The sequence below is a fragment of the Pseudolabrys sp. genome (genome assembly GCF_050250095.1).
Taxonomy (GTDB): Bacteria; Pseudomonadota; Alphaproteobacteria; order Rhizobiales; family Xanthobacteraceae; genus Pseudolabrys.
Window position 1 is genome coordinate 561,976 of the sequence record NZ_JBFWPH010000002.1, and the last position, 56,119, is coordinate 618,094.

Here is a 56,119-nt window from a genome sequence, read left to right on the forward strand (position 1 = left end):
GGGGCGCTGCTCGATGCGGCCGCCGAGCCGGAATTCATCGCGGCACTGATCGACAAGATCGCTGCGGCCGAAACCGTCGGCGATGGCGCCTGCCAACTCGCATTTCGTCCGACATCGGCCCTGGCGGAGGCGACGCCGGTGACGAGTGTAAAGACGGTCGGCGTCGAGCAGTCGAACACCAGCATGATCGCCGACCGCAACTACGTGGTGAAGGTGCTGCGCAAGGTGACGCCGGGTATCCACCCGGAAATCGAGATTGGCCGGTTCTTCGCCGAACACGCGCCGTTCGCCAACGCGCCGGCGCTGTTGGGCTCCGTCGAATTGATCGAGGACGGGCAGCCGTCGGCGCTCGCCGTGGTGCATCGCTTTGTCGAGAACCAGGGCGATGCCTGGACGGTGATCGGGCAATCGCTCGACCGCCTGATCGACGAGCAGCAGTTGATGCCGGTCGAGACGATCAGCGACACCCCGGAAAGCGAAGCGATGCTGAACCGGATCAGGCAGATCGGCCGGCGAACCGCGGATTTTCATCAGGCCATCGCCAGCCGCGACGACATCGCTGATTTCGCGCCGGAGCCGATCGTCGCCGGGGACATGCAGCGCTGGATCGAGGCGTTGCGCATGCGGGCCAATGCCGTGTTCGCTCTGCTCGACAGGCACCGCGGCTCGTTAGCCGAGGGGATCGGCCAGCAGGCCGAAACGCTGCTCAATGCGCGCGAGGCCATTCTCAAGGCTATCGGCGGTAGCGGAACCATCGCCGCGGATGCGGTGAAAATTCGCCATCACGGCGACTTTCACCTTGGCCAAGTGCTGATGGTCAAGGACGACGCCTATCTGCTGGATTTCGAGGGCGAGCCGCGCCGGTCGCTGGCGGAACGTCGAGGCAAGGCGCCGGCCGCGCGTGACGTCGCGGGCTTCTGCCGGTCGATCGACTACGCGGTCAGCGCCGCGCTCGGCCGCGCCGGCGATCTGCCGCCGGAGGAACGCGCGCGACTCGTGCCGGGCCTGCGGCTGTGGACCCAGCAGCTCATCGACGCCTATTGGGGCAGTTATCGCGAGACGCTGACCGACCGGCGGCTGTGGCCGAAGGACGAGGAGCAGAGCCGGTCGTTGCTCGACTTCTTCCTATTGGAAAAGGCGTTCTACGAAGTCGAATACGAACTGACCAACCGGCCCGACTGGGTCGGCATTCCGGTCGAAGCGACGCTGCGCATCCTGCGCCAGCGGGGAGTGATCGCATGACAAGCCTTCCTGCCGCCGCGCGCAAGATCATGGCCGGACAGCACGCCGATCCGTTCAGCTATCTCGGCCAGCATCATGAGAACGACAACACCGTCGTTCGCGTTTTCCTGCCGAACGCTAGCGCGGTCGCGGTGATCGAGGAAAATGGCGACGAGCGGGTGCTTGATCGTCTGGACGACGCCGGCCTGTTTGCCGGGCCGATCACCGGCCATCAGCATTACCGGTTGAAGGCGCGGTTTGGCGAGGCGGACGTTGAACTCGAGGACCCTTACCGGTTCCAGCCGATCCTGTCGGATTACGATCTCCATCTCCTCAACGAAGGCGATCACTTGCGGCTTTACGACAAGCTCGGCGCGCACCCGATGCGGCTGGACGATGTCGATGGGGTCGGCTTTGTCGTTCTCGCGCCGAACGCGCAGCGGGTCAGCGTGGTTGGCGATTTCAATCAATGGGACGGTCGTCGCCACGCGATGCGCGTGCGCGGCAACGGCTACTGGGAAATTTTCGTCCCCGGCGCCCGCGCCGGCGACAAGTATAAATACGAGATTGTCGCGCGCTCCGGCGAATTGCTGCCGCTCAAGTCCGATCCGGTTGCTTTCGCCGCCGAAATGCGTCCGTCGACGGCCTCGGTTGTCGTGGACGCCGCGGCGATTCCGCAGCCGGCAGCGGCGCGCAACGGCATCAATGCGCTGAGCGCGCCGATGTCGATTTACGAGGTGCATCTGGGCTCGTGGCGTCGCAAGCCGGAGGAGGGCGGCCGCTGGCTGACCTATCGCGAGTTGGCCGAGACGCTGCCGGATTACGTCGCCGGGATGGGCTACACCCATGTGGAACTGCTGCCGGTCTCCGAGCATCCGTTCGATGGCTCCTGGGGCTATCAGCCGACCGGCTTGTTCGCGCCGACCAGCCGGTTCGGTCCGCCTGCCGACTTTGCGCTGCTGGTCGATGCATTCCACCGCCGCGGCATCGGCGTGCTGCTCGACTGGGTGCCGGGTCATTTCCCGGATGATCCGCACGGCCTTGGACGGTTCGATGGAACGGCGCTCTACGAGCACGCGAACCCCGCGCAGGGCCGTCATCTCGACTGGGGCACGCTGATTTACAATTACGGCCGCGTTGAAGTCGCGAACTTCCTGCTGTCGAATGCGCTGTTCTGGCTCCACCGCTACGGCATTGACGGGTTGCGGGTCGATGCGGTCGCATCGATGCTCTATCTCGATTACAGCCGGCCGAGCGGCGGCTGGATCCCGAACCGCTACGGCGGCCGCGAAAACCTCGAAGCGATTGGTTTCCTGCGACGAACCAACGCTGCGGTGTTCGGCGAATTTCCGAATTCGACCACGGCTGCCGAGGAGTCGACAGCGTGGCCGCAAGTGTCGCGCCCGGTCGAGTTCGGCGGTCTCGGCTTCGGCTACAAATGGAACATGGGGTGGATGCACGACACCCTGGATTACATTTCCAAGGACCCGATTCATCGCCGCCATCATCACGGCAATATCCTGTTCGGCCTGCACTACGCCTTCTCGGAGAACTTCATCCTGCCGCTGTCGCACGACGAGGTCGTGCACGGAAAGCGTTCGATCTTCGGCCGGATGCCCGGCGACCGCTGGCAGCGGTTCGCCAATCTGCGCGCCTATTACAGTTTCATGTACGGCCACCCCGGCAAGAAGCTGATGTTCATGGGCGCCGAATTCGGCCAGGACACCGAGTGGAACCACGATGTCAGCCTACCGTGGCATTTGACCGAGCAGGAACCGCATGCCGGTATTCAGCGTCTGGTCCGCGATCTCAACACGCTCTATCGCGACACGCCGGCGCTGCATGAGCTTGATTGCGATCCGGCCGGCTTTGAGTGGTTGGTCACCGACGACGCCGACAACAGCACCTTCGCCTGGCTTCGCAAGGGACGCGACGCCGATGCGCGCTGCGTCGTCATCGTCAACTTCACGCCGCAGGTGCTGCGGGATTATCGCGTGCGCGTGCCCTTCGCCGGGACCTGGCGCGAGGTCTTCAATTCCGATGCCGCTTCTTATGGCGGCGGCAATGTCGGGAACGCGGGGCGCGTGTCGACCGTTGTAACCCCGGACAGCCCGGAGCTTCGACTTGTCATCCCACCGCTTGCTGCCATCTATCTCGTTCCTGAGGTCTGACGGGCCGGCGCGGGCGGGTTCGCCGAACCCGCTGGGCGCGACCTGGGACGGCAAGGGCACGAATTTCGCGCTGTTCTCCGCGCATGCCACCAAGGTCGAGCTGTGCCTGTTCGACCGCAGCGGCCGGCGCGAGGCGGAGCGCATCGCGCTGCCGGAACGGACCGACGACGTCTGGCATGGCTATTGTCCGCATGTCGTGCCGGGACAGCTTTACGGCTACCGCGTTCACGGCCCCTATGAGCCCGCCGCCGGTCATCGCTTCAATCCGCACAAGCTGTTGCTCGACCCTTACGCCAAGAATTTGTCCGGGGAGTTTTCCTGGACCGACGCGCATTTTGCCTATCGGACCGGCCACAGAAGCGAGGATTTGTCGTTCGACCGGCGCGACAACGCGCGCTGGATGCTGAAATCCGTCGTGGTCGACGATGCTCATAGCTGGGGCGCTCAGACACGGCCGCAGACCGCGTGGGAGGACACGTTTATCTATGAGGCTCACGTCAAGGGTCTGACGCGGCAGCACCCCGAGATCGGCGAGCCGTTGCGCGGCACCTATGGCGCGCTCACCGATCCGGCCGTCATCAAGCATCTGCGCATGCTGGGCGTTACCGCGGTCGAGCTGTTGCCGGTGCATGCCTTCATCGACGACCGCTATCTGGTCGACAAGGGCCTCGTGAACTACTGGGGCTACAACACCGTCAATTTTTTCACGCCGGAGCGCCGCTATGCGGTGCGCGATACCATCCGGGAATTCCGCTCGATGGTGGCGGGACTGCATGAAGCCGGTATCGAGGTCATTCTCGACGTCGTCTACAACCACACGGCGGAAGGCAATCACCTCGGGCCGACGTTCTGCTATCGCGGCATCGACAACGCATCGTATTACTGGCTCACGCCGGACGACGCCCGCTATTACGAGAACTACACCGGCACCGGCAACGCGCTGAACCTGTCGCATCCGCGTGTGCTGCAGATGGTGATGGACAGCCTGCGGCGCTGGGTGGAGGTCTATCACGTCGACGGATTTCGCTTCGACCTCGCCAGCACGCTGGGCCGCATTCCGGAATTCGACCGCCGCGGGCCGTTCTTCGCCGCGATCCGGCAGGATCCGGTGCTCGCCGACGTCAAGCTGATCGCCGAGCCGTGGGATATCGGCCTCGGCGGCTATCAGGTCGGCGGTTTTCCCAACGGCTGGTCGGAATGGAATGATGTCTATCGCCAGACGCTGCGCCGCTTCTGGCGCGGCGATCCGGCGTTGCTGGGCGATGTTGCGGGCTGCATGACCGGTTCGGCGCTGCAATTCCAGCATGACGGCCGCAGCCCGCGCGCCAGCATCAATCACGTCACGGTCCATGACGGCTTCACGCTGGCCGATACCGCGATGTACGAGCAGAAGCACAACGAAGCGAACGGCGAGGAGAACCGCGACGGCTCCGACGACAACGCCAGTGCGAACTGGGGCGCCGAAGGCCCGAGCGACGACCCTGCCATTCAGAAACTACGGCGTCAGGTCCGCCGCAACCAGCTGGCCTGCCTGATCGTGGCGCAGGGCGTTCCGCTGATGCTGGCCGGCGACGAGGTCGGCAACAGCCAGCACGGCAACAACAACGCCTATTGCCAGGACAACGAAACCGGCTGGGTGGACTGGAGCCAGGCTGGCGGCGGCGACGACATGAGCCGGTTTGTCGGTGAGTTGACCGAACTGCGCCGCAACTATCCCCAGCTCAAGCCGTATCGCTGGCTCGAGGGCAAGCGCGACGACGGCAGCTACGACATCAAATGGCTGACGCCGTCGGGCAGCGAGATGGCGGAGGAGGACTGGAACTTCGTCGACGGGCGTTTCCTGTCCTATGTCCTCGCGCCGGTCGCGCCCGGCGGACAGCCGCTCTTTCTGGTGCTGAACGCGGCGCAGCAGCCGGTCGAATTCACCTTGCCGGAGTGGCCCGGCGTCGCTCGCTGGGATGTCGTCATCGATACCGGCGAGGACGGCGACCGTATCGACGGCGGCGCGCCGGCCGATACGCGTCAGGCACGGCCGTTGACCGTCGTGATTTTTGCAGGCGCGTCATGACGGCGGCGTTCGGCCCGCGCCTGACGGCGGAGGGCGTGGAGTTTCGCCTGTGGGCTCCCGCCGCGAAGATCGTGGACCTCGTCATCGGCGATGAGGTGATGCCGATGGCGGGTGACGGACACGGATGGTTTGCGCGGGACGTTCCGGGCGCGGGCGGCGGAACGAAATACCGCCTTCGCGTCGATGACGAGCTGACTATTCCCGACCCGGCCTCCCGCTTTCAGCCGCATGACGTCAGCGGTCCGAGCCAGGTTGTCGATCACAAAGCCTACCGGTGGCGTTCGTCCGGCTGGCGCGGCCGCCCGTGGCATGAGGCCAGTGTTCTCGAACTGCATGTCGGCGCGTTCACGCAAGCCGGCACCTTCCGCGCGGCGATCGAGACGCTGGATCATGTCGCGGCAACGGGGCTGACGGCGATCGAACTGATGCCGCTGGCCGATTTTCCCGGCCGCTGGAACTGGGGTTATGACGGCGTGCTGTGGTTCGCGCCGGACAGCGTTTACGGCACACCGGACGACCTCAAGGCGCTGATCGATGCCGCGCACGGGCGCGGGCTGATGGTCTTTCTTGACGTCGTCTACAACCACTTCGGTCCCGAAGGAAATTATCTGCCGCGCATCGCGCCGCAATTCTTTTCCAAAGCGCAGACGCCGTGGGGTGTCGCCATCGACTATGCGCTGCCCGAGGCGCGTGCCTTCGCGGTGGAGAATGCCGTTGCCTGGGTGCGCGACTATCGTTTCGACGGGTTGCGGCTCGATGCCGTTCACGCCATCGCGACGCCCGGCGAGCCGGATATTCTGCACGAGATCAGCGCGATGGTCGGCGACGTCGCTCGCGAGAGCGGCCGGTATATCCATCTCATTCTCGAGAACGACGACAATGCTGCGCGCCTGCTGGCGCCGGACGAGAATCCGCCGCGAGGACGTTATCGCGCACAATGGAACGACGACTATCACCACGCCTGGCATGTATGGCTGACCGGCGAGTCGACCGGATACTACAAGGACTACACCGCGCCGGAGCCTCTGATCGCGCGGACGCTCGCGGAAGGCTTCGTCTATCAGGGCGAGCCGTCGAAACACCGCAACGGCGCGCCGCGCGGCGAGCCGAGCAGGGTACTGCCGCCGCTCGCCTTCGTCGATTTCCTGCAGAACCACGATCAGATCGGAAACCGGGCGCTGGGCGAGCGCCTTGCTGCTCGCGTGCCACCGTCGCAGCTTGAAGCGGCGCTGATCGTGCTGCTGCTCTCGCCGGCGGTCCCGATGCTGTTCATGGGCGACGAGTGGGGCTCGCGGCGTCCGTTTCCGTTCTTCTGCGACTTCACGGGGGATCTCGCGGACGCGGTCCGCAACGGGCGCAAGGCGGAGTTCGCCGAGGCCTATGCCGATCCCGCTCTCGATGTGCCCGATCCGCTGGCGCAGCACACGTTCCGCTCGGCGGTGCTCGACTGGGGCGCGGCGGACGGCGCAGAGGGCCGCCGGCGTTTGCAACTCGTGACGGCGCTGTTGCGGGCCCGCCAGCGGCATATCGTTCCCTTGCTGCCCGAGATCGAGCCGGAGCGCTCAGACGCGAGCTTCACGGACGGTGTGCTCAGGGCACGCTGGCAGACGGCGAGCCGCGCGCTGCATATGGTTGCCGACTTCACCGGAGCCGATCGGGACGAAGTCGCCTGCGAGACGCAGGTATGGGACGAGCGCCGGCCGGATGACGCGCTGCCGTGGTCGGTCACGGTCGGCATCGGGCCGATGTCATGACGAATGCCGTTCCCTGCGCGACCTATCGCCTGCAACTGACGCAGCGGTTCGGCTTTCGCGAGGCGGCGGCGCTTGTTCCGTATCTCAAGTCACTCGGCGTCTCGCATCTGTATGCCTCGCCGTTTCTCGCCGCGCGGCCGGGCTCGACGCATGGCTACGATATCGTCGACCATAACCGCCTGAGCGAAGAACTCGGCGGCGAAGCGGGATTTGAAGCACTGTCGGCCGCGCTCAAGGACGCGGATATCGGCCTCATTCTCGATTTCGTGCCGAACCACATGGGGGTCGGCTATTCCGACAATGCGTGGTGGCTCGACGTCCTCGAATGGGGACAAAAATCGCCGCACGCGCCGTCTTTCGATATCGACTGGCAGGGCTTGCCGTATCGCCACAAGCCGGGGGTGCTGTTGCCGATCCTCGGCCGGCCATACGGCGAGGCGCTTCAGAACGGCGATATCGCGCTCAGGTTCGACGAGACGGCCGGCTCGTTTGCCGCCTGGTATTTCGAGCACAAGCTGCCGATCAATCCTCAGCGTTACGCCGAAATCGTGCGCACGATTGTCGCTGCCGCCGGCGCGGATACCGGGGAGGGCCGCAGGCTGCTGGCCGTCGTCGAGCCTTACCGCGAACGGCAAGCGCCGTCCTGTCGCGATACACCGGCGCTGAAGGCGGCGCTCGCGCAGGCTGATGGCGCCGCATTCATTGCGCGCGGTCTTGCCGCCTACGATGCGCGGACCGAGTCCGGCCGCGCGATGCTGCACCGGCTGCTCGAGCGGCAGGCCTATCATCTCGCCTTCTGGCGCGTTGCGTTTTCGGCCATCAATTACCGGCGCTTTTTCGACATCAACGACCTTGCCGGCGTGCGGCCCGAGCATCCGGCGACCTTCGCCGCCATGCATCGGCTGGTGGCGCGGCTCATCGCCGACGGTGCGTTGCAGGGGTTACGGCTCGATCATGTCGACGGTTTGCGCGATCCCGCGCAATATGTCCGGCGCTTGCGTGAACTGGTGCGGCGTGTGCGCCCGCAGACGCGGGCCGACGGATTTTATGTCGTCGTCGAAAAGATACTCGGACCGCACGAGTCGTTGCCGCCTCTTGGCGACATCGATGGAACGACGGGATACGAACGGCTCAACGTGATTTCCCGCGGGTTGCTCGACGGTGAGGGCGTTGGTGCGCTCGACCGCATCTGGCGTGAATTCAGCGATGACAATCGCCGTTTCGACGACATTGCGCGCGAAGCAAAGGCGCGTGTTCTCGATACCATGCTCGCCAGCGAGTTCACGGTTCTGGCGCGGGCCTTGGGTCGTATCGCCGCCGGGCACGTCAGCACGCGCGATTACACGGTCGGACGTCTGCAGGCGGCATTGCGGTCCTATGTGCTCGAATTTCCGGTCTATCGCACCTATGTCACGGCGACGCGGACTGCCGAGGCGGACCGCAAGCTGATCGATGCAGCAATTGCGCGAACGCGGGCGTCCTGGGGCGGGCCGGACCCCGGCATTTTCGAGTTTTTGCACGGTTGCGTCACCGGCGATCTTGCGCGCGGGCGCGGCTACAGCGCGCCGCGCATCCGGACCTTCGCAACGAAACTGCAACAGTTCACCGGGCCCTTGATGGCGAAGTCGCTCGAGGACACGGCGTTCTATCGCTATCACCGTCTCATCGCGCTCAACGAGGTCGGGGGCGAGCCATCCGCCGGGGCGCTGACGCCCGAGGAGTTTCACGCGGAGCAAACGCGGCTGCTGCGCGAGCAGCGTGACGGCCTCGTGGCAACCGCCACGCACGACACCAAGCGCGGCGAAGACGCCCGCATGCGTATCCTCGCGCTGGCGGAGATTCCCGACGACTGGCGCGAGGCGGTGACCGGATGGGCATCGCTCAACGCGCGGTTCACCCATCAGGTGAACGGCGGCCGCTGGCCGTCCGCGGCGCATGAATACATGCTTTACCAGACGCTGATCGGCGCCTGGCCGGGGCAGCTGCCCGATGCGGGCTTCGTCGAGCGCGTCCAGGCTTTTGCTCTCAAGGCGGTGCGCGAGGGCAAGGAGCAAACCAGTTGGACCAATCCGAACGAGGCCTATGAGCAGGCCGTTGCCCAGTTCGTCGCGTCCATTCTCGACCCGGCGCAGTCTGCGGATTTTATTGCGTCATTGTCGAAACTCGCCGGGCGCACCGCGCTGCTCGGTGCGCTCAACAGCCTGTCACAGACCGCGCTGAAGCTGACGTTGCCGGGAGTTCCGGATATCTTTCAGGGGACCGAGCTGTGGGATCTGTCGATGGTCGATCCCGATAACCGCCGCCCGGTCGATTTCGCGACGCGGCGTTCGTTGCTTGCGGATCGTGCCGATTGGGCCGGATGCGCGCGCGACTGGCGGGACGGCCGCATCAAGTTTGCGCTCATCCGGACATTGCTGGATTTCCGCCGGCGGCACGCCGCGCTGTTCCGCGAGGGCAGTTATACGGGCGTTCCGCTCGATCCCGGCCCGGCATCCGGCATGGCCTTCGCCCGCAAATTCCGTGGCGACCGGCTGCTGGTCGTCGTCGGGCATCATTTCGCGGCGGCGACCGGCGGCGGACGCCGATGGCCGGACTCCTTCGAAATCGCGTTCCGGGAGCGGCTCGACGGTTATCGCGACGTGCTGCGCGACCGGCCGGTCGGCGGACGCACCGTGCGGCTCGACGACCTGCCGGTCGGCGTGTACTGGCGCGGACGCTCGATTTAACGCCCCGACGTCTGCACGACGAGTTGCTTCTCGAGGTCCGCGATCTGCGTTTCGGTGAGGCCGAGCAGATTCTTCAGCGTTGCGGCGGTGTGCTGGCCGAGGAGTGGCGGTGGGTTCTCGTAGGCGATCGGCGTTTCGGAAAACCGGATCGGATTGGCGACCAGCGGCACGGGTCCGGCGGCCGGATGCTCGACCCGCACCACCATCTTGTGGTCCTGAACGTGCGGATCGGCGAACACCTGCTGGAGGTTGTTGATCGGGCCGACCGGAACCGACTGCGCCCGCAGCCGCTCGATCCACTCCGCGGCGGTGCCGGTCAGGAACAGGCCGGACAGGATCGTGATGAGGTCGTCGCGGTTGCGCACGCGGTCCGGGTTGGTCGCAAAACGTATGTCGTCGGACAGGGCAGGCTGACCGAGACCCCGGCACAGCCCGCGGAACAGATTGTCGTTGCCGGCGGCCACCACCACGTCGCCGTCGCTGCAGCGGAACACCTGATAGGGCACGAGGTTCGCATGCGCATTGCCCATGCGCTTCGGCACCCGGTTCGCGATCAGATAGTTCATGTTCATGTTGGCGAGCGCCGCGATCTGCGTATCGAACAGCGACAGGTCGATGTGCTGACCGCGCCCGCCGGCGTCGCGGTGCCGGAGCGCGGCGAGGATCGCGGTCGAGGCATACATGCCCGTCATCAGGTCGGAGAAGGCGACGCCGACCTTTTGCGGCGTGCCGTCCGGCTCGCCGGTGATACTCATCATCCCGCCCATCGCCTGAAAGACGAAATCATAGCCCGGCAATTCGCGGTACGGTCCGGTCTGGCCGAAGCCGGTGATCGAGCAATAGACGAGGCGCGGATTGGTCGCCTGCAGGCTGGCGTGATCGAGTTTGTATTCGGCAAGCTTGCCGACCATGTAGTTCTCGACCAGCACGTCGCAACTCGCCGCGAGCTTCCGGACCAGCTCCTGACCCTGCGGCGTCGCGATGTTGACGGCGACGGACTTCTTGCCGCGGTTGGCGCTGAGAAAATAGGCGGAATCGCTGGTGTCGTCTCCCGCGCGGTCCTTCAGGAACGGCGGGCCGGCGGCGCGCGTCTCGTCGCCCGCGCCGGGACGCTCGATCTTGAGAACCTCGGCGCCGAGATCGGCCAGCAACTGGGTGGCCCACGGGCCGGCCAGCACGCGGGTCAGGTCGAGAACGCGCAGGCCCGCGAGCGGTAAACCCATGTGACGCCTCCGGTCCGCGTGCGTTACGGCGCCGTCATCAGCTCCAGCCAGCGGCGATAGAACGCCCGCTGGTTGGCGTCGTTGTATTTGCGCAGGTGGATTTCGCCCTTGAGTTCGGGATGCTCGGTCTTGCTGTTGAGGCCGAGGCCGTAATGCAGCTTCTGGCGGCGGGTGACGACGCCGACATTGATCTGCGTGGCGTGCTCCCAGTTCTCGCCGTCGTCCATCTCGAACACGCCGGAGGGCGAGAAGGTGCGCATCACGCCCTTGCGGTATTTTTCCTTCAGCTCGTAGCTCAGCGACTTGTTGACCAGAATCCAGGTGTTGATCTCGGTCGTGTGCGGTCCTTTGGGCACCCAGGTGCGGAAGGTGCTGTGGCCCGGCAGGAACGACAGGTTGGGGAAGGTCGTCACGGAGGCGACGGAGCCGACCATGCGCGAGCGCAGCTTGCCGAGACGTTCGGCGACTTCGGCCTCGCGCGACCGCAGATAGTCCACGATATCCTGCTCGCCGAGCGCCATCGCGTTGCCGACCATGTCGAGGCCGAACTGCCAGCCGTGCCCGTTGACGTTGGCGTGAAAGGAGTTCTCCTGATTGATTTTGCCGACCGACTGCCCAAGCATGCCGTAGGCGCCGGAATTATGCGTCCAGGCGGCATGGTAGGAGTCGCCGATGAAGTTCTCGGCCGGGAACTTCCAGTTGCACTGGATGCGCGAGCGGATATTGCCGTCGAGGAATTCGGTGCCGCCGTCCTCGTTGTCGAGCACGATGTCGAGATACCAGCGGAAATCGCCGAGATAATCCTCGAGCGACGGCGCCTGCTCGTCGAAGGTCGCAAAGACCAGCCCCTTGTAGGTTCCGACGCGGGCCGGATGCAGGCCGATGTTCTGCGATGCGAAGCTCGGGCAGGTGTCCTCGTAAAGCTCTTCCGCCGGCATGCCGAGCAGGCGGCCGTCATTGCCGAACGACCAGCCGTGATAATTGCAGGTAAAGCGCCGCGCATTGCCGGCTTCGGCGAAACAGACGCGGTTGCCGCGATGCGGGCACGAATTGAGGAACACGCCGACCTTGTTGTCGCGGCCGCGGCAGACGATCACGGCGTCCTGTCCCATATAGGTGGTGAGGAAATCGCCCGGCTGCGCGATCTGGGATTCGTGGGCGACGAACAGCCAGCAGCGCGCGAAGATCTTTTCCAGCTCGAGCCGGTAGATCGCGTCGTCCCAGAAGATGCGGCGGTCGATCAGTCCGTTCTCGACGTCGACGAGGGTTTCGAGTTCCTTGACGTCGTATGTGGCGTTGCTCAACGACTTGCTGGCCGCATGGGGTGTCGTCGTCATGGCGAATGTCCTCCGCTACGATTGACGTGAAGTTTTGGCGCGTCCGCCGGATTTCTCCTGCGCCTCGCGCACGGACGAGGGAATCTTGAAGACGCCGCTGGCGGTGGCGATGGTGCGGTTGCCGACGCGCAGCCGTCCGGTCGCGAAGGCGAGGGAGCGCGTTTCCTGCGTCACCTCGGCCTCGCCGTAGAGCCAGTCGCCCTTGCGCGCGCTGGACACGAGATTGCAGTTGATCTGCACGGTCGGGCAGATGCCCTCATAGCCGACCACCGCGCTGACGGTGGTGCCGAGCGTGATGTCGAGAACCGTCATCAGCAGCCCGCCGCTCGCGATGTCGAGGCGGTTGACGTGCTCGGGGCCGAGCAGCATTTTCAGCACAGGCCTGTCGCCATCGCTCCGGATGTAAAGCGGCCCGTTCCGGTGGACGAAGCCGCCCGGCTCGCCGAACACTGAAAAACCCGCAAGATCGCTCATTTCGATATTCCCGCCGCTAATCCCGATTTGACTAAAGTGGCCGCACACGAACGCCGCCGTCGCTCATGAAGACTTCGCCGGTGACGGCGCGGCTGTTGTCGCGGCTCGCCAGCAGCACATAAAGTCCGGTGTGATCTTCGGGACGCTGGGCGAAGCCGAGCGGCACCGCGGCCGCGATGCGTGCCTCGACCTCGGCGGCCTTGTCGGCGAGCGAACGCTCCGCCTGGCCGAGCGCCTCCGAGCCGCGCAGATTGGTCAGCGTCCCGCCGGGGCCGACGCCGTTGACGCGCACCGCGGGGGCGAGTTCGCGGGCCAGTTCCCGGATCAAGCCGATCACGCCGTGCTTCACGGTGCTGTAGAGAATACCGCCGCCGCCGGCATAGAGGCTCGCAACGGACGCGGTGAAGATCATGCTGCCGTTGCTTTTCGCGAGAGCCTCGCGCGCCGCCATCGCGGCCAGCATGTAGCCCTTGAGATTGACGGCGAAGATCTCGTCGAACGCGGCGCCGAGCGTCTCGGGATCGTAGCTTTCGAGCGGCCGGCGAAAATCGAAGATGCCGGCATTGCCGACCAGCACGTCGAGCTTGCCGTAGCTTGTGATCGCCCTGGTAACGAGTTCGGTATGCGCGGCCGCGTCGCGAACGTCTCCGGCGACCGCGATGAGGCGGCCGGGGAACTCCGCCGCCAGGGAGGAGAGGCCGCCGATATCACGGTCGAGGATCGCAACGCCGCCGGCGCCTTCGCGCAGATAGCGGCGTGCGACGGCAAGGCCGATGCCGCTCGCACCGCCCGTCACCGCCGCGACATATCCCTCGAGCCATCCCACGCGCGCGTCCTTACACGAAGATGTTGAAGTTCTTGGACAGGATGACCGACTGCGTCACGTAGATCTCGCGGCGCGACAGCCGCAGATGACCTTCGCCGATGCGCCGCAGCCGGTCCTTGCGCCGGGCGATGAACCAGTCTTCCTCGTCCTCGTTGCGGCCGCGCACGACCATGACGACGGAGTGCACCGTATACTCGTCGGTGCGCTCGATCGGATCGACCTGCACGTTCGACACCATGTAGCAGGTGCGGGTCGGCGGATCCTCCGCCCAGGCGGTTTCGTGCAGCGCGCGCGTGACGCGGCGGCGCAGGTTGAACAGGTCGTCGTCGAACAGCGCCATGCGCGTATGCGAGTAGCGCGGCGCCTTGTCCTTGCGAAACCGCGTCTGCACGCCGGGCATCCAGTACTGGATGTCTTCGGTCATGGTGCCGAGCCATTCCTCGTAGCGCTCGTCTTCGAGCAGCCGCACCTCGCGGTAAAGAAACTGCTCGACCTCATAGACGAGGTCGCGCGGCGGCAGGGTCATCGGGCCGCTTAGTTTCGGCTTAACGTGGGCGGGGGTTTCACCGAGATTGACAGCCATAGCAGCACCCCATCGTGGGTCTATGAGTTGTGATCAGCTCTGCGAGCGCAGCGGCGGCCGGGTCCGCGGGCGCGCCTGCGACAGGTCGGCCCAGACCGCGCCATCCTGTACGCTCGCAGGGAAGGTCTTGATCGGGTCCGTCGCCGGAAAACACAGCGCGGCGCCGGTGCGCATGTCGAAGCGTCCGTCATGAACGGGGCAGCAAATCTGGAAGCCCTCGACCCAGCCGCGCACCAGCGAGGCGCTGGCATGCGAGCAGGTATCCTGGGTGACGTAGAATTGCCCCTCGACGTTGAAGACCGCGATCGGCTCCAGTCCGTCGATGCGGACGCGGCGTCCTTCGCCTGCCGGCACCGCGTCGGTTTCGATCAGCCGTGTTAAGCTCTGGTCCATCGCCGCGATCCACAACAATACACAACTGTATGGAATAGGGGGAATGACCCCCATAAGTCAATGCCTTTCGGGCTTTACTGGAGTTGTTTTTTCCATACACATGTGTATAGAAATGGGGAGCGCGGGAGAAAGACATGGCCGATATCGTCGGACTCGTTGCCTTATCGCATTCGCCGTTCTGGGACTTGTCGTTCGACGTTGAGGGCGCGGGCGCGGAGTTCGTGCGCGGCGTCAAGGCGGCGCGCGAGCTGGTGGCCGAAAAAAAACCTGACGCCTTCGTGATCTTCGGCCCCGATCATTTCCGCAATTTCTTCTATGACGTGCTGCCGCCGTTCTGCATCGGCGTGGAAAAGATCACCGGATTCGGCGACTACAAGAGCCCGAAAGGCACGATCCCTACGGCCGAGACGCTCGGCCGCGAGATTTACGCCTCGGTCATCGAGCAGGGTTTCGATCCGGCCTTCTCGCTCAACATGGGTGTCGACCACGGCATCAGCCAGCCTTACGCGGCGCTCGATCAGGGGCGGGACACGCCGGTCGTCGCGGTGATGGTGAACGCCGGCGGCGCGCCGCGGCCGCCGCTGCGCCGCTGCCATGAATTCGGCCAGGCTGTCGGGAAGGCGATCCGCGCATCCGACAAGGCAAAGCGCGTGATGGTGCTCGGCTCCGGCGGTCTGTCGCACTGGGTGCGCCCGGTCTCGGAGGACGATCCGCAGACGCCCGAGGAGATGCGCGACTACGTCATCAACGGGCGCGAGCGTGTCGTCGAATACAGCGCCATGCGCGACGCGAGCCTCGAGGCGCGCAAGACGGAAGACGTGCAGGGGCGCGTCAACGCCGAATGGGACCGCTGGTTCCTCGCGGCGCTCGAAGCGGGCGATCTGAAATCGGTGCTCGCGCTCGATCCACAGAAAATGGAGGAGGCCGCCGGTAACGGCTCGCACGAGGTGCGGGCGTGGCTTGCGGCGATCGGCGCCTGGGGCGGCCCGGTGCGAACGATGTCCTATGAGCCGGTCCCGCGCTGGGTGACCGGCATGGGCTGCATTGCGAGCCGGTAGCGGCGCGCGCCGATTGATCCGATAACCGCCCGCCGGACGAGGCAACCGAACGAAAGACGTGCTGCGACGAAAAACCATACAGAAGTGTACACAAACAATACAGTACTGTATGTAAGCAAACCGCCGGGGGCGGTGGGGGATGGCGCCGGATGAGGGATGGCGATGACCGACGGCGGTGAGTACCGGAGCATCTGGACCCACCTGATGACGACGCCGTTCCGGCAGGACTGGGTGGACGCCGGCGGCATCCGCACGCGGTTTGCCCAGGCCGGCTCGCCGGACCGCCCCGCCGTCGTCATGCTGCATGGCACCGCCGGGACGTGGGAATGCTTCGCCGCCAATCTCGGCGTTCATGCGCAGCATTTTAATTGCTACGCGATCGACATGGTCGGCAGCGGCTTTTCCGACAAGCCCGACAAGGATTACGAAATTCCGGTTTACGTCGATCACGTCCGCGCTTTCATGAAAGCCGTCGGCTTGAAGCGGGCCTCCTTCATCGGCGTGTCGCTCGGCGCATGGGTGGCGTCGCGGCTGGCGGCCGACCATCCGGAGCTTGCCGAGAAGCTCGTGCTGGTGGCGTCGTCGGGAATGCTCGCGAACGCGCAGACGATGGGCTCTATTCGCGGCGCGCGCACCAAGGCGGTCGACGATCCGTCCTGGGCGACGATCAAGTCGCTCTTCAGCAGCTTGATCTACGACGAGAAAAACCGCATCGACGACCTGGTGGCGATCCGGCAGGCGACCTATCGCCAGCCGGAGATGAAGCGGGCGATGGAGCACATTCTCTGCCTGCAGGACCCCGAGATCCGGCCCCGCAATCTGATCCCCGACGATGACTGGCGGAAAATCAAGGCGAGGGTGCTGGCGATCGCGGCGCCCGACGACCGCGAGGAATTCTACAACACGGCGATGCGCATTCGCGAACTGGTGCCGGGCGCGCGAACCGTGGAGATGAAACAGGTGAAGCATTGGGGGCAGTTCGAGAAGCCCGACGAATTCAACAAGATCAGCCTCGCATTCCTGCGGGAAAGCTGACGAAACCATTCGCAAGCGACTGCAAACACGACTGGGAGGATTGACATGAAAAAGATGCTTGGTGCGGCATTGGCCGCCGCCGTTCTGGCGGGTCCGGCCTTTGCTCAGGAACTGACGATCGGTGCGACCGTGACCGCGACCGGCGCGGCGGCGTCGCTGGGTATTCCGGAGAAGAATGCCATCGAGCTGATGCCGAAGATGATCGGCAATACGCCGGTGCGTTACGTCATTCTGGACGACGGCGGCGATCCGGGCCGCGCGGTGCGCAACGCGCGCCAGCTCGTCGAGGAATACAAGGCCGACGTCATTCTCGGCTCGACCACCATCCCGAATTCGCTCGCTATCGGCGAGGTCGCCAACCAGACCAAGACACCGCAGATCGCGATGGCGCCGATCCCGGCCAAGGATTTCGTCTTCTCGCTGCCGCAGACCGCTGATCTGATGGTCGAAGGCCTCGTCGCGCACATGAAGGCGCACAAGGTGAAGAAGGCCGCCTATCTCGGTTTCGCCGACAGTCTCGGCGACCATAATTACGCGGCCTTTCTGAAATTCGCCAAGCCCGCGGGCATCGAGGTCGTGACCAACGAGCGCTATGCGCGCAACGATACCAGCGTGACGGCGCAGGTGCTGCGCGTGATGCAGGCCAAGCCCGATGCGGTCTTCATTAGCGCGTCCGGCACGCCGGCGGCGCTGCCGCAGATCGAGCTGAAGTCGCGCGGCTACAAGGGCCAGAGCTATTTCCTGCATGGCGTCATCAACCGTCCGTTCCTGCGCGTCGGCGGCAAGTCGCTCGAGGGCGCGATCGCGACGGCGGGCCCGTTCTCGGTCGCCAAGGAACTGCCCGACAGCAACCCGATCAAGAAGGGTGCGGTGGAGATGATCAAGGCGTATGACGCCAAGCACGGCGCCGACTCGGCCAATGCCTTCGCGGCCTATGCCTGGGACGGCTTCGAGATCGTCAAGGCCGCGCTGCCGGCGGCGCTCGCCAAGGGCAAGCCGGGGACCGAGGAATTCCGCGTGGCGCTGCGCGAGGCCATCGAGAGCGGCAAGGAAGTTGTCGGTGTCGGCGCGGTCTACAAGATGACCAAGACGAACCACAACGGCCTCGACGATCGCGCGCGGGTTCTTGTTGTCATCAAGGACAACAACTTCCATCCGATCCGCTAGACTGGACTGTGCGCCGCCCCGGACCTCCGGGGCGGCGTTTCATGGTGGATGCGATGGACCTGAATATCTTTCTCGTGCTTCTGGAAGACGGGATCGCGAACGGCGCGATTTACGCGCTTTTGGCCGTCACAATGGTTCTCGTCTTCACCACCACGCGCATCCTGTTCGTGGCGCAGGGCGAGTTCGTCACATTCGCTGCGCTGACCTTCGCCAGCTTCCAGATCGGCGCGGTTCCCCAGATCGTCTGGCTGCTTGGGATCTTCGCGGTGGCGGCGACCGGCGTGGAGCTTTTCAATGCCGTCTCGGTCCGCAACTTCAGGCGCATCCCGGCGATCCTCGGGCTTTACCTCGCCGTTCCCTTCGTGCTGATAGCCGTCTCCATCTGGCTGGCGCCGCTCAAGGCGCCGGCGATCGTGCAGGCGGCGGTGTCCGTCGCCATCGTCACCGTGCTCGGCCCGCTGGTGTACCGGATCGCCTTCCAGCCGGTGTCCAACGCGTCGGTTCGCCTGTTGTTCGTGATCGCCATCGCGCTGCATTTCATCCTGCAGGGCTTCGGTCTGCTGTTTTTCGGGGCCGAGGGCTTCCGCGTCGAGCCGATGATCGATGCGGGCTTCGACGTCGGCATGCTCCACGTCAAGGGACAGGTCGTCCTGATCATCGCGACGCTCGCGGTGTTCACCACGGCGCTCTATGCGTTCTTCGAGTTCACCACGCCGGGCAAGGCGTTGCGTGCCACCGCGATCAACCGCGTCGGAGCCCGCATCGTCGGCATCAAGCCGGATCTCGCCGGCAAGCTCGCCTTCCTGCTGACCGCATTCATCGGCGGCGTTTCGGGCGTGCTGATCGTCAGTTCGACGACGATCTACTACGACTCCGGCCTGCTGATCGGCCTCAAGGCGGTGCTCGGCGCGATCTGCGGCGCGATGCTGAGCTATCCGATGGCGATCATCGGCTCGATCGGCGTCGGCATCCTTGAAGGATTCGGTGCGTTCTGGGCGAGCGCCTTTACCGAAGCAATCGTGTTCTCGGCCCTGATTCCCGTGCTGCTCTGGCTGTCGTTCCGTGCGGCGCCGACCGAAGAAGGGCATGAGCTGTGAGGGTCTGGGCTCTCGTTCCGCTGCTGCTCCTCGCGGTCGCGCCGTGGCTGCTGCCGGCGTTCTACGTCACGCTGGCGAACTACGTGGCGCTGTCCGCAATCGTCGTGCTCGGTCTGGTGCTGCTCGGTGGCGCCGGCGGCCTGATGTCCTTCGGCCAGGCCGCCTTTGTCGGCGTCGGTGCTTACACCACCGGCTATCTGACGCTGGCGCACGGGATGTCGCCGTGGCTGACGCTGCCAATTGCGCTGGCGGTGACGGGTGTGCTCGCGCTGCTGCTCGGCGTCATGACGCTGCGGCTCACGGGGCATTACCTGCCGATCGGGACGCTCGGCTGGGGCGTCAGCTTCTACTATATTTTCGCCAATATCCCGGCGCTCGGCCAGCATGACGGCTTGTCGAACATTCCGCCGCTGTCGATCTTCGGCATCGATCTGAACACCAACGAGACGTTTTTCTATCTGACCTGGGCGGTCGTCGTCCTGGGCGTGGTGTCGATCTCGAATATCCTCGATTCCCGTTTCGGGCGCGCCGTCCGCTCCGGCGGGCGCACGACGCCGATGGCGGAGGCGCTCGGCGTCGATACCACGCGCGTCGGCATGGCGATTTTCGTCTACGCGGCGCTGCTGGCCGCTTTGTCCGGCTGGCTCTACGCGCATTATCTGCGGTTCGTGAACCCGACCCCGTTCAACCTGACGGTCAGCATCGAATACTTCTTCATGGCCGTGATCGGCGGCGTCACCAGCATCCCCGGCGCGATCATCGGCACCGGGTTCTACATCATCGGCAAGCAGTGGCTGCAGACGCTGATCCCGGCGATCACCGGGCGGGTGGGGCAATTCGACGTCATTATTTTCGGCCTCATCGTCATCGGCCTGCTGCATTACGCGCGGCAGGGCCTTGGGCCGTCGCTGCTGGCGCTGTTCGGCCATCGCGCGTATTTCCGGCATACCGTGGAAGCGGCCGAGCGGCTGCCGCATCGCAGGCAGCCGGCGGCGGGCGCCGAGATTCTCAAGATCGAGAAGGCCCGCAAGAATTTCGGCGGCCTCGCCGCCGTCAACGACATCTCTTTCTCGGTCAAAGCCGGCGAGATCGTCGCGCTGATCGGCCCGAACGGCGCCGGCAAGACGACGATGTTCAATCTCATCACCGGCGTGTTGCGCCGGACCTCCGGCGCCATCGCGTTCTGCGGCGAGGAGATCGACCATCTCCATTCGCGCGACGTGCTCCGCCGCGGCATCACCCGCACGTTCCAGCATGCACTGCTGCGGCCGACCATGACGGTGCTGGAGAACGTCGCGCTCGGCGCGCATACGCGCGGCTCGTCCGGTCTGGTGCGCGCGGCGCTGCGGCTCGACCGTCAGGAGGAGCGCCGGCTGCTCCACGAGGCGATGGTGCAGCTCGAGCGCGTCGGCCTGGCCGACCAGAGCAACACGCCCGCCGACAGCCTGCCGCTCGGCAAGCAGCGGCTCGTCGAGATCGCCCGCGCGCTCGCCAGCGATCCGATCCTGCTGCTGCTCGACGAGCCGGCGGCCGGCCTGCGCTATGAGGAGAAGGTCATCCTCGCGCGGCTGTGCAGCGACCTGCGCGCCGAAGGCATGACGCTGCTGCTCGTCGAGCACGACATGGATTTCGTCATGAACCTCGCCGACCGGGTGGTGGTGATGGATTTCGGCGTCAAGATCGCCGAGGGCACCCCGGAGGTCGTGCAGGCCGATCCGCGCGTCATCGAGGCCTATCTCGGCGGAGTGAACGAATGAACGCCCTCGAAGCGCGCAATCTCACCGTCGGCTACGGCAAGGCCGTGGTGCTGCGCGACATCGGCATCGAGGTGAAGGAGGGCTCGATCGTCTCTCTGGTCGGGCCGAACGGCGCGGGCAAGACCACGCTGCTGCTTGCGCTGACCGGCCTGCTGCCCTCGACCGGCGCGATTTCGTATTTCGGCGAGCCGCTTGCGACCGTGAGCGTCGAGGACCGGGTCGCCCGCGGCCTGTGTCTCGTGCCGGAACGCCGCGAGCTGTTCGGCGACATGTCGGTCGCCGACAATCTCGAGCTTGGCAATTTCAGCCGCTGGGTGCGCGGCGAGCGCGATACGAAGAAGACGATGGCCGAGGTGTTCGACCGTTTCCCGCGCCTGCGCGAACGACTCGACAAACATGCGAGCACGCTGTCCGGCGGCGAGCGACAGATGCTGGCGCTCGGCCGGGCGCTGATGGCGCGGCCGCGCCTCCTGCTGCTGGACGAGCCGAGCCTCGGCCTTGCGCCGCTCATCGTCCGCGAGATCTTCCGCATCATCTCGCATCTCCGCGACGGCGGCGTGTCGCTGCTGGTCGTCGAGCAGAACGCGCGCGCCGCGCTCGAAGTGTCGGACTACGCCTATGTGCTGGAGAACGGCAGCATTTCGCTGCAGGGACCGGCGAAGGAACTCGCCGGCAATCCGAAGGTGATCGATACCTATCTCGGCCGCCGCAAGGCGAATTGAATGGCGGAGAGGGCGCGATGTTGACCGCAGCGGATATCGAAACGGCGGCCGGCCGCCTTCACACGGCGGAGCGCAGCCGCCGTCAGATCGGCCATCTGTCGCTCGAATTCCCGTCCATCACGATGGCCGAAGCCTATGCGATCCAGAAATCCTGGGTAGCGCTGAAGCTCGCGGAGGGCCGCGTCGTGCGCGGTCACAAGATCGGGCTGACCTCGCGGGCGATGCAGATATCCTCGCAGATCGATGAGCCGGACTACGGCGTGCTGCTCGACGACATGTTCTTCGCAGCGGGTTCCGAAATCCCGTTCGAGCGCTTCATCGAGCCGCGCGTCGAGGTGGAGCTTGCGTTCATTCTGGGGAAACCGCTGCGCGGGCCGGATTGCACGCTGACCGACGTGCTGGCGGCGACCGACTATGTCGTGCCGGCCATCGAAATCATCGATGCGCGAATTCATCGGGCCGACCCGGCGACGAAGAAGCCGCGCAAGGTGTTCGACACCATCGCCGACAATGCCGCCAATGCGGGCATCGTGCTCGGCGGCCGGCCGGTCAAACCCGGCGAGGTCGATCTCTGCTGGGTTTCGGCGCTTTGCTACAAGAACTCCGAGATCGAGGAGTCCGGCGTCGCGGCCGCCGTCCTCAACCACCCGGGCAACGGCATCGCCTGGCTTGCCAACAAGCTCGCGCCGCATGGCGTGACGCTGGAAGCGGGAGAGGTGGTGCTGGCCGGCTCGTTTACCCGGCCCGTGTCCGCCGCGCCCGGCGACGTTTTTCATGTCGACTACGGGCCGCTCGGCGCGGTGGCATTCCGCTTCTCGAAAGCCGCGTGACGCGTCAGCTGCGCCGCGCGCGGAGCGCCTCATAGTCGGCCACCAGACGGTCGACGATCGCGGCGACGGGCTCGACGGCATGGACAGCACCGACCGCCTGACCGGCGCCCCAGATGTTCTTCCAGGGCTTGGCGCTGTCGGTGGTGGTGAAATCCATCTTGCGCTCGGATTTGAGGTCGTCGCGCTTGAAGCCTGCGGCCTCAAGGCTCGGCCACATCCAGTTTGCCGGTACGCCGGTCACGCAGGCGCTGGTCACGATGTCTTCCATCGTGACGGCGATTGTCATCTCCTTGCGGGCCGCGTCGCCGAGGCTTTCCTGCGAAGCGATGAAGCGGGTGCCCATATAGGCGAAGTCCGCCCCGAGCGCTTGCGCGGCGAGCACGCTCGCCGCGTTGGCGATGCCGCCGGACAGCACCACCGGCCCGTCCCAGAACTCCCGCACCGCGCCCATGAAAGCGAAGGGGCTGTAGGAGCCGGTATGCCCGCCGGCGCCCGCGCAAACGAGCACGAGGCCGTCCGCGCCGGCCTCGACCGCCTTGCGGGCCAGCGTCGGCGTCGTCACGTCGGCAAAGACGAGGCCGCCATAGCCGTGCACCGTGTCGAGCACCGGCGCAGGCGAGCCGAGTGCGGTGATCAGCAGCGGCGGCTTGTGCCGCGCGACGATGGCGAGTTCGTCGCTGAACCGCGCATAGGCGCGGTTGGTGATCATGTTCATCGACCACGGCGCGGTGTCGCGGCACCGTTCCGCGATGGTCGCGCACCATTCGTCGAGCGCCTCGATCGTCCGGGCATTGGCGGCGGGAAAGCATCCTATGATACCGGCCTTGCAGGCGGCGCAGACCAGCTCGATGCCTGAAATCAGGAACATCGGCGCCGCGATCACCGGAATGCGGGTGCGTGCTTTCAGTGCATCGATGGTTCGGGATACGGACATGGCGGGGGCAGATCGGGCTTTATCCATACATAACTGTATGGTATTGCCTCGAACCGCTCAAGTTCTAAGATGAGCCGGCTCAACCCGCTTTTCCACCCGCGCACCGCAATCGTCCCGATCGATGATCGAACAGCAACATCATCCTGCCTGGTTTGATCCGGGGCCGATCGCGCGGGAGGGCGCGGTCGTCCCGGCGATCCTGCAACGCTGGTCGCGCGAGCGGCCCGGCGCGCTCTGCGTGCGCTTCGATGACGGCAGTCAGTGGACCTATGACGAGGCGTGGAACATCTCGCGCACGGTCGCCGGCGGGCTTCAGCGGCTGGGCGTTGCCAGGGGCGATATCGTGCTGGTCTGGCTGCCGAACGGTCCGTCGCTGATGCGCGCATGGTTCGGCCTCAATGCGCTCGGCGCGGTCTACACGCCGATGAATGTCGCGTTGCGCGGCGGCATGCTCGAGCACGTCATCCGCAATTCCGGCGCCACCACGCTGATCGTGCATCACGAACTGGTCGCGCGGCTCGAGTCGCTTGATATCTCGGGTCTGCGCCAGGTCGTCGTGTGCGGCGGCAAGGATGTCGCGCTGAGCAAGAACGTCGCCTTGCTGCCCGAGGTAGAATTGACGCAGGGCCCGCCGGCCGCCGAATTGCCGGATCTCGAACCGGGCGACATCGCGGCGGTGCTCTATACCTCGGGCACGACCGGCCTGTCGAAAGGCGTGCTGGTGCCTTACGCACAGCTCGCGGTCGCCGGGCAGGCGGCGCATGGCTATCTGCGGGCGAACGACCGCATCTACATCTTCACGCCGCTGTTCCACACGGTCGGCATGTCGGGCGTCTACGCCACGCTCAACAAGGGAGCCTGCTTCCACCTCGCCGAGAGCTTCCATGCCCGTACCTTCTGGCAGGACATCAAGGATGCCGGCTGCAACCGCATTCTCGGCCTTATCAGCTCGATGACGAGTTATCTCGCCAAGACGTCACCGGAAGGCGAGGCGTGTCCGTTCGATTTCGCGATGATGTCGCCGATCACCGCCGACACCGCGGCCTTTGCGAAGGCGAGGGGCTTCGATTACTTCGCCGCCTACAGCATGACGGAAGTGTCGGTGCCGATTATTTCGGCGGTCAACTCCACGGTGTTCGGAAGCTGCGGCCGGCCGCGCAGCGGCATCGAATGCCGGGTCGTCGATGCGGCCGACAATGAGGTTGCGCCCGGCGAGATCGGCGAACTTGCGCTGCGCAGCGATCTGCCCTGGACCATGAATGCCGGCTACCTGAACGACGACGCGGCGACCGCGCATGCGTGGCGTAACGGCTGGTTTCACACCGGCGATGCGTTCCGGCAGGACGCCGACGGCAATTTCTACTTCGTCGACCGCCTGAAGGACGCGATCCGCCGCCGCGGCGAGAACGTTTCGTCCATCGAGGTAGAGCTGGAAATCGCCGCGTTTCCGGGTGTCATGGAGGTCGCGGTGGTCGGCGTGCCGTCCGGGCATGGCGACGATGAGGTTCTTGCGATCGTCGCTGCGGCGGCCGGAACCGAGATCGATCCGGCCGATCTCATCTCGTTTCTAGTCGAGCGGCTGCCGCATTTCGCGGTGCCGCGGTTCGTGCGCACGCTCGGGAGCCTGCCCAAGACGCCGACCGGAAAGATCAAAAAGCACGAGCTTCGCGAGGAAGGACTGGCGGCGGAGATATGGGACCGCGAGGCTCACGGCATCCACATCAGGCGCCGCGAGTTGTCGTAGCTGGGGCGGGTTACCGCTCGCGGGGTTCCGCGGCGCGGACCAGCTGACGCAGCGCGCCCTCAGTCGCGCCGAGTTTCTTGTCGAACAGGTGGGACTGCGCCATCAGAAAGCGGGACCGGCATTCGTAGATCTGCTGGTCGGTCAGGACTTCGCGCAGCAGCGACTCGCCGAGCGTGTAGGCGTAACCCATCAGCGACCAGTGCGAGGCTTCGGTCTTCGGCATGCCGGCGTCGAGCAGCAGACTGGTGGTGAACTTGAGCCGCTCGTCGTCGACCCGGTCGACCGCCTTGCGCGCGAGTTTGTCGCGCATCGCCCAGGCGCGCACCGCCAATTCGAAGGCGGCCGCCTCGCTGGAGGTTCGTGTCCGTGGCGGCAGCATGCGCAGCCGGACCAGCCGCTCGAGCGGAGCCAGCGACTTGTTCTGATGGATGCGTTCGACGATCCGGCGGGTCTGGTGCTGGCGCCAGGTCTCCAGAATGGCGGTCAGCAGCTCACGGCGGCTCTTGAAGTGCCAGTAGAAGCTGCCGCGGCTGACGGCGATGCTGTCGGCGAGCGGCTCGATGCGGACGGCGTCGACCCCGTGCTTGATCAGCCGGTCGATCGCGGCATCGATCCAGTCCTGTCTGGTCAGCCGCTTCTTTCGTGCAGTTTTCGCCATGTCAGCCCCGATTCCAGTGGCGATCGCTCGCCCGGCGCGACCATAGGATACGCCGCGTCATTTATATACCCCTCCGTATTGCGGCGGCCGATTTGCCTGTGCGTGGTCATGACAGCGGCAGCCGTCCGCGAGCGACATTGGAATTGGTGTCGTTTGATGGGACAGGTGCGCCGGCTCGCCGCAGGCATTGTTTCGGTCCCGTCACCGGGGTAGACGACTTGCCAATGACGTCGCCGAAGCGGAACCGAAATCGGTCCGGCCCGGCGTCACAAATGGACGTTGCGAGATCAAGTGACTGAAGCGTTGCACCAGATCGATCGGGCGGGCGGGCGGCGCTTTTCCGTCGCGCCGATGATGGACTGGACCGACCGTCACTGCCGGTTCTTTCATCGGCTTCTGACGCGGCGCACGCTGCTCTATACCGAAATGCTGACGACGGGCGCGGTGCTGCACGGCGACCGTGCGCGGCTTCTGGGTTTCGATGCGTTCGAGCAGCCGGTCGCGCTTCAGCTCGGCGGTTGTGATCCGCGCGAGCTTGCCGAAGCCGCGCGGATCGGCGAGGGCTTCGGCTACGTCGAGATCAATCTCAACGTCGGCTGTCCGTCGGACCGCGTGCAGGAAGGGCGCTTCGGCGCCTGCCTCATGCTGGAGCCGGCGCTGGTCGCCGAGGGCGTTGCTGCGATGAGGCGGGCGGTAGGCGTTCCCGTCACCGTGAAATGCCGGATCGGCGTCGACGATCAGGATCCCGAGCGGTCGCTTTTTACATTTGCCGAGCGGGTGAAAGCGGCCGGCGCCGACGCGCTGATCGTTCACGCGCGCAAGGCGTGGCTGAAGGGACTGTCGCCGCGCGAGAACCGCGACGTGCCGCCGCTCGACTACGCGCTGGTGCATCGGCTCAAGGCCGCGCATCCGGACTTCGAGATCATCATCAATGGCGGCATCACCAGTCTGGAACAGTCCCGCGAGCATCTCGCCCATGTCGACGGCGTGATGATGGGACGTGCCGCCTATCAGGAGCCGTGGCGGCTTCTTGCCGTCGATCGTGTCTTGTTCGGCGGCGAAGCGCCGTTTCGCTCTGCGAAAGACGCAGCTCTGGCATTCGTTCCTTACATTGAGCGGCAACTTGCCGAGGGCATGAAACTTCACGCAATGACGCGTCACATGCTCGGCCTTTTCCGCGCCGTTCCGGGCGCGCGCGCGTTCCGGCGTCACCTCAGCGTCGAGGGTGTGAAGGCCAATGCCGATGCGCGGGTTCTCGCCGATGCGCTGGCGATGGTGCTGGACAGCGACGCCGATATGGCGCACATCGCTGCCTGACGCCTTGATTTCCCCGGAGCGCCAATGTTGCTGGGAATGCCGCTGAGCGAGGTCGCTTGGCTCGTGCTGCTCATCGTCTGCGGCGGCGCGCTGGTCGGCCTGCTTTCGGGCGTGTTCGGCATCGGGGGCGGAGCCGTCATCGTTCCGGTGCTGTTCGAGGTGTTCCGCGTCCTCGGCGTGCCGGACGATCTGCGCTTTCAGGCCTGCATCGGCACCTCGCTCGCGATCATCGTGCCGACCACCATCCGCTCTTATCTCGCGCATAAGGCGCGCGGCGCCGTGCTCGAGGACGTGGTGCGGATCTGGCGGGTGCCGTCGCTGATCGGTGTTGCGGTGGGTGCGTTGGCTGCGGCGTTCGCGCCGTCTGCGGTGTTCAAGATCACCTTTGCGATCTTTGCGGCGTTCATCGCAATCCGCATGCTGGCGGGCGGCGACCGCTGGTCGCTCGGCCAAGATTTGCCCGGCCGTGGCGTGCTGAATTTTTTCGGATTCCTGACCGGATTGGTGTCGTCGCTGGTCGGCGTTAGCGGCGGCGCGATTTCCAACGCGGTGATTACGCTTTATGGGCGACCGATGCAGCAGGCGGTCGCGACCTCGGCAGGCGTCGGCGTGCCGATTACCATTGCCGGTACCGTCGGCTACATCATCGCCGGCTGGCCGCACATGGGCGAACTTCCGCCGCTCTCGGTCGGCTATGTCTCGTTGATCGGCGTTGCGCTGATGGCGCCGGTGTCGAGTTATACCGCAAGTTTCGGCGTGCGGCTGGCGCATTGGATGCCGCGCCGTACACTTGAGATCGCCTTCGGTCTCTTTCTCGCGGTTGTATCGCTGCGTTTTCTCGTCACGCTGTTCTAGAGTGACCGCCCGCTACGGATAGCCTCGCAACAGCAGCTTGTTGCCACGGACCTCCCAGCTTTCGAGCCGGTTCAGAAAGGTCATACCGAGCAGATTGCTTTTGAGTTGGCCGGGACGGGCGACCAGCGCCGGCACCGAATGTTCGGTCAGTCCGCCGACCGCGATGCTGTCGATGACGACAGGCGCGGCGGAAGTGCGGCCATTCGCGGTGTCGACATTGACCGAATAGCTCAGCACTTCGAGCGGCAGTCCCGCGGCTTTTGCCGCTTCATGCGTCAGCACCACGGAGCTTGCGCCCGTATCGAGCACCATTCCGATTCGGGCCTTGTTGATGCGCGTCGAAACGGGAAAGTCGCCGGCCTGTCCGCGCAAGATCTCGACGACATGGCCATGCGTGGTGGCGCGTCCCGGGATCAGCTCTGCAAGGATGCGGTCACCGGCCTCGCGCAACTCGCCGCGATAGGTATAGGCGACCACCAGCATGAGAGCGACGACGCCCCAGAACAGCAGGGCCTCGATCGCGCGCGAAAGTTTGTCTCGGTAGGTCGCGAGCAGCAGACCGCCGACGAACACGGCCGTCGCGACCTTGAGCAGCAGCGTATCGAAGTCGCGCCGCAGCAGGTGGGCGATGGGGTCGGCCTCGCTGCCGGCAATGACGATGACCAGCGACAACGCCGCGCCCAGCACGAGGAACCAAAGGAGGCGGCGGCTCACCGGATTACTCCGTGGCGGCCGCAGCCGCTTCGCGGCCTGTACGGCGCGCCGGCAGTTTCGCCATCACGTCGGCGCGCTCGGCTGCGGTCATGCTGCCCCAGCGGGCGATTTCGTCGACCGTCCTGCCGCAGCCGATGCATTGGCTGCGTCCGGCGTCGAGCGTGCAGATCTTGGTGCAAGGCGTTTCGATCGTGGTCATCGGCGTGGGGATGGTGATTCTGGAGCGAAGATAGGGTGCGCCGCAAAGAACGCAAACGCAGCCGCTTGCGCCGATTGTCGCGTCAGGTGCCGGCCCGGAACAGCGGGCGTTTCAGGACATTGTGGCGCTCGGCGCGGGCCGCCTCGTCCTGATGCGGCTGGATCGGCGGCGCCTGGTTGACCGGCGCCATCGCCGCGACCACGCGCTCCGGCGGGAAGGTGCAGATGACCTCGGTGCCGATGCGCAGCTTCGAGCGCAGCGTAAAGGTGCCGCCGTGCATCTCGATCAGGCTCTTGGCGATCGGCAGGCCGAGGCCGGCGCCCTGTTCGGCGGACTTGATCGAGTTGGAGCCCTGGCCGAACGACGACAGCACGACCGGGATCTCTTCCTCCGGGATGCCGGCGCCGGAGTCCTTGCAGGTCATGTATTGCCCGCCCGAGGCGGTCCAGCCGACCTTGAGCCAGATCTCGCCGCCCTGCGGCGTGAACTTGATGGCGTTCGACAGCAGGTTCAAGCAGACCTGACGGACCGCGCGCTCGTCGGCCCAGAGATTCGGCAGATCGGGCTCAAAGGAGTCGTGAATGGCGATCCCGCGATTGCTGGCGCGCAGCTTCAGGAGGTGGTGGCAGTCCTCGACCACGGCGGTGAGCGACACCGAGCCTTCGTTCAGTTCGTAACGGCCGGCCTCGATGCGCGACAGATCGAGGATTTCGTTGATCAGGCCGAGCAGATGCACGCCGGAATTATGAATGTCGGAGGAATATTCCTTGTAGGCCGGCACCGCATGCGGACCGAACACTTCCGATTTCATCACCTCCGAGAAGCCGAGGATGGCGTTAAGCGGCGTGCGCAGCTCGTGGCTCATCTGGGCGAGGAAGCGCGACTTGGCGATGTTCGCCGCCTCCGCCTGGCCGCGCGCCTCGTCGGAAATCGCTTTCGCCTGCTCCAACTCGCCGATCAGCGCATCTTTTTCGGCGCGCGCGATCAGCGTCGCGAGTGTGGTCGAGTAGAGACGGTAGGCGAGCAGCGAGAAGTAGCCCTGCGCGGTCACCGCCATGCCGGCAAGAATGTAGTTGCGCAGCGAGGCGTGCAGCAGGAAGTCGAGCGCGACGGCGAACGTGACCGGGATCGTCGCGACCAGCACGGCCATCGGCAGGCTGGACGAGGTCATGCTGGCGACAGCGACGACCAGCAGCATGACGAACAGCATGAAGGTGCCGGAGCTTTCGTCGAGGCCGACCGGATTGATCAGCACGAACATCCAGGCGAGGCCCTGGAACAGATCGAGAATGACGAAGCGCATCCGCCATTTGCGCGTGTCCTGCTCGTTCGGCGTCTCCGCGAGGAACTGCCGGCACTTGTGCATGATGACCGCATGGATCAGCAGCACCGAGGCGGTCCACGCGCCGGCCATCACAGCGCCGGTCCACAGGCTCGACAGGAAGCCGACGGTGCAAACCAGCAGCAGGATCACGAGCGAGGCGGAGAGCCGGTTCTGCGCGTAATTGCGCAACAGCTCGAGATCGAACACCGGCCGCGTTCCGGTGGTCGAGGTCAGCCGGTCGCGGGCATCGCGCACATATTGCGCGGCCAGCCTGCGCCGCACCGGGGAGTGGTCGGAGGGAACGGCGAGATCGGATTTTTCGCTGGGAACCGGCATACGCGACGCAATACTCACACGGGGGCCGATCCCCAAACTCGCCTAAAACATTAAAGCCAAGCTTAACCGGGGGCTAAAATCGCTGGTTAACGAATGGCAGCGGTGTGGCCGCTGGTGGCCGCCGGATTGCACGGCGTCGGCCATTGGCCGAGCGCGCGGGCGTCTTGACCCGTCCGCGGGCGGCATGGTCGGCTTGGCGCCGGGCGCGGCCGCGAGACGAGGCCGTCGGAGGACTGGGAATGAAGCTCTATGACGGGGGAAAGGCGCCCAATCCGCGCCGGACCCGGGTTTTTCTCGCCGAGAAGGGCATCACGGTGCCGACCGAGCAGGTCGACATCATGGCGCAAGAACACAAGACGGCAGACTTCACCGCCAAAAACCCGCTGCAGCGGGTGCCGGTGCTTGACGACGGCACCTGCATTTCGGAGTCGATCGCGATCTGCCGCTATTTCGAGGCGCTGCGGCCGGAGCCGCCGCTGTTCGGGCAGGGCGCGCTCGAAGCCGCGATGGTGGAAATGTGGAACCGGCGCGCGGAACTCAATTTCCTCTTCATCGTCGCTCACGCCTTCCGTCACCTGCATCCGGTGATGAAGGATCTGGAAGTGCCGCAGATCCCGGAATGGGGTGAGGCCAACAAGCCGCGCGCGGTCGACTTCCTCCGTATCGTCGATCGCGAACTGGCGGATCGCGAATTCATCGCCGGCGACCGCTATACGGTGGCGGATATCACCACGATGGTCGGGTACGACTTTCTGAAAGTCGCGAAGATCGCAGTCCCGGACGAACTGCAGAACGTGCGGCGCTGGCACGCGGCGGTGTCCGCACGGCCGAGCGCACGCGCATGATCCCGAAAAGTGGGTGCCGGTTTTCGGACAAGATCATGCGCAAAAAAGAATTATCGTGATGAAGTTGAAGGTCATTGGCTCCGGTAACGCCTTCGGCTCGGGTGGGCGCACCAACACCTGCTTTTTTCTGGAAACCGCGAAGGCGACGCTGCTGATCGACTGCGGCGCTTCGGCCTTGCCGGCGCTGAAGGGGCAGGGCGTTCCACTCAACGACATCGACGGCGTCGTGCTGTCGCATCTGCACGGCGATCATTTCGGCGGCCTGCCGTTTTTCCTGCTCGACGCGCGCTTTCTCAGCAAGCGCGACAAGCCGCTGTTGATCGCCGGGCCGCCGGGGACGCGGGGGCGGCTGACCGCGGCGATGGAGGCGTTCTTTCCGAAATCGAGCACGTCGAAATGGAGCTTCGACTGGCGCGTCGAGGAGATCGCCGTCGGGGTGAAGGCCGATGTGCTGGGCCATACACTCGTCACCGCCGAGGTCATCCATCAGTCCGGCGCACCCTCGACCGCGCTGCGCCTGTCGGACGGCGAGAAGACTTTCGCCTATTCCGGCGACACCGAATGGACCGATGCGCTGCTGCCGATTGCGCGGGACGCCGACCTGTTCATCTGCGAATGCTATGCCTATGCCGGCAAGCTCAGCGGCCACATGAGCTGGGAGATTTTGAAGGATCGTCTCGGCGATCTCGGCGCGAAGCGCACCATGATCACCCACATGAACCCGACCATGCTGGCGAAGACCGAAGACGCAAAGGCCGCTGGCGTGCTGGTCGCCGCCGACGGCCTGACGCTCGAATTCTGAAACTCACGATTGTCATTCCGGACGTCACCATCGCGCGCCTAATGCGCGATGGTGGCGATCCGGAATCCGGAAATACGAAGGCGGTGAATTGCTCTGGATTCCGGGTTCGCGCGATAGCGCGTCAAAAATGCGCGTGAACGCGTTTGATGCGCGCGCCCCGGAATGACAGAAACGGTGTCTATTTGCGGTCGAGCCGAGCGATCAGGCTCGACGTATCCCAGCGGTTGCCGCCCATCGACTGCACTTCGGCATAGAATTGGTCGACCAATGCGGTGACCGGTAATTTCGCGCCGTTCTTGCGCGCTTCGCCGAGGCAGATGCCGAGGTCCTTGCGCATCCAGTCGACCGCGAAACCGAAATCGAACTTGTCCTCGGCCATCGTCTTATAGCGGTTTTCCATCTGCCAGGACTGCGCGGCGCCCTTGGAAATCGTCGCAACCAGCTTCTCGATGTCGAGCCCGGCTTTCTTGGCGAAGTGCAGACCTTCGGACAGGCCCTGCACCAGACCGGCGATGCAGATCTGGTTGACCATCTTCGCGAGCTGGCCGGAGCCGGCCGGGCCCATCAGGTTGCAGGCGCGGGCGTAGGAGTCGATCACCGGCTTCGCCTTGGCGAACACCGCTTCATCGCCGCCGCACATCACGGTGAGCACGCCGTTCTCGGCGCCGGCCTGGCCGCCGGACACCGGCGCGTCGATGAACATGAAACCGCCGGCCTTGGCGGCGGCGGACAATTCGCGCGCGACTTCAGCCGAGGCGGTGGTGTGGTCGACGAAGGTGGTGCCTTTGCCCATCGCCTGAAAGGCGCCGTCCTTGCCGAGCGTGACTTCGCGCAGGTCGTCGTCGTTGCCGACGCAGCACATCACGAAGTCCTGCCCCTGCGCGGCGGCCTTCGGGGTGGGGGCGGCCTTGCCGCCGTATTGGGAGGCCCATTTCTCGGCCTTGGCGGCGGTGCGGTTGTAGACCGTGACCTCGTGGCCGCCCTTGTTTTTCAGGTGCCCGGCCATCGGATAGCCCATCACGCCGAGGCCCAGAAACGCCACTTTCGCCATTGTCGTCCTCCCGTTCATTTTTACCGGCGGCTGACGCTCATTATCCCGCCTTGCCGTGTCCGGCAATGGCCGGCGTGGCTGCACTGTCGTTGCATTGACCCGCCCGTCATCGTCCTTATGTTGTCGTGGCAAAGCAACAGGAACGAACAATGTCGGCATCGAAGGATCAGGTCTTGGCGGCGCTGAAGGCGGTTTCCGCGCCGGACGGGACGGCGTTGACCGAAACCAGGGCGCTGTCCGACATCGTCGTCACCGACGGCAAGGTCTTCTTCTCGATCAGCGTCGATGCCGCGGCCGTGAAGGCGTGGGAACCGGTGCGCAACGCGGCCGAGGCGGCCGTGAAGGCCGTGCCGGGCGTCGTCTCTGCGCTGGTCGCGCTGACGGCCGAGCGGGCCGGCGGTGCGTCGCGTCCGGCCGCCGCGCCGCGCGGGCAGGGTCATCAACATGGTCATCAGCATGGACAGAACGCGCCCGGCCACGGCGCGCATGAGCGCCAGCCTTCCGGCGTGCCGGGCGTCGAGGCGATCATCGCGGTCGCGTCCGGCAAGGGCGGCGTCGGCAAATCCACCACCGCGGTCAATCTGGCGCTCGGCCTGCGCGATCTCGGGTTGAAGGTCGGCATGCTCGACGCCGACATCTACGGCCCGTCGCTGCCGAAACTGTTCGCCATCAAGGAGAAGCCGCAGACCATTGACGGCAAGCGGCTGAAGCCGATCGAGCGTTACGGCCTCAAGGTGATGTCGATCGGATTCCTGATCGACGAAGAGACACCGATGATCTGGCGCGGGCCGATGGTGATGTCCGCGATCACGCAGATGCTGCGCGAGGTCGAGTGGGGCACGCTCGACGTCATGGTGGTCGACATGCCGCCCGGCACCGGCGACGCGCAATTGACGATGGCGCAGCAGACCCCGCTCAAGGGCGCGGTGATCGTCTCGACGCCGCAGGACCTCGCCCTGATCGACGCGCGGCGCGGCATTGCGATGTTCAAGCGCGTCAACGTACCGGTGCTCGGCATCGTCGAGAACATGAGCTACTTCCTGTGTCCGAGCTGCGGTACGCGTTCCGACATTTTCGGCCACGGCGGCGCGCATGCGGAAGCGCAGCGTCTCGGCGTGCCGTTCCTCGGCGAAGTGCCGCTGCACATGGACATTCGCGAGACCTCGGACTCCGGTCAGCCAGTGGTGGCGACCGAGCCCGACAGCGCCCACAGCAAAATCTATCGCGAGATCGCGGCCCGGGTGCACGAGCAACTCAAGGGCGGTTCGGGACGCGCGGCGCCGAAGATCGTGATCGAGGCCTGAGCGTCAGCTGCACTCGCCGAAGCTCAGGAGATAGCCGTCGGGATCCTTGATGGCGAATTCCAGCATGCCGTAAGGCATCCGCTCCGGTCCCCATTCCGCGGTAACGCGATCCTTGATGGCGTTCCAGAACGCCATGACGTCATCGAGATAAATGTACTGCGTTGCGGTGGCGTGCGGCTCGCCGAGATGCGCGTTGCGCATGAACATCAGCGCGATGTTGTCGCGCTCCAGCCGGCACCAGCCTTCCTCCTGTCCGGTGCACCGGAAACCGAGCACCGTTTCATACCAGGCGATCGTGCGCGCGATGTCGCTCGCTTGCAGCATCGGCGTCAGGGCGAGCAGCTTTGCGGTTGCCGGCTTTGCGGCAGATTCCTGCGTCATGTCGCTTAGTCCTCCGCCCACATCCGCATCAGGTTCGCCGTGGACTTGGCGATCAGATTGTAGTCGCCGCTCGCGCCCTGCGCCGCGAAGATACGCCGCCGCGCGGTGTCGAGATCGAACAGGATCTCGCGCCGCGCGGCGTCGCGCACATAGCTGCGCGCCCAGCCGACGCAGACCAGCCGCTCGCCCCGCGTCACCCTGGCGACACGATGCAGGGCGGTGGTCGGATAGACGATCATCGATCCGGCCGGAAGCTTGAAGCCCTCGTCGCCGGACGGGTTCTCCAGCACCAGCTCGCCGCCCGAATAGGATTTCGGGTCGCCGAGAAACAAGGTGTAGGAGACGTCGGTGCGCATGCCGTTCATCAGCGCGTCGTCGACATGGCTGCCGTAGTTCTTGCCGCGGACGTAGCGCGCGAACATCGCGGGCGTCAGCGTCTTGGGACGGACCGCGATGTTGAACACCTCGCTGCCGCGGATGCGGTCGGTGACGAGCTTGCGGATGCCGTCGAGCGAACGGTCGGTGCTGTCGGCCTGTTCGTTGTTTTTGACCCGGCGCGCGGCGAAGCCGGCGGTCGCGCGGCCGTCGACGAAGCGGGCTTTTGCCAGCGCGGCGCGGATCACTTTCAGGTCGGCGGCGGACAGGACGTTGCCGATGACGATCTGCATATCTTTTCCATCAAACGGTGTGGTCCAGTGCGAGCGGCTGGAATCGTTCAAAACTAGAGCGCTGGACGCTCGGCGCGACAATAGTATGGTCTGCCGCAAAGCGGAAACGATGGAGTGCCGGCATGAAGCGGTCGACGAAGGTTTGGGTCGGGATTGGCGCGTTCGTCATCACCGGCGGCGGTTACACCGCCATTTCGTCGACGCCGGCGGTGACGGCGCCCGCGCCGGACTTCGGCAACTCGATCTGCTCGCCGTCGCGCAAAGGCAGCGCGGCCAAGGCGCCGCTGATCCGTTTCGCGCAGGCGCAGGGCGGTGAAGGAGGCGAGGGCGGCGAAGGCGGCGAGGCGGGAGCCGCCAATCTGCCGCCGGATCTGAAATTTGCGCTCAGCATCGCGCTGATCCGCGGTCATCTGCTGATCGGCGATCAGCTGGTCGCCGAGAAACAATGGGACGCCGCCTTTCCGCATTTCATGCACCCGGTCGAGGAGCTTTATGACGGCATCAAGGACCAGGTCGCCGATTACAACACGCCGCAGTTCCTGAACGAGCTGAACGCGCTCGCCAAGGTGGTCGAGGCGAAGAACGCAAAGCAATATGCGGCGGCCAGGCGCAAGGTGGACGCAGCTCTTGCCAAGGCCGATGCCGGAATCAAGGCGAAACATGCTGAGGCGCCGTTTGCGCTGCAGACCGCGCTCGAAGCGATGAAGGTCGCGGCGGGCGAATATCAGGCCGCGATTGTCGGCGGCAAAATCGCCAAGCCGGTCGAATATCAGGATGCGCGCGGCTTCATCCTTTATGCGGAAACGCTGATCGAGGGCGCGGCCGCCCCGCTCGGGAAAAAGAACGCAGACGCGCTGAAGAAGCTGCGCGGTTATGTTGGCGAACTGAAGAAGGTGTTCCCGACGGCGATGCCGCCCAAGACGCCGGTGAAAAACGCCGGCGCGATGCGGGCGCTCGTGTCGCGGGTCGAACTGGCGGCCGGCGATCTGCTCTGACCGTCCGATTGTCGTGGCGGGGGCGCCAACGCAAGGCTTATCGTAGGCGTCATGTTGCTCAGCCGGAAAAATCTGACGAGGCTTGCGGCGCCGGCCTTTGCCGCCGGCGCGCTGGCCGGCACGGTGCTGGCGCTGGCCTTCGCCGGAAATCCCGCCATCGCGACCGGCGCTGCAAGGGGCGCGACGAAGCCCACGGCGCAGGCAAAGCCGGCGTCGCTTGCCGCCCGCAAGGCGGCGTTTCGCAGACCCGATCGCGTGCCGTTCCCTGCCGACGACCCGTTCTCCGAGGCCAAGCGCGCGCTCGGCGAGAAGCTGTTCTACGACCCGCGGCTTTCCGGCAATGGCGCGATGTCCTGCGCCAGTTGCCACGACGTCGCGAAGGGTTTTGCGGACGGCGCGGCGAAAGGAAAGGGCGTGCCGGGCCGCATGCTCGCGCGCCATACGCCGACCTTGTGGAATCTCGCCTGGGGCCGCGCGATGTTCTGGGACGGCCGGGCACGCAGTCTCGAAGAGCAGGTGTCGTTCCCGATCCAGAATCCGGAGGAGATGGCGCAGCCGCTTGATCCGTTGATCGGAAAACTGTCCGCCATTCCCGATTACGTCACGGCGTTTTCCGCGGCCTTCCCCGACAATCCCAAGATCGACGGACCCAATCTCGCGAAAGCGCTCGCCACCTATGAGCGCACGTTCGTGTCGCCGCCGACGCGCTTCGACCGCTGGATCGCCGGCGACAACAAGGCGCTGCGGGCCGATGAGGTCAGAGGCTTCAACCTGTTCACCGGCAAGGCCGGATGCGCGAACTGCCACAGCGGCTGGGCCTTCACGGACTCCGCTTTCTACGACATCGGCCTGCCGGGCAGCGATCGCGGGCGTGGCGCGGTGTTGCGGCTGCCGAACGTCAATTTTGCTTTCAAGACGCCGGGCTTGCGCGAACTGACGCGCTCGGCGCCTTACATGCATGACGGTTCGATCAAGACGCTCGAGGATGCGGTGCGCCACTACGAGACCGGCGTGGTGCAGCGGCCGACGCTGCCGCCGGAACTGCCGCGCAAGCTTGCGTTGACCGGCAAGGAGCGCGCCGATCTCGTCGCGTTCCTGCAAACCTTGTCGAGCGAACAGGCGCCAGCGGTCGCGGCGAAGGTCGAGCCGGAAACCGTGGCGGTCACCAGCCCGGCCGTCGCCGTCAATACCGTCGCCCAGATCGACAAGTCGTTTGAGCCGGGTCACATCACGGTCAAGCGCGGCAGCCGGTTGTGGATCGTCAACAACGACAGCCGCACCCACAACGTCCGCATCTTCGACGAAAAACTCGACTTCGATTCCGGCGCGCAGGAGCCGGGCGAAGTCGTCGATCTGACCTTTGCGCAGCCCGGCTCCTACCTCATGTCCTGCAGCATCCATCCCAAGATGGAGCTTCATATCGACGTTACGCCGTGAGTGGGCGATTACATAAGATATTGATTTTATTGGTATAATTATCCGAATCCGGTGCTGTCCCGGGCACGGCGTCCAGGCGCCGCCGAATGCGCCCGGCCAGCGCGCCATCGCGCATCCCGCTGCCCGCCTCGCGCGCGAGCCACCCGTTCGGTGCATTGAACTTTCGCAAAACAAGTGCAAACTGCCGTCATCCGGTGCGACCTATTGTCGGTGCCAATCGACAGGATGCGGGTCGGGCGGGTCTCTACCGCTGGGGTTAAGGCGGCATCGTGCCGCCAGAGAAAAGTCTTAAGGGAGGAAATTCGTGATGAAGCGTCGTCAATTTTTGAAGGCAGCAGGCGTCGGCCTTGCCGCCAGCACGATCGCCGCGCCGGCGATTGCGCAGTCCACGCCGACGATCAAGTGGCGCATGCCGTGCAGCTGGCCGAAGTCGCTGGACACGATCTACGGCGGCGCCGACGTGATGGCGAAAGCTGTCGGCGAAGCGACCGACGGCAAGTTCCAGATTCAGGTGTTCGCGGCGGGCGAAATCGTCCCCGGCCTCCAGATCGTGGACGCGGTGCAGAACGGCACCGTCGAAATCGGCCATACCGCGTCGTACTACTATTTCGGCAAGGACCCGACCTTCGGCTTCGGCACCTCGGTGCCGTTCGGTCCCAACTTCCGCATCAACCAGGCCTGGTGGACGCAGGGCGGCGGTTCGGAGGTGATGAACGAGTTCTACAAGAAGTATAACTCGCACGCGCTGCTGGCCGGCAATACCGGCTGTCAGATGGGCGGTTGGTACCGCAAGGAGATCAAGTCGGTCGACGATCTCAAGGGCCTCAAGATGCGCATCGGCGGCTGGGCCGGCAAGATTCTGGCCAAGCTCGGCGGCGTGCCCCAGCAGATCGCCGGCGGCGACATCTACCCGGCGCTCGAGCGCGGTACGCTCGATGCGTGCGAGTGGGTCGGTCCTTATGACGACGAGAAGCTCGGCTTCTACAAGGTCGCGCCGCACTACTACGCGCCCGGCTGGTGGGAAGGTGGCTCGATGCTGCTCGCCTTCGTCAACCTCGACAAGTGGAATGCGCTGCCGAAGCACTATCAGCATGTGCTCGAGCAGGCCGCTGCCTACTCCAACCAGGTCTGCATGGCGAAATACGACGCGCTCAATGCGCAGGCGCTTCGCAAGCTGATCGCCGGCGGCACCAAGCTCCACGTCTTCTCGCCGCAGATCATGGAAGCCGCGTACAAGGCGACCATGGAACTGCACGCCGAAGTGGCCAAGGAAAACGCCAGCTTCAAGAAGGCCAACGACTCGCTGATGTCGTTCACCAAGAGCACCTATCAGTGGTTCCAGGTGGCCGAGAACACCTACGACCAGTTCATGATCCGCGTCAGCCGCGGCTGATCGGACGTCGCAAAACAGAAACCCCGGAGCGCAAGCTCCGGGGTTTTTCTTTTGTCCGCCGGCTTGCAGCGCCGCGCTATTTGAACGTCGGTAATTCGAGCTGCGTCGGCGGCGGCAGATCAAGCCCCGGAATCTCGATCTTGACCTTGCTCGGATCGACGTTCGACGCCGCGCCTTTGTAGTGCATCACCATCGCCGGGAACAGGATCACCAGCAGAACCATGACGACCTGGATGAAGACAAAGGGCACCGCTCCCCAGTAAATCTCCCCGGTCGTCACCGGCGCCATGCGTTTCCCGGTGATGCGGTCGATGAAGGATTCTTTTGGCGCAACCGAGCGAAGATAAAACAGCGCGAAGCCGAACGGCGGGTGCATGAACGAGGTCTGCATGTTCACGCCGAGGATGACGCCGAACCAGATCAGGTCGATCCCGAGTTTCTCCGCCGCAGGCCCGAGCAGCGGAATGATGATGAAGGCGAGCTCGAAGAAGTCGAGGAAGAAGGCGAGGACGAACACGAATATATTGACGAAAATCAGGAAGCCGGTCTGGCCGCCGGGCAGCGATGTCAGCAGGTGTTCGACCCAGACGTGGCCGCTGACGCCGTAGAAGGTCAGCGAGAACACGCGCGCGCCGAGCAGGATGAAGACGACGAAGGCCGACAGCTTCGCGGTGGACTCCACCGCCTGGCGAACCAGGTCCCAACTCAGCCGCCGCTTGAACCAGCCGAGCAGCAGCGCGCCGCTCGCGCCCATCGCGCCGCCCTCGGTCGGGGTCGCGACGCCGATGAAGATGGTGCCGAGGACGAGGAAGATCAGGAACAGCGGCGGCACCATCACGAAGGTGGTCTGCTGCGCGATGCGCGAGAGGAAGCGGAAACCGGTCAGCTTTTCGCTAACCCAGTTGATGATCGAAACCGCGAAGGCGAACAGGATGCCGATGAACATCGTCAGGATGACGAAGTCCGCGCCGCGGCTCGTCGTCTGGCGCATGATCAGCCATGCGACCAGGGCGCTGACGACGGCGAGAACCGCGAGCGAAGTGAGGCCGCGGTTGCCATTGTCCTCGCGATAACCGATCGCGTCCGCCGGAAGGCCGGGGGCCGCCTTGGGAAAGAACGTCGCGACGATGAAGACGTAGCCGGCATAGAGCAGCGACAGGACGAGGCCGGGTAGGAAGGCGCCTTCATACATGTCGCCGACCGAGCGGCCGAGCTGGTCGGCCATCACGATCAGCACCAGCGAGGGCGGGATGATCTGCGCGAGCGTGCCGGAGGCGGCGATCACGCCCGAGGCGAGCCGGTGATCGTAGCCGTAACGCAGCATGATCGGCAGCGAGATCAATCCCATCGAAATGACGGAGGCCGCGACGACGCCGGTGGTCGCCGCAAGCAGCGCGCCGACGAACACCACCGCGTAGGCGAGGCCGCCGCGCACGGTGCCGAACAACTGGCCGACGGTTTCGAGCAGGTCCTCGGCCATGCCGGACCGCTCGAGGATCAGTCCCATGAAGGTGAAGAAGGGAATCGCGAGCAACGTATCGTTGCTCATCACGCCGTGAACGCGCTCGGGCAGTGCCTGCAGAAAGTCGGGCGCGAACAGGCCGAGTTCGATGCCGATCAGGCCGAACAGCAGACCGACCGCGCCGAGCGAGAAGGCGGCCGGATAGCCGAGCAGCAAGAACACCACCAGCGCCGCGAACATAATCGGCGCCATGTTCTCGATAAGGAATGCCGTCATGAAGGACCCCGGAACGGTGCTGTGCTGCTAACGCTTGTCGATGGCGCCGACGTGCTGTTCGAGCTCGGCTTCGATGGCGGTTTTGGTGGATTCGGACGGATCGTCGATCATCCCGCGGACGACCGCGAGACGTTTGATGAGTTCCGAAAGCCCCTGGAAGAAAAGAAGTGCAAAGCCGATCGCGATGAGCGACTTGGCGGGCCATTGCGGCAGGCCGCCGGCGTTCCACGACTGCTCGTCGATGGCATAGGACTTCAGGAAGAACGGCAGGCCGGTCACGACCATGATGATGCAGAGCGGCAGCAGGAAGAATGCGTGGCCGACAATATCGATTGTCGCGCGCAGCCAGCGCGGCATCAGATTGTTCACGATGTCGATGCGGATGTGCTCATTCGACAGCAACGTCCATGGCGAACACAGCATGAAGACGATGCTGAACAGAATCCATTGCAACTCGAGCCAGGTGTTCGACGATGTGTCGAACGTCTTGCGGATAATGGCGTTGACGGCCGAGACGAGGACCGCGGCAAGAATGAGCCACGACAGTCTCTGGCCGATCCAGCGGTTGATGGAATCGACAACGCGCGTTGCAGGAAGCAGCGCGCCGATAAGCCAATCGACGACGGCCACGTGATTTCCCCACTGCAAACGACCTCCGGGGAGGCCGCTTTTATTCAGTCTTTATGCCCCACACAGGCCAATGGCCCGTTGCCGACAGCTAAGCCAAGACAGGTGGCGGGCGTCAACCCGCTTTTTGGCTGACGGCCCTTTTGGCTCGATAGGCGTCGGCAATTGTGGCTTGAGTGGCCGGGCCGCGAGACGCGGCCTCGAAACGCCGCTTGGGGATATCAGCCGCCGGTCACGCTCATGTGCCGCTGTACCGCGGGGCGCTGTTTGCGGCGGTCGATGACGAAGTCGTGGCCCTTGGGCTTGCGGGCGATCGCGCGCTCGATGGCCTCATAAAGCGGCTCGTCGCTTTCGGAGGCGCGCAACGGCGCGCGCAGGTCCGCGGCATCCTCCTGACCGAGGCACATGTAGAGCGTGCCGGTGCAGGTAATGCGCACGCGGTTGCAGCTTTCGCAGAAATTGTGCGTGAGCGGCGTGATGAAGCCGATCAGCCCGCCGGTCTCCCTGGCGCGGACATAGCGCGCCGGGCCGCCGGTGCGATAGGCATCGTCCTCGAGCGTGAGGCGCTCGGCGAGACGGGCGCGAACCATCGACAGCGGCAGATACTGGTCGAGCCGCTGCTCGCCGACGTCGCCCAGCGGCATTACCTCGATGAAGGTGATGTCCATGCCGCGGCCGTGCGCCCATTCGACCATCGGCCGGATTTCGTCCTCATTGACGCCCTTGAGCGCGACGGCGTTGATCTTGACATGCAGGCCGGCGGCTTGCGCGGCGTCGATGCCCGCCATGACCTTGCCGAAGTCGCCCCAGCGCGTGATGGCGCGGAACTTGTCGGCATCGAGCGTGTCGAGCGAGACGTTGATGCGCTCGACGCCGTGGGCCTTCAGCTCGGCGGCATATTTCGTGAGCTGCGAGCCGTTCGTCGTCAACGTCAGCTCGCGCAGCGCGCCGCTCTTGAGGTGGCGGGAGAGGGACTCGACCAGAGTCATGATGCCGCGCCGAACCAGCGGTTCGCCGCCGGTCAACCGCAGCTTGGTCACGCCGCGCGCGACGAAGGCGCTGCACAGCCGGTCGAGTTCCTCGAGGCTGAGGACATTGGCTTTCGGCAGGAAGGCCATGTCTTCCGACATGCAATAGACGCAGCGGAAATCGCAGCGGTCGGTCACCGACACCCGCAGATAGTCGATGCGGCGCGCAAAGGGGTCGATCAGCAACGGCCGTGCCGTCTCGCTCTCGGACCTCAGGTCGGTGTTCCGGTTCTGAATATTCATGTCTCTAGAACCACATAGGTTCCGCCGGCGGGAAATCAACCGGATTGCGTCCAATAGTGGACGATAGGGCCGCGACCGTCCAGCAAGGCCGGGCCACGAGCGCGTTGAGACGCCGAAACGGACGGAAATAACGCGCCGCGGGAGGCGATTAGCGGCTTGCCGGCGGCGTGGAGGGCCACGGCGAAGCCGCGGCAGGCGCGGGCGCTGCCGGGGCTGGCGCGGGAGCCGCGGCGGCGGGCTTGGGAGCCGCCGGCGGCTTCGGCTTTGCGGTCGTCGCGCGTCGGCGCACGGGCTTCTTCGCCGGCGCGGGCGGAGCCGGCGACAGTTCGACCATCACCGGGTTCGGACGCAGCCGGGAGGTGCCGTCGCCCTGGGCGACCAGTTCGATCTGCTCGCTGTCGGCGAGATAGCCGTCGAGCGAGAAGGTCACGGTCACCGGCGCGTTGGCGGGAACCGCGAGCGAGCAGGGCGTCTTGCAGGCCTGGCCCGTCGACGTCTTCACGTCGGCGCCGGCCGGCTCGGATTCGAAGCTGATGTTCTCGGTCGGCGGCGCGGGCTTGAGCGAGTCGAGCCACGACGACGAGGAGGAAGAGCAACCGGCCAAAGCAATGCCTGCGCCCAGAACTGCGATCACGCGATACATGTTAATCATCCCGTCCGCCCGGAAGGCTGCCTTAAGCCATCCGCCCAATGTGACAATAGGAAGGCGTTGAAAAAGGCGCAATGCTGCCGGGCCGTTAACCTTACCGCGTTAACCATGCCGGTCAGGCATTTCGCGGCGATAACGCCCCGACGGCTTCGATTGCGGCGACCAGCTCGTCGAAATGTCCGATCACGCGGTTCGGCGAGAACTCGCTGACGTGGCGGTCGGTGTAGCCGAAATCGACCGCGATCACCGGAATACCGGCGGCCTGCGCGGCGCGAATGTCGGTCGCGCTGTCGCCGATCATCACCGCGCTCGCCATCGTGCCGCCGGCCGCGGCGACGGTCTTGTGCAGGACGAGCGGGTCCGGCTTCTGGATGCCGAATGTGTCCTGGCCGCAGATCGTCGCGAAACGCGACGTGAGCCTGAGCGCGTCGAGCAGCGTCACCGACAATCCTTCAAGCTTGTTGGTGCAGACGGCGAGGCGGCAGCCGCGCATCGCGAGATCGTCGAGCGCGCGTTCGAGACCGGGAAACGGCCGCGAGCGATCGGCGATGTGCTCGGCGTAATAAGCGAGGAATTCCTCGAACAGCCGGTTCAGCAATTGCGGCGCCGGATCGCGGCTGCCGGCGATGAGGCCGCGCTCGAGCATCAGCCGCGCGCCGCCGCCGATGAAGGTCCGGGCCGTCTCATAGGGGACTTCCGGCAACCCCTCGCGCGCCAGAATGACATTGAGCGTCGCGACCAGATCCGGGGCGGTGTCGATCAGGGTGCCGTCGAGGTCGAAAACGATGGTCGGCTGGGGCATGCTCGGTGGGCTGTTTCGAGTGAGGGACGTGCCGTCATCGCTAGCCCCCGGACGGCGCTCGCGCAAGCCGCCGCCGAATTCGGCTATCATCGCCGGCGCGTAAGCGATAGAGAGGCAAACCGGCGGGTTTGGCGGCGAAGTGGCCGCAAGGCGGGACCGCAGATCAGGGAGTCGCGTGCCGATGAATGCCGAGGACCAGAAGCGCGCCGCCGCGGCCCGCGCCCTCGAATTTGTCTCTGCCGGCATGAAGCTCGGTCTCGGCACCGGCTCGACCGCGCGGCATTTCGTCGATCTCTTGGGCGAGCGTGTCCGCGCCGGCTTCGACGTGGTCGGCGTGCCGACCTCGGAGGCGACACGTGCGCAGGCCGAGAACGTCGGCATCCGTCTGACCACGTTGGACGAGACGCCGGAACTCGATCTGACGGTCGACGGCGCCGACGAGGTGGGGCCAGATCTCAGCCTCATCAAGGGCGGCGGCGGGGCCTTGCTGCGCGAGAAAATCGTCGCGGCGGCGTCGCGTAACATGATCGTGATTGCCGACGACTCGAAGTGGGTGCCGGCGCTTGGGCGCTTTCCGCTGCCTGTCGAGGTGCTGCCGTTCGGCTTCGGAGCGACCCGCCGCGCGGTGGAACGCCTTCTTGCGCGGGACAATCCGCAAGGGCAGGCGGTCCTGCGCACGGCGAACAACGGCCATGCTTTCGTCACGGATGGCGGACACTGGATTATCGACGCATCTTTCGGACGTATTGCCGATCCGGCCCGATTGGCGCATGACCTTGCGGAGATTCCCGGGGTCATGGAACACGGATTGTTTGTCGGCCTCGCGCAGGTCGTGATTCTTGCCGGTTCGCAGGGCATCCGCGTCGTCGAACGCCCGTCCGGGGCCGCCGCGCGATAGAATACGAGATGCAGAAGAAAATAATGACGATGGAGACGTTGAAATGAGTTTCGTTCGGTTTGGCGCCATTGCCGCGCGTCTGTCGGCCGCGCTTGCTCTGGTGGCGGTCGTGGCGACGGCCGGACAGGCGCAGCCGGCGCCGTCGCAGGCGTCCGTCGACATGGCGCGCGAAATCGTCGTGCTCAAGGGCGGCGACCGCATCTTCTCGCCGCTCATTCCCGGCGTTATCGAGCAGAGCAAGAACATGTTCCTGCAGCAGAACCCGGCGCTGCAGAAGGATCTCGACGACGTCGCCGCCAAGCTGCGCGCGGAGCTTGCTCCTCGCAAGGACGACGTGATGACCGATGTCGCGCGCGCCTATGCCAGCCATTTCACCGAGGCCGAGCTGAAGGAAATCCTGGCGTTCTACAAGTCGCCGGTCGGCAAGAAGGTGATCGAGCAGGAGGTCAAGGCGCTGGAGCAAAGCATGGGCGTCGCCCAGCAGTTTGCCGCGAAGCTTTCCGATGAGGTCGTCACCAAGATACGCGCCGAGATGAAGAAGAAGGGCCACAATAACCTTTAGGCCACCGGGCGTTTGTCATGTCGGAATTCGACGTCGATCTCTTTGTCATCGGGGCAGGTTCGGGCGGCGTGCGCGCCGCGCGGATCGCCGGCGGTTACGGCGCGCGTGTCATGGTGGCGGAGGAGTTCCGCTTCGGCGGCACCTGCGTCATCCGCGGCTGCGTGCCCAAAAAGCTCCTGGTTTATGCCTCGCGCTTTGCGCACGAGTTCGAGGACGCCGCCGGTTATGGCTGGACGGTGGGCGAGCCGACCTTCGACTGGCCGACGCTGATCGCCAACAAGGATCGCGAGATTGCGCGGCTCGAGGCCGCCTATATCGCGACGCTCGAGCGCAGCAAGGTCGAGATGGTGCGCAGCCGCGCCGTGATCGAGGATCGGCACACCATTCGGCTCGTCAAGGACAACAAGACGGTCCGCGCCAAGACCATTCTGGTTGCGACCGGCGGCTGGCCGCATATGGGCCCGAACATTCCCGGCCTCGAGCATATCATCTCCTCGAACGAGGCCTTGCATCTCGACGCAATGCCCAAGCGCATTCTCATCCAGGGCGGCGGCTACATCGCGGTGGAGTTCGCCTGCATCTTCGCCGGGCTGGGCTCGGAGGTGACGCTGGTTTATCGCGGCGAGAATATCCTGCGCGGCTTCGACGACGACGTGCGCGAACATCTGCGCAACGAGATGCGCAAGCGCGGCATCGTCGTCACCTGCGGCCACACCGTGACCGAGGTTGGAAAAGCCGGCGATGAATTCTCCGTCAAGCTTTCGGATGGCAGCAGCGTGACGGTCGACAAGGCGATGTTCGCGATCGGGCGGCGGCCGAACTGCATGAATATCGGACTCGAAAAGCTGGGCGTGAGGTGCCATGAGCACGGCGGCATCGAAGTCGACGCGTATTCGCGTACGGCTGTGCCGAACATTTACGCGGTCGGCGACGTCACCAACCGCGTCAATCTCACGCCGGTCGCGATCCGCGAGGGCCACGCCTTCGCCGATACGGTGTTCGGCAACAGGCCGACGAAGGTGGACCACAATCTCGTGCCGACCGCGGTGTTCTCCGAACCGGAGATCGGCGTGATCGGCCTGACCGAGGCGCAGGCCCGCAAGGAGCTTGCGCAGGTCGACATCTACAAGACGAGCTTCCGTCCGATGAAAGCGACGCTGTCGGGCCGCGACACGCGGGTCTTCATGAAACTGGTGGTCGACGGGACGTCGGATCGCGTGGTCGGTTGCCATATCGTCGGCCCCGACGCCGGCGAGATCATCCAGGTACTCGGCATCGCGGTGAAGATGGGGGCGACAAAGGCCGACTTCGACGCCACCATGGCGGTGCATCCGACCGCGGCTGAGGAACTGGTGACGATGCGCGAAAAAGCCGCCAGCTATAAGCGGGCCGCCGCCGAATAGGGGCCCGATAAGCCTAAGGCACGGGCACTTCTCATTTTTCTGGAATTTCCGGACGGGGCCGGTGTATAAGGCCGCCGATAACGGAGTTTTGTGTGATGCCCGAGCGTTGGTCGCCCGATAGCTGGCGCAAGAAGCCGATCGTCCAGGTTCCGGACTACCCGGAGCCGCAGGCGCTAGCCGATGTCGAAAAGCAGCTTGCGACGTTTCCCCCGCTGGTTTTTGCGGGTGAGGCGCGCAATCTGAAAAAGGCCTTGGCCCGAGTCGCAAAGGGCGAGGCGTTCCTGCTTCAGGGCGGCGACTGCGCCGAGAGCTTCGCCGAGCACGGCGCGAACAACATCCGCGACTTCTTCCGCGTGTTCCTGCAGATGGCGGTGGTGCTGACCTATGCCGGCGCTTCGCCGGTGGTGAAGGTCGGCCGTATCGCCGGGCAGTTCGCCAAGCCGCGCTCGTCGCCGCTCGAGAAGCGCGACGGCAAGGAGCTGCCGAGCTATCGCGGCGACATCATCAACGACATCGACTTCACCGAGGAGTCGCGCCGGCCCGATCCGCGCCGCCAGCTCGCGGCCTATCGCCAGTCGGCCGCCACGCTCAACCTGCTGCGTGCCTTCGCCAAGGGCGGCTATGCCAGCGTCGAGAACGTGCATCAGTGGATGCTGCAGTCGGTGTCCGGCTCGCCGCAGTCGAAGGCCTATGCCGACCTCGCCGACCGCGTCTCCGGCGCGCTCGAATTCATGCGCGCCTGCGGACTGAATTTCGCGGTCGACTCGGCGCTCGGCACCACGGATTTCTACACCAGCCACGAGGCGCTGCTGCTCGGCTACGAGCAGGCGATGACGCGCATCGATTCGACGACCGGCGACTGGTACGCGACCTCCGGCCACATGCTGTGGATCGGCGACCGCACCCGTCAGCCCGATCACGCGCATATCGAATACGCACGCGGCGTGAAAAACCCGCTCGGTCTGAAGTGCGGCCCGTCGCTGAAGGCCGACGACCTGCTGCGGCTGATCGATATCCTCAATCCCGACAACGAGCCGGGTCGGCTGACGCTGATCGGCCGCTTCGGCGCCGAGAAGGTCGGCGAGCATCTGCCGGCCTTCATTCGCGCCATCAAGCGCGAAGGCCGCGAGGTGATCTGGTCGTGCGATCCGATGCACGGCAACACGATCACATCGGCGACCGGCTACAAGACGCGGCCGTTCGACCTGATCCTCAAGGAAGTCCGCAGCTTCTTCGAGATCCATGCGGCCGAGGGCACCTATGCTGGCGGCGTGCATCTGGAGATGACGGGGCAGAACGTCACCGAATGCACCGGCGGCGCCCGCGCCATCACCGATGCCGACCTCAACGACCGCTATCACACGGTCTGCGATCCGCGGCTCAACGCCGAGCAGGCGATCGACATGGCGTTCCTGCTGGCCGATCTGCTGAAGAAAGAGCGTTCCGGCGCGGTGCGGGCGATGCCGGCGGTTGCGGGCCTCTAGCGGCATCCGCCCGGCGGGGCACAGCCATTCCGGAGCCACGCGTTGCGGGGCGAACCGGCAGACGGTACATGCTTAAGCCATGAACGCGCGCCCCGCCGACCGACTGGCCATCGCCGTCGCGCAACTCAATCCGATTGTCGGCGATATCGCCGGCAACGCCGCGAAAGTCCGCAAGGCGCGCGACGAGGCGGCCGCGCAGGGCGCCGACATCGTCGTCTTCCCCGAACTCTTCATCGCCGGCTATCCGCCGGAAGATCTCGTGCTGAAACCCGCCTTCCAGGCGGCTTGCCGCGCCGCGGTCGAAGCACTTGCCCGCGAGACCGCGCAGGGCGGTCCGGCGCTCGCGGTCGGCACGCCGTGGCGGGACGGCGACAAGCTCTACAACGCAGCGGCGCTGCTTGAAGGCGGGCGTATCGTCGCGCTCCGCTACAAGGCCGACCTGCCGAACTACGGCGTGTTCGACGAGAAGCGCGTGTTCGCGGCGGGACCGATGCCGGGCCCGGTCAGCTTCCGTGGCGTGCGGATCGGTCTGCCGGTCTGCGAGGACATCTGGGGGCCGGAGCCGGCCGAATGTATCGCCGAGACCGGCGGCGAAATCCTGCTGGTGCTGAACGGCTCGCCGTATCGCCGCGGCGTCGACGACGAACGGCTGAACGTCGCGGTGCCGCGCGTCAAGGACACCGGCCTGCCGCTCATCTATGCCAATCAGGTCGGCGGGCAGGACGAGCTGGTGTTCGACGGCGCCTCGTTTGGCCTGCATGCCGACTGCTCGCTGGCCTTCCAGCTTCCGGCGTTCGTCGAATGCGTGGTGACGACGCGGTGGCGGCGCGACGGCGGCACCTGGATTTGCGAGGGCGGCCCGAGCGCACCGGCGGCCGAGGGTGACCGGGCCGATTATGCGGCCTGCGTGATGGGGCTGCGCGACTATGTCGGCAAGAACGGCTTCAAGGGCGTCGTGCTCGGCCTGTCCGGCGGCATCGATTCCGCGCTGTGCGCGGCCATCGCGGTCGATGCGCTCGGCGCGGAGCGCGTGCGCTGCGTGATGCTGCCTTACAAATACACGGCGCAGGAGTCGCTCGACGACGCGGCCGCATGCGCTCGCGCGCTCGGCGTGCAATATGACGTGCTGCCGATCGCCACGGCGGTGGAGGGGCTCGAGGCGGCGCTCGCGCCGCTGACCGCGAAGCTGCCGCGCGACGTCACCGAAGAGAACATTCAGGCCCGCGCCCGCGGCGTGATCCTGATGGGCCTGTCCAACAAGTTCAATCTGATGGTGGTGACGACCGGCAACAAGTCGGAAATGTCGGTCGGTTACGCGACGCTCTACGGCGACATGAATGGCGGATTCAATCCGGTCAAGGATCTTTACAAGACGGAAGTGTTCCGGCTGGCGCGGCTGCGCAACGCATGGAAGCCCGCCGGAGCGCTGGGGCCCGCGGGCCGCGTCATCCCGGAGAACATCATTACCCGGCCGCCGACCGCGGAACTGCGCGAGAACCAGAAGGACGAGGACTCGCTGCCGCCTTATGCGGTGCTCGATGACATTCTCAGGCGCCTGATCGAGCGCGAGGAGCCGATCGCCGCAATCGTTGCCGCCGGATTCGACCGCGATCTGGTGAAACGGGTCGAGCACCTGCTGCACATCGCCGAATACAAGCGGCGGCAGGCGGCGCCGGGGGTCAAGGTGACGCTGAAGAATTTCGGCCGCGACCGCCGCTATCCGATCACCAACCGGTTCCGCGATTCCGGCGAACCGCTGCCGGAGCCGGACACCACGCTCGTCAGCGTACGGCCGCTGAAAACCGAAGCCTTCGATTTTTAAAACGCGCGCCAAAGAAAAACCCGGCCTCGCTGCGGAGGCCGGGTTCGATCACGCAATCACGCTACGCCGACATCAGCAGCGGAAGTAGCGGCGGTGTCCGTAACGGTTGACCCGGTAGCAATAGCCGGGGCGCGTCGCATCCGCGATGATCGCGCCTGCCGCCGCGCCGATCACACCGCCGGCGACCGCTGCGCCTGCGCTGCGTCCCGCGAGACCGCCGATCAACGCGCCGGTTCCGCCGCCGATCAGTGCGCCGGAGGCAACACGATCCTGACGGGCCGTCTGACAACCGGCCAACGCCAGCGCCATTGCGGCAACGATCATCAATTTCTTCATCGCGGTCTCCCTTCATGAAACTTTGTCAGAATAATCCATCGAGGAAACGCAGCCGGAGGCTTGCGGTTCCCCGATAAGGCCGGATTTTTGACCCGGCCAATACGCAATTAAGAAGATCGATAAAGAATGCGGCGAAAAACCGCCGCTCAGCGGACCGGATAGAACGTCGGTCCGACGGTGCGAACCGTGCTCTTGGGCGGTTCGGCGCTCTGATTCGCGGTGGACGTCTGTCCGCCGGCGTCGTTCTGCGGCGCTGTCCCATTCTTGAGCAGGTTGCCGATCGCATCCTTGCGCGGCTGCGACATTTTCTTCGCCCGCTGCTCGGTCACGACGACGTCGCCGGCGGCGAGGGTGTCGTCCGGTCCGGTCGCCTTCATCGCGTCGGACCAGCTTTGGCCGGCGCGGCGGCAACTGCAGGCGGTGTTGTACTCCTGGCGATAGCGGAACGCCGTCGGCAACGCGCTATAAGGCTGGCCGCTCAGCGAGACCGCCTGCGCGACGTCCTCGCCGGGGTTGTGATAGGTGAAGAGCTGAACGTTCTGCGCCGGGCACATGCGCTGGCACTGGCGTTCGTCGTCGGCGAAGCGGCTCGAATTGGTCGCAAACGAGATCGGGAAATAGTAGCCGTCGCAGGTGCGCACACAGATGGTGCGGAACGTGCCCGCGGCCTGACTGTTGCCGCTGAAGAGATTGTTGTTGCCGAACAGCCGGTCGAGGAAGCCGCCGCTCTGTTGCGCGGCGGCGTTGCGATACTGCGGACCGCAGCCGTTGTCGGAGAGCGCGATCAGCAAAGCCTGCCGCTGTCCGGCCCGCTGGGTGGTGCCGCCGTGCAGCTGCTCGAGCTGGTTCTGCGCATTTTCGAGAACCGAGCGCGCCTGACGGATCTGGTTTTCGAGACCGCCGCACTGCGCCGGCGGACTGGTGAAGATCGAGAAGAAGCCCGAGCCCTGGCAGCCGATGCGGCGTGACTGCGCGACCATCCGGTCGACCTCGAACTGCTGCCGGTTGACGGCATCCTCCGCGCGGCGGATCTGCTCGGCGCGCGCGGGGTCCGCATTGCCGCGGTCGAGCGACGCCAGTTGCGCCTCGAGCCGCTGACAGGTCGGGTTCTGCGATTGCGCCAGCGCCACGGTGCAGGAGACGGCGAGGGCGGGCAGCGCGATGGCAAGGCGGGCAAGCGAAACAGTCATGGTCGGCACTTTAGCGTCGAATTATGGCGGCGGCGAGCCGGCCGCCCGGCGCAGTCCGGCGGATTCGGCCCGCAGGTTCCATAGCACGCCGCCCGCAAGAATGAGCGTGCCGAGGAGGACGAAGATGTCCGGGGTCTCATTGTAAAACATCCAGCCGACCACCGCGATCAGCGGCACCCGCAGGAAATCGATCGGGACGACCACCGTGGCGTCGCCGGAGCGGAAAGCGTTGGTAAGGCAGTAGTGCGAGGTGGTCCCGGCGATGCCGACGCCGAGCACCGGCAGGATATCGATCGGCGCCAGCCGGGCGAACGAGGCAATGTCGCTGCCGGCCAGCGCGATCGGAAGCTGGATCGCCATCATCCAGAAGATGATACCGAAGGTGCTTTCGGTCGCGGTCAGCTGCTTGGTCGTGATCATGGTGATCGCGTAGCCGAAGGCCGCGATCAGGACGAGAAACACCGCCGGATTGAACGAAGCGATGCCCGGCCGCAGGATCACCAGCACGCCGATCAGGCCGAGCACGACGACGCCGACGCGGCTCACCGTCAGCCGCTCGTGCAGGATCCAGACCGCAAGCACGATCGTCCAGGCCGGCATCGTGAACTCCAGCGCAAAGACGGTGGCGAGCGGCAGCAGCGTCAGAGCCGTCGCCCAGCAATATTGCGAGCCGAAATGAACGGTGTTGCGGAACAGGTGCAGCTTGAAGCGCCGCGGTGTGAGGGCGAGGCGAAGTTCCGGGTAGATGAGAAGCACGAGCAGCAGGATCACGAGCGCGGTGGCGCTGCGGATGGTCAGGATCTCGAAGATGCTCAGATGCGCGTTGGCAAGCTCGCGGATCGATACCGCCATCACCGAGAATGACAGCAGCGCGCCGACCATCCACAGAACGACGCGGACGAGATTGTTGCTCTGCACTTGCGGGCTTTCCGGAAATGAGTCGCTGAACGCGTTCAGGGTCTAGCAGCGATGGCGCGGCGGGTCACTCGGCATCCGCCTGATTTTCCGGCCGCGCCTTGTCGAACGCCGGAAGTTTCAGGCAAGCCTGCTCGGCCGCAACGATCTTCGGAAAACGGTCAAGCGGGACCTTCAGGCGCCGCGCATTGAACACCTGCGGGACGAGACAGATGTCGGCGATCGTGACCTGCGCGCCGCAGCAATAGGGAGCGGGGTCGATCAGCGCTTCGATCGCCTCGAAACCTTCCGTCACCCAGTGGTGATACCAGGCGTCGATCTCCGGCTGCTCGTGCTTCAAGGTGTGCTTGAGATAGCGCAGCGGCGCGAGATTGTTCAGCGGATGAATATCGCAGGCGACGATCTGCGCCACCGCGCGCACATGCGCGCGCGCCAGCGCGTCCTTCGGCAGCAGCGCAGGCTCCGGATAGATCTCGTCGAGATAGTCGATCATCGCGAGCGACTGGATCAACACCTGTCCGGACTCGAGCGCGAGCGAGGGCACCCGCATCTGCGGATTGACCGAGGCATAGTCCGGTTTGCGATGCTGCCCGCCGTCCTTGGTGAGATGGATAAAGGCCATCTCGTGGGAAATGCCCTTGAGATTGAGGGCGATGCGGACGCGGTACGCGGCCGAGGAACGGAAATAACTGTAGAGCTTCAAGGGATCACCCGGCGGCTGCGCAATGATTGCGGTCAATGAGCGGTCACTGTGCAACGCAGCAGCGTTGGGAGCAAGCCCGTGTGGGCCGGTGGATGGCAGTCATTCGTTTCGGCAATAGGGTGCGGCGGCCGTGCTAGACTGGGCGGAGCGCCCCGGCACACGAGGGCGCCGTCAAAAGGCAAGGGGGAGACGATGACGAACAGGTCCAGGCTTTATATTCCGAGTCTCGGCGGGCTTTACGAGTCGCTCGGACCTTACGCGTTGCCGCTGCTGCGTGTCGGCCTCGGCATTATTCTCATTCCGCACGGCTGCCAGAAACTGTTCGGCTGGTTCGGCGGTCTCGGCTTCGAGAAGTTCTCCGCGATCTTCACGAACATCGGTTACAAGCCCGGCTGGTTCTGGGTGCTCGTCGTCGCGCTGACGGAAGTCGTCGGCGGGTTGTGCATGGTGCTCGGCCTGTTCACGCGCGTCGCCGCGCTGTTCATCGCGATCTTCATGATCAACGCGGTGTGGTTCACCTCGGCCAAGGGATTCTTCTGGACCGCGGGCGGCATGGAGTTCTCGCTGCTGCTGCTGCTGGTCGCGATCGTCTTCCTCGTGCGCGGCGGCGGCGAGTGCTCGCTCGACGGCAAGATGAGCAAGGAGTTCTGATCGGCCACGCGCCAACTGCGAAAGAGAAACGGCCCTCTCCATCCGGAGAAGGGCCGTTTTGATTCAGGAAAACCGTGATGCGCGGTCAGCGCGTGCAGACGATGGCGACGACGTCGCAGTCCGCGCAGCCACCGGACGTGCCGGTCGGGATCGCGCCGGTGATCTCCGTGCGGTCGACCTTCTGATAGGACGCCGCCTGGGCGTAGCTCTGCGACTTGCAATAGGCGTTGGCGACCGGGGCGCCGCACTTCTCGCCGCTGGCGAGGCAGCGGTCGACACCGTATCCGCCGGCGTTCGAGGAGATGATGAACATCTTGTGCTCGGCCTGCGCGACACCGGCGCAGACGAGGAGCGCCACGGCGGTGGCGAAGACAACACGCATCGGATCACTCATGCTGTGACAGGCGGGATGCCGGTGGAGGGGGCAAATTGCGCCAAATTCTTTAAGGCGGCGTAAACCGCGGCGGGCGGGACCGCGCAGAAAGCGGTGATTTATGGCGTTCTTGGGGCGAGGCTTGACGGCGGCAGCCGGCTTTATCATTGTGCCGGCCATGAACGGCACCTCACACGTCCTCGGCATTTGCCGGGAGATTATTCGCTAGCGCCCAAACGCTGGCTGAGGCCGTCTTTTCTCGAATCGAGATACAAAGGGACGCCCCGGCCGGCGCGGCAGGCGCATGTTTTCGTTTGCCTTTTCGACAGGGCGGGCGGCGGCGCGGACAACGGGAACGTCCCTGATGGAATTGCAGCTTTACGACACGCTGGCGCGCAGGAAGCGCCCGTTTGCGCCGATCGATCCCAGCCGCGTACGGATGTATGTCTGCGGGCCGACGGTCTACGACTACGCCCATATCGGCAATGCGCGCCCGGTCATCGTGTTCGACGTGCTGTTCCGCCTGCTGCGGCATCTCTACGGGGCGGACCACGTCACTTATGTCCGCAACATCACCGACGTCGACGACAAGATCAACGCGCGCGCCGCCGAACGCGGCATCGAGATTCGTCAGTTGACCGAGGAGACCTACGCCAACTTCAAGGCCGACGTGACGGCGCTCGGCTGCCTGCCGCCGACCGTCGAGCCGCGCGCCACCGAGCATATCGGCGAGATGAAGACGCTGATCGAGCGTCTGGTCGCCAACAATTGCGCCTATGTGGCGGAAGGCCATGTGCTGTTCCATGTCGCGGCGATGAAGGACTACGGCAAGCTGTCGAACCGCTCGCTCGACGAGATGGTGGCCGGCGCCCGCGTCGAGGTCGCGCCCTACAAGAAAGACCCGATGGATTTCGTGCTGTGGAAGCCCTCGAAGCAGGGCGAGCCGGGCTGGCCGTCGCCTTGCGGCATCGCGACGCCGGGCCGCCCCGGCTGGCACATCGAGTGTTCTGCGATGTCGTGGAAGCATCTCGGCGAGACCTTCGACATTCACGGCGGCGGCATCGATCTCGTCTTTCCGCACCACGAGAACGAGATCGCGCAGTCGCGCTGCGCCTTCCACACCGGCGTGATGGCGAACTACTGGATGCACAACGGTTTCCTGCAGGTCGAAGGCGAGAAGATGTCGAAGTCGCTCGGCAACTTCATCACGATCAACGAACTGCTGAAGGACTGGCCGGGCGAAGTGGTGCGGCTCAACATGCTGCGCACGCACTACCGGCAGCCGATGGACTGGAC

At 65.1% G+C, this 56,119-nt stretch carries 52 protein-coding genes (2 of these 52 running past the window's edge); 28 read left to right on the top strand and 24 right to left on the bottom strand.

Features of this window, described 5'->3' with window-relative positions; genetic code table 11:
- The 5 genes in view from treS to treY are tightly spaced (each overlapping or abutting the next) and all read left to right on the top strand, a layout consistent with a single transcriptional unit that may run on beyond the window.
- Positions 1-1,242, top strand: the final stretch of a protein-coding gene (treS, locus tag AB7F10_RS07935; RefSeq protein WP_428558855.1) for a maltose alpha-D-glucosyltransferase. Its footprint begins 2,028 nt before the window's first position; the window shows 1,242 of its 3,270 coding nt (coding positions 2,029-3,270); its start codon lies beyond the left edge, outside the window; the stop codon is at positions 1,240-1,242.
- Positions 1,239-3,392, top strand: coding sequence for a 1,4-alpha-glucan branching protein GlgB (gene glgB / locus AB7F10_RS07940; RefSeq protein WP_428558853.1), 2,154 nt, complete (start codon positions 1,239-1,241; stop codon positions 3,390-3,392). The genes treS and glgB overlap by 4 nt, the downstream gene beginning before the upstream one ends.
- Positions 3,346-5,460, top strand: a complete 2,115-nt coding sequence (gene glgX / locus AB7F10_RS07945) for a glycogen debranching protein GlgX (protein WP_428558851.1) — start codon at positions 3,346-3,348, stop codon at positions 5,458-5,460. The genes glgB and glgX overlap by 47 nt, the downstream gene beginning before the upstream one ends.
- Positions 5,457-7,214, top strand: coding sequence for a malto-oligosyltrehalose trehalohydrolase (gene treZ / locus AB7F10_RS07950; RefSeq protein ID WP_428558849.1), 1,758 nt, complete (start codon positions 5,457-5,459; stop codon positions 7,212-7,214). Before glgX ends, treZ begins: the two co-directional genes overlap by 4 nt.
- Positions 7,211-9,940, top strand: a complete 2,730-nt coding sequence (gene treY, locus AB7F10_RS07955; protein ID WP_428558847.1) for a malto-oligosyltrehalose synthase — start codon at positions 7,211-7,213, stop codon at positions 9,938-9,940. The genes treZ and treY overlap by 4 nt, the downstream gene beginning before the upstream one ends.
- Here the strand turns inward: treY and AB7F10_RS07960 are convergent.
- From AB7F10_RS07960 to AB7F10_RS07985, 6 genes are all read right to left on the bottom strand, one after another.
- On the bottom strand, positions 9,937-11,163 hold the full coding sequence (locus AB7F10_RS07960; protein WP_428558845.1) for a CaiB/BaiF CoA transferase family protein: 1,227 nt from the start codon (positions 11,161-11,163) through the stop codon (positions 9,937-9,939). The two genes, treY and AB7F10_RS07960, sit on opposite strands and share 4 nt — an antisense overlap.
- A 23-nt stretch (positions 11,164-11,186) precedes the next feature.
- Positions 11,187-12,500, bottom strand: coding sequence for an aromatic ring-hydroxylating oxygenase subunit alpha (locus AB7F10_RS07965; RefSeq protein WP_428558843.1), 1,314 nt, complete (start codon positions 12,498-12,500; stop codon positions 11,187-11,189).
- A gap of 15 nt (positions 12,501-12,515) precedes the next feature.
- Complete coding sequence (locus AB7F10_RS07970; RefSeq protein ID WP_428558840.1) at positions 12,516-12,974, bottom strand: PaaI family thioesterase; 459 nt, start codon at positions 12,972-12,974, stop codon at positions 12,516-12,518.
- A 31-nt stretch (positions 12,975-13,005) separates the two neighbouring features.
- Positions 13,006-13,800, bottom strand: coding sequence for an SDR family NAD(P)-dependent oxidoreductase (locus tag AB7F10_RS07975; RefSeq protein WP_428558838.1), 795 nt, complete (start codon positions 13,798-13,800; stop codon positions 13,006-13,008).
- 10 nt (positions 13,801-13,810) lie between these two features.
- On the bottom strand, positions 13,811-14,326 hold the full coding sequence (locus AB7F10_RS07980; RefSeq protein WP_428558835.1) for a 3-phenylpropionate/cinnamic acid dioxygenase subunit beta: 516 nt from the start codon (positions 14,324-14,326) through the stop codon (positions 13,811-13,813).
- A 90-nt stretch (positions 14,327-14,416) separates the two neighbouring features.
- Complete coding sequence (locus AB7F10_RS07985; RefSeq protein WP_428558833.1) at positions 14,417-14,776, bottom strand: non-heme iron oxygenase ferredoxin subunit; 360 nt, start codon at positions 14,774-14,776, stop codon at positions 14,417-14,419.
- 134 nt (positions 14,777-14,910) lie between these two features.
- Between AB7F10_RS07985 and AB7F10_RS07990 the strand changes: the two genes are divergently transcribed.
- The 7 genes from AB7F10_RS07990 to hpaH all read left to right on the top strand — a co-directional run bounded on the left by AB7F10_RS07990 (position 14,911) and on the right by hpaH (position 22,442).
- Positions 14,911-15,834 (top strand): hypothetical protein, encoded by a 924-nt coding sequence (locus AB7F10_RS07990; protein WP_428558830.1) that lies wholly within the window; start codon positions 14,911-14,913, stop codon positions 15,832-15,834.
- A 156-nt stretch (positions 15,835-15,990) separates the two neighbouring features.
- Positions 15,991-16,869, top strand: a complete 879-nt coding sequence (locus tag AB7F10_RS07995) for an alpha/beta fold hydrolase (RefSeq protein WP_428558828.1) — start codon at positions 15,991-15,993, stop codon at positions 16,867-16,869.
- Between the two features lie 45 nt (positions 16,870-16,914).
- The gene (locus AB7F10_RS08000; RefSeq protein WP_428558826.1) at positions 16,915-18,036 is read left to right on the top strand and encodes an ABC transporter substrate-binding protein; all 1,122 of its coding nucleotides are present in this window, start codon (positions 16,915-16,917) and stop codon (positions 18,034-18,036) included.
- 53 nt (positions 18,037-18,089) lie between these two features.
- Positions 18,090-19,133, top strand: a complete 1,044-nt coding sequence (locus AB7F10_RS08005) for a branched-chain amino acid ABC transporter permease (protein WP_428587144.1) — start codon at positions 18,090-18,092, stop codon at positions 19,131-19,133.
- Complete coding sequence (locus tag AB7F10_RS08010) at positions 19,130-20,890, top strand: ABC transporter permease subunit (protein ID WP_428558822.1); 1,761 nt, start codon at positions 19,130-19,132, stop codon at positions 20,888-20,890. The genes AB7F10_RS08005 and AB7F10_RS08010 overlap by 4 nt, the downstream gene beginning before the upstream one ends.
- A complete protein-coding gene (locus tag AB7F10_RS08015; RefSeq protein ID WP_428558820.1) occupies positions 20,887-21,612 on the top strand; it encodes an ABC transporter ATP-binding protein in 726 nt (241 codons plus the stop codon). The genes AB7F10_RS08010 and AB7F10_RS08015 overlap by 4 nt, the downstream gene beginning before the upstream one ends.
- A gap of 17 nt (positions 21,613-21,629) precedes the next feature.
- Positions 21,630-22,442 (top strand): 2-oxo-hept-4-ene-1,7-dioate hydratase, encoded by an 813-nt coding sequence (gene hpaH / locus AB7F10_RS08020; RefSeq protein WP_428558818.1) that lies wholly within the window; start codon positions 21,630-21,632, stop codon positions 22,440-22,442.
- Between the two features lie 4 nt (positions 22,443-22,446).
- On the opposite strand, the gene AB7F10_RS08025 is transcribed toward hpaH, so the two are convergent.
- Complete coding sequence (locus tag AB7F10_RS08025; RefSeq protein WP_428558816.1) at positions 22,447-23,376, bottom strand: NAD(P)H-dependent flavin oxidoreductase; 930 nt, start codon at positions 23,374-23,376, stop codon at positions 22,447-22,449.
- 121 nt (positions 23,377-23,497) lie between these two features.
- Here AB7F10_RS08025 and AB7F10_RS08030 point away from each other — a divergent pair, with 121 nt between their 5' ends.
- Entirely contained in the window at positions 23,498-25,120 is a 1,623-nt protein-coding gene (locus AB7F10_RS08030; protein WP_428558814.1) for an AMP-binding protein, read from the top strand.
- Between the two features lie 10 nt (positions 25,121-25,130).
- Here AB7F10_RS08030 and AB7F10_RS08035 read toward each other — a convergent pair whose 3' ends face one another.
- Positions 25,131-25,778: a TetR/AcrR family transcriptional regulator gene (locus tag AB7F10_RS08035; protein ID WP_428558811.1), complete on the bottom strand. Its 648-nt coding sequence runs from the start codon at positions 25,776-25,778 to the stop codon at positions 25,131-25,133.
- 351 nt (positions 25,779-26,129) lie between these two features.
- Between AB7F10_RS08035 and dusA the strand changes: the two genes are divergently transcribed.
- Positions 26,130-27,095 carry a tRNA dihydrouridine(20/20a) synthase DusA gene (dusA, locus tag AB7F10_RS08040; protein ID WP_428559997.1) on the top strand — a complete coding sequence of 322 codons (966 nt, stop codon included), beginning with the start codon at positions 26,130-26,132 and terminating at the stop codon, positions 27,093-27,095.
- Between the two features lie 24 nt (positions 27,096-27,119).
- Complete coding sequence (locus AB7F10_RS08045; RefSeq protein ID WP_428558808.1) at positions 27,120-27,950, top strand: sulfite exporter TauE/SafE family protein; 831 nt, start codon at positions 27,120-27,122, stop codon at positions 27,948-27,950.
- Positions 27,951-27,962: 12 nt separating this feature from the next.
- Here the strand turns inward: AB7F10_RS08045 and AB7F10_RS08050 are convergent, their stop codons facing one another.
- The 3 genes from AB7F10_RS08050 to AB7F10_RS08060 all read right to left on the bottom strand — a co-directional run bounded on the left by AB7F10_RS08050 (position 27,963) and on the right by AB7F10_RS08060 (position 30,523).
- Positions 27,963-28,664, bottom strand: coding sequence for a TIGR02281 family clan AA aspartic protease (locus AB7F10_RS08050; protein ID WP_428558805.1), 702 nt, complete (start codon positions 28,662-28,664; stop codon positions 27,963-27,965).
- Between the two features lie 4 nt (positions 28,665-28,668).
- Positions 28,669-28,863 (bottom strand): DUF1289 domain-containing protein, encoded by a 195-nt coding sequence (locus AB7F10_RS08055; protein WP_428558803.1) that lies wholly within the window; start codon positions 28,861-28,863, stop codon positions 28,669-28,671.
- 82 nt (positions 28,864-28,945) lie between these two features.
- Complete coding sequence (locus tag AB7F10_RS08060; RefSeq protein ID WP_428558801.1) at positions 28,946-30,523, bottom strand: sensor histidine kinase; 1,578 nt, start codon at positions 30,521-30,523, stop codon at positions 28,946-28,948.
- A 239-nt stretch (positions 30,524-30,762) separates the two neighbouring features.
- On the opposite strand from AB7F10_RS08060, the gene AB7F10_RS08065 reads away from it, so the two are divergent.
- Complete coding sequence (locus AB7F10_RS08065; protein ID WP_428558799.1) at positions 30,763-31,368, top strand: glutathione S-transferase; 606 nt, start codon at positions 30,763-30,765, stop codon at positions 31,366-31,368.
- Between the two features lie 58 nt (positions 31,369-31,426).
- Positions 31,427-32,170 (top strand): MBL fold metallo-hydrolase, encoded by a 744-nt coding sequence (locus tag AB7F10_RS08070; RefSeq protein ID WP_428558797.1) that lies wholly within the window; start codon positions 31,427-31,429, stop codon positions 32,168-32,170.
- A 178-nt stretch (positions 32,171-32,348) separates the two neighbouring features.
- Here AB7F10_RS08070 and AB7F10_RS08075 read toward each other — a convergent pair whose 3' ends face one another.
- Complete coding sequence (locus AB7F10_RS08075; protein WP_428558795.1) at positions 32,349-33,221, bottom strand: NAD(P)-dependent oxidoreductase; 873 nt, start codon at positions 33,219-33,221, stop codon at positions 32,349-32,351.
- A gap of 149 nt (positions 33,222-33,370) precedes the next feature.
- On the opposite strand from AB7F10_RS08075, the gene apbC reads away from it, so the two are divergent.
- Complete coding sequence (gene apbC / locus AB7F10_RS08080; protein WP_428558792.1) at positions 33,371-34,525, top strand: iron-sulfur cluster carrier protein ApbC; 1,155 nt, start codon at positions 33,371-33,373, stop codon at positions 34,523-34,525.
- A 3-nt stretch (positions 34,526-34,528) separates the two neighbouring features.
- On the opposite strand, the gene AB7F10_RS08085 is transcribed toward apbC, so the two are convergent.
- Positions 34,529-34,906 carry a bleomycin resistance protein gene (locus AB7F10_RS08085; protein WP_428558790.1) on the bottom strand — a complete coding sequence of 126 codons (378 nt, stop codon included), beginning with the start codon at positions 34,904-34,906 and terminating at the stop codon, positions 34,529-34,531.
- Positions 34,907-34,911: 5 nt separating this feature from the next.
- The gene (locus AB7F10_RS08090; RefSeq protein ID WP_428558788.1) at positions 34,912-35,574 is read right to left on the bottom strand and encodes a Fe2+-dependent dioxygenase; all 663 of its coding nucleotides are present in this window, start codon (positions 35,572-35,574) and stop codon (positions 34,912-34,914) included.
- A gap of 122 nt (positions 35,575-35,696) precedes the next feature.
- On the opposite strand from AB7F10_RS08090, the gene AB7F10_RS08095 reads away from it, so the two are divergent.
- The 3 genes from AB7F10_RS08095 (at position 35,697) to AB7F10_RS08105 (ending at position 39,399) form a co-directional block, all read left to right on the top strand.
- On the top strand, positions 35,697-36,569 hold the full coding sequence (locus AB7F10_RS08095) for a hypothetical protein (protein ID WP_428558786.1): 873 nt from the start codon (positions 35,697-35,699) through the stop codon (positions 36,567-36,569).
- 51 nt (positions 36,570-36,620) lie between these two features.
- A complete protein-coding gene (locus AB7F10_RS08100; protein ID WP_428558784.1) occupies positions 36,621-38,006 on the top strand; it encodes a cytochrome c peroxidase in 1,386 nt (461 codons plus the stop codon).
- A gap of 307 nt (positions 38,007-38,313) precedes the next feature.
- Positions 38,314-39,399: a TRAP transporter substrate-binding protein gene (locus AB7F10_RS08105; RefSeq protein WP_428558782.1), complete on the top strand. Its 1,086-nt coding sequence runs from the start codon at positions 38,314-38,316 to the stop codon at positions 39,397-39,399.
- Positions 39,400-39,475: 76 nt separating this feature from the next.
- Here the strand turns inward: AB7F10_RS08105 and AB7F10_RS08110 are convergent, their stop codons facing one another.
- The 5 genes from AB7F10_RS08110 to gph all read right to left on the bottom strand — a co-directional run bounded on the left by AB7F10_RS08110 (position 39,476) and on the right by gph (position 44,486).
- The gene (locus AB7F10_RS08110; protein ID WP_428558780.1) at positions 39,476-41,137 is read right to left on the bottom strand and encodes a TRAP transporter large permease; all 1,662 of its coding nucleotides are present in this window, start codon (positions 41,135-41,137) and stop codon (positions 39,476-39,478) included.
- 27 nt (positions 41,138-41,164) lie between these two features.
- Complete coding sequence (locus AB7F10_RS08115; RefSeq protein ID WP_428559994.1) at positions 41,165-41,746, bottom strand: TRAP transporter small permease subunit; 582 nt, start codon at positions 41,744-41,746, stop codon at positions 41,165-41,167.
- A 239-nt stretch (positions 41,747-41,985) separates the two neighbouring features.
- On the bottom strand, positions 41,986-43,035 hold the full coding sequence (moaA, locus tag AB7F10_RS08120; RefSeq protein ID WP_428558778.1) for a GTP 3',8-cyclase MoaA: 1,050 nt from the start codon (positions 43,033-43,035) through the stop codon (positions 41,986-41,988).
- A 148-nt stretch (positions 43,036-43,183) separates the two neighbouring features.
- Positions 43,184-43,687: a hypothetical protein gene (locus AB7F10_RS08125; RefSeq protein WP_428558776.1), complete on the bottom strand. Its 504-nt coding sequence runs from the start codon at positions 43,685-43,687 to the stop codon at positions 43,184-43,186.
- A 112-nt stretch (positions 43,688-43,799) separates the two neighbouring features.
- Positions 43,800-44,486 carry a phosphoglycolate phosphatase gene (gene gph, locus AB7F10_RS08130; RefSeq protein WP_428558774.1) on the bottom strand — a complete coding sequence of 229 codons (687 nt, stop codon included), beginning with the start codon at positions 44,484-44,486 and terminating at the stop codon, positions 43,800-43,802.
- Between the two features lie 181 nt (positions 44,487-44,667).
- Here gph and rpiA point away from each other — a divergent pair, with 181 nt between their 5' ends.
- From rpiA to AB7F10_RS08155, 5 genes are all read left to right on the top strand, one after another.
- Positions 44,668-45,384 carry a ribose-5-phosphate isomerase RpiA gene (rpiA, locus tag AB7F10_RS08135; RefSeq protein WP_428558771.1) on the top strand — a complete coding sequence of 239 codons (717 nt, stop codon included), beginning with the start codon at positions 44,668-44,670 and terminating at the stop codon, positions 45,382-45,384.
- A gap of 43 nt (positions 45,385-45,427) precedes the next feature.
- Positions 45,428-45,946, top strand: coding sequence for a DUF2059 domain-containing protein (locus AB7F10_RS08140; protein WP_428558769.1), 519 nt, complete (start codon positions 45,428-45,430; stop codon positions 45,944-45,946).
- Positions 45,947-45,963: 17 nt separating this feature from the next.
- Positions 45,964-47,349 carry a glutathione-disulfide reductase gene (gene gor, locus AB7F10_RS08145; RefSeq protein ID WP_428558767.1) on the top strand — a complete coding sequence of 462 codons (1,386 nt, stop codon included), beginning with the start codon at positions 45,964-45,966 and terminating at the stop codon, positions 47,347-47,349.
- 95 nt (positions 47,350-47,444) lie between these two features.
- Positions 47,445-48,833: a class II 3-deoxy-7-phosphoheptulonate synthase gene (locus AB7F10_RS08150; RefSeq protein WP_428558765.1), complete on the top strand. Its 1,389-nt coding sequence runs from the start codon at positions 47,445-47,447 to the stop codon at positions 48,831-48,833.
- Between the two features lie 79 nt (positions 48,834-48,912).
- On the top strand, positions 48,913-50,655 hold the full coding sequence (locus AB7F10_RS08155; protein WP_428558763.1) for an NAD+ synthase: 1,743 nt from the start codon (positions 48,913-48,915) through the stop codon (positions 50,653-50,655).
- A gap of 72 nt (positions 50,656-50,727) precedes the next feature.
- Here the strand turns inward: AB7F10_RS08155 and AB7F10_RS08160 are convergent, their stop codons facing one another.
- From AB7F10_RS08160 to maiA, 4 genes are all read right to left on the bottom strand, one after another.
- Positions 50,728-50,991 (bottom strand): YMGG-like glycine zipper-containing protein, encoded by a 264-nt coding sequence (locus AB7F10_RS08160; RefSeq protein WP_428558761.1) that lies wholly within the window; start codon positions 50,989-50,991, stop codon positions 50,728-50,730.
- Positions 50,992-51,137: 146 nt separating this feature from the next.
- Positions 51,138-52,181: a DUF2865 domain-containing protein gene (locus AB7F10_RS08165; RefSeq protein WP_428558759.1), complete on the bottom strand. Its 1,044-nt coding sequence runs from the start codon at positions 52,179-52,181 to the stop codon at positions 51,138-51,140.
- 21 nt (positions 52,182-52,202) lie between these two features.
- On the bottom strand, positions 52,203-53,099 hold the full coding sequence (locus AB7F10_RS08170) for a DMT family transporter (protein WP_428558757.1): 897 nt from the start codon (positions 53,097-53,099) through the stop codon (positions 52,203-52,205).
- A 64-nt stretch (positions 53,100-53,163) separates the two neighbouring features.
- Positions 53,164-53,835: a maleylacetoacetate isomerase gene (gene maiA / locus AB7F10_RS08175; protein WP_428558755.1), complete on the bottom strand. Its 672-nt coding sequence runs from the start codon at positions 53,833-53,835 to the stop codon at positions 53,164-53,166.
- Between the two features lie 156 nt (positions 53,836-53,991).
- Here maiA and AB7F10_RS08180 point away from each other — a divergent pair, with 156 nt between their 5' ends.
- Positions 53,992-54,450: a DoxX family protein gene (locus AB7F10_RS08180; RefSeq protein WP_428558753.1), complete on the top strand. Its 459-nt coding sequence runs from the start codon at positions 53,992-53,994 to the stop codon at positions 54,448-54,450.
- Between the two features lie 85 nt (positions 54,451-54,535).
- Here AB7F10_RS08180 and AB7F10_RS08185 read toward each other — a convergent pair whose 3' ends face one another.
- The gene (locus AB7F10_RS08185; RefSeq protein WP_428558750.1) at positions 54,536-54,832 is read right to left on the bottom strand and encodes a hypothetical protein; all 297 of its coding nucleotides are present in this window, start codon (positions 54,830-54,832) and stop codon (positions 54,536-54,538) included.
- Between the two features lie 355 nt (positions 54,833-55,187).
- Between AB7F10_RS08185 and cysS the strand changes: the two genes are divergently transcribed.
- Positions 55,188-56,119, top strand: the 5' portion of a protein-coding gene (gene cysS / locus AB7F10_RS08190) for a cysteine--tRNA ligase (protein ID WP_428558748.1). The gene runs 406 nt beyond the window's last position; 932 of the gene's 1,338 nt are visible here — the first part of the coding sequence; it begins with the start codon at positions 55,188-55,190; its stop codon lies beyond the right edge, outside the window.

Excerpts from the sequence above, each read along its gene's own strand:
- glgB (WP_428558853.1), top strand. The coding sequence starts at position 1,239 with ATGACAAGCCTTCCTGCCGCCGCGCGCAAGATCATGGCCGGACAGCAC.
- treZ (WP_428558849.1), top strand. The coding sequence starts at position 5,457 with ATGACGGCGGCGTTCGGCCCGCGCCTGACGGCGGAGGGCGTGGAGTTT.
- treY (WP_428558847.1), top strand. The coding sequence starts at position 7,211 with ATGACGAATGCCGTTCCCTGCGCGACCTATCGCCTGCAACTGACGCAG.
- AB7F10_RS07960 (WP_428558845.1), bottom strand. The coding sequence starts at position 11,163 with ATGGGTTTACCGCTCGCGGGCCTGCGCGTTCTCGACCTGACCCGCGTG.
- AB7F10_RS07965 (WP_428558843.1), bottom strand. The coding sequence starts at position 12,500 with ATGACGACGACACCCCATGCGGCCAGCAAGTCGTTGAGCAACGCCACA.
- AB7F10_RS07970 (WP_428558840.1), bottom strand. The coding sequence starts at position 12,974 with ATGAGCGATCTTGCGGGTTTTTCAGTGTTCGGCGAGCCGGGCGGCTTC.
- AB7F10_RS07980 (WP_428558835.1), bottom strand. The coding sequence starts at position 14,326 with ATGACCCTGCCGCCGCGCGACCTCGTCTATGAGGTCGAGCAGTTTCTT.
- AB7F10_RS07985 (WP_428558833.1), bottom strand. The coding sequence starts at position 14,776 with ATGGACCAGAGCTTAACACGGCTGATCGAAACCGACGCGGTGCCGGCA.
- AB7F10_RS07990 (WP_428558830.1), top strand. The coding sequence starts at position 14,911 with ATGGCCGATATCGTCGGACTCGTTGCCTTATCGCATTCGCCGTTCTGG.
- AB7F10_RS07995 (WP_428558828.1), top strand. The coding sequence starts at position 15,991 with ATGGCGATGACCGACGGCGGTGAGTACCGGAGCATCTGGACCCACCTG.
- AB7F10_RS08000 (WP_428558826.1), top strand. The coding sequence starts at position 16,915 with ATGAAAAAGATGCTTGGTGCGGCATTGGCCGCCGCCGTTCTGGCGGGT.
- AB7F10_RS08005 (WP_428587144.1), top strand. The coding sequence starts at position 18,090 with ATGGACCTGAATATCTTTCTCGTGCTTCTGGAAGACGGGATCGCGAAC.
- AB7F10_RS08015 (WP_428558820.1), top strand. The coding sequence starts at position 20,887 with ATGAACGCCCTCGAAGCGCGCAATCTCACCGTCGGCTACGGCAAGGCC.
- hpaH (WP_428558818.1), top strand. The coding sequence starts at position 21,630 with ATGTTGACCGCAGCGGATATCGAAACGGCGGCCGGCCGCCTTCACACG.
- AB7F10_RS08025 (WP_428558816.1), bottom strand. The coding sequence starts at position 23,376 with ATGTCCGTATCCCGAACCATCGATGCACTGAAAGCACGCACCCGCATT.
- AB7F10_RS08030 (WP_428558814.1), top strand. The coding sequence starts at position 23,498 with ATGATCGAACAGCAACATCATCCTGCCTGGTTTGATCCGGGGCCGATC.
- AB7F10_RS08035 (WP_428558811.1), bottom strand. The coding sequence starts at position 25,778 with ATGGCGAAAACTGCACGAAAGAAGCGGCTGACCAGACAGGACTGGATC.
- dusA (WP_428559997.1), top strand. The coding sequence starts at position 26,130 with ATGATGGACTGGACCGACCGTCACTGCCGGTTCTTTCATCGGCTTCTG.
- AB7F10_RS08045 (WP_428558808.1), top strand. The coding sequence starts at position 27,120 with ATGTTGCTGGGAATGCCGCTGAGCGAGGTCGCTTGGCTCGTGCTGCTC.
- AB7F10_RS08055 (WP_428558803.1), bottom strand. The coding sequence starts at position 28,863 with ATGACCACGATCGAAACGCCTTGCACCAAGATCTGCACGCTCGACGCC.
- AB7F10_RS08060 (WP_428558801.1), bottom strand. The coding sequence starts at position 30,523 with ATGCCGGTTCCCAGCGAAAAATCCGATCTCGCCGTTCCCTCCGACCAC.
- AB7F10_RS08065 (WP_428558799.1), top strand. The coding sequence starts at position 30,763 with ATGAAGCTCTATGACGGGGGAAAGGCGCCCAATCCGCGCCGGACCCGG.
- AB7F10_RS08070 (WP_428558797.1), top strand. The coding sequence starts at position 31,427 with ATGAAGTTGAAGGTCATTGGCTCCGGTAACGCCTTCGGCTCGGGTGGG.
- AB7F10_RS08075 (WP_428558795.1), bottom strand. The coding sequence starts at position 33,221 with ATGGCGAAAGTGGCGTTTCTGGGCCTCGGCGTGATGGGCTATCCGATG.
- apbC (WP_428558792.1), top strand. The coding sequence starts at position 33,371 with ATGTCGGCATCGAAGGATCAGGTCTTGGCGGCGCTGAAGGCGGTTTCC.
- AB7F10_RS08085 (WP_428558790.1), bottom strand. The coding sequence starts at position 34,906 with ATGACGCAGGAATCTGCCGCAAAGCCGGCAACCGCAAAGCTGCTCGCC.
- AB7F10_RS08090 (WP_428558788.1), bottom strand. The coding sequence starts at position 35,574 with ATGCAGATCGTCATCGGCAACGTCCTGTCCGCCGCCGACCTGAAAGTG.
- AB7F10_RS08095 (WP_428558786.1), top strand. The coding sequence starts at position 35,697 with ATGAAGCGGTCGACGAAGGTTTGGGTCGGGATTGGCGCGTTCGTCATC.
- AB7F10_RS08100 (WP_428558784.1), top strand. The coding sequence starts at position 36,621 with ATGTTGCTCAGCCGGAAAAATCTGACGAGGCTTGCGGCGCCGGCCTTT.
- AB7F10_RS08105 (WP_428558782.1), top strand. The coding sequence starts at position 38,314 with ATGAAGCGTCGTCAATTTTTGAAGGCAGCAGGCGTCGGCCTTGCCGCC.
- AB7F10_RS08110 (WP_428558780.1), bottom strand. The coding sequence starts at position 41,137 with ATGACGGCATTCCTTATCGAGAACATGGCGCCGATTATGTTCGCGGCG.
- moaA (WP_428558778.1), bottom strand. The coding sequence starts at position 43,035 with ATGAATATTCAGAACCGGAACACCGACCTGAGGTCCGAGAGCGAGACG.
- AB7F10_RS08125 (WP_428558776.1), bottom strand. The coding sequence starts at position 43,687 with ATGATTAACATGTATCGCGTGATCGCAGTTCTGGGCGCAGGCATTGCT.
- gph (WP_428558774.1), bottom strand. The coding sequence starts at position 44,486 with ATGCCCCAGCCGACCATCGTTTTCGACCTCGACGGCACCCTGATCGAC.
- rpiA (WP_428558771.1), top strand. The coding sequence starts at position 44,668 with ATGAATGCCGAGGACCAGAAGCGCGCCGCCGCGGCCCGCGCCCTCGAA.
- AB7F10_RS08140 (WP_428558769.1), top strand. The coding sequence starts at position 45,428 with ATGAGTTTCGTTCGGTTTGGCGCCATTGCCGCGCGTCTGTCGGCCGCG.
- gor (WP_428558767.1), top strand. The coding sequence starts at position 45,964 with ATGTCGGAATTCGACGTCGATCTCTTTGTCATCGGGGCAGGTTCGGGC.
- AB7F10_RS08150 (WP_428558765.1), top strand. The coding sequence starts at position 47,445 with ATGCCCGAGCGTTGGTCGCCCGATAGCTGGCGCAAGAAGCCGATCGTC.
- AB7F10_RS08155 (WP_428558763.1), top strand. The coding sequence starts at position 48,913 with ATGAACGCGCGCCCCGCCGACCGACTGGCCATCGCCGTCGCGCAACTC.
- AB7F10_RS08160 (WP_428558761.1), bottom strand. The coding sequence starts at position 50,991 with ATGAAGAAATTGATGATCGTTGCCGCAATGGCGCTGGCGTTGGCCGGT.
- AB7F10_RS08165 (WP_428558759.1), bottom strand. The coding sequence starts at position 52,181 with ATGACTGTTTCGCTTGCCCGCCTTGCCATCGCGCTGCCCGCCCTCGCC.
- AB7F10_RS08180 (WP_428558753.1), top strand. The coding sequence starts at position 53,992 with ATGACGAACAGGTCCAGGCTTTATATTCCGAGTCTCGGCGGGCTTTAC.
- AB7F10_RS08185 (WP_428558750.1), bottom strand. The coding sequence starts at position 54,832 with ATGCGTGTTGTCTTCGCCACCGCCGTGGCGCTCCTCGTCTGCGCCGGT.